We start from the raw sequence: 57,671 nt of genomic DNA, 5'->3' as shown, positions 1-57,671 counted from the left end.
CGAACGAAGATTATAAAGAAGCGCTTCTGGGCCTTCTCTATCAACTGGCCGACGATGATTTCATCCTTGCTTACCGTGGGTCTGAATGGTTGGGGCTCGCTCCTCATATTGAAGAAGACGTCGCGTTTTCATCGATTAATCAAGACACGATGGGGCATGCCACAATGTTCTATCAGCTCCTGGAAGAGTTAGGGGAAGGGGATCAGGACCATCTTGCACATGGAAGGAAGGCGTCAGAACGAAGGAATGCCATTCTGCTGGAAGAAGTGAATGGACCCGGTCACTACTTGCAAGAACCCCGTTACGACTGGGCCTTTGCTGTTGTAAGACATTATTTTTACAGCGTCGCCAAAAAGGTACGGATTGACTCATTAAAGAACTCCTCCTATGAACCACTTGCCGAAATGGCGATCAAAATCAACACAGAATTATATTATCACCTGCTGCACTGGAAAACCTGGTTCATTCAATTAATGAATGCCGGCGGTGAAGCAAGGGAGCGAATGAATAAGGCGATTGAACGAGTATTGGATGAATTTCAGGGAGTGCTCACCCTTGGGCCAAATGGAAAAGAGATGTCTCTTATGGCGCTGATCGAAGGAGAAGAGAATTTATCGAAGCGATGGGAGCTTGCCCTTCAACCGGTCTTCCAAACGACTCAACTATCCTTTCCTCCGAAGGTAAGCATGAAAAAGGGGAATGGACGCTTAGGTGAACACACTCCTGAACTGGATACGGCACTTTCTACATTAAGCGAAGTTTATAACACAAATCCCGCAGCAAGCTGGTAAAGGATGAAGGAATATGACTGCAACCGTTTTAGAAGTTCTTCAAACAGTGAAAGATCCTGAAATTGATTCCATCAGCATTGTAGATCTTGGAATGGTCAATCGCATACACAACCAGGAAGATGCCCTGATGATTGAACTCCTGCCAACCTTTGTAGGCTGCCCTGCATTGGAAATTATTAAAGGGAATGTGGAGAAGGCGTGTCGGGATCAGCTTGGAATTCAATCCGTACAGGTTCAGTTCGTATATTCTCCTCCCTGGACATCAGACAGGTTAACCGAAAATGGCCGGGAGAGACTGAAGGAATTCGGCATCGCACCCCCGCCTGAACAATTCAACGGGGAAGAAGAATGGGAGATTCACTGTCCATATTGCGATTCCCCCTATACGTCAATGGAGAATCTGTTTGGTCCCACCGCCTGCAGAAGCATTCTATACTGCAAGCAATGCCGCAACCCGTTCGAAGCCATGAAACCAATATCGACAATGATGTGAAGTATCTATAAAACTATTGAAAATCAAAGGAGAGATTCCACTATGGTAAAACTAATCGCATTGTATAAGCATCCTGAAAACAAAGAGAAATTTGATGAGCATTACTTCAATACCCACGCTCCAATCACGGCAAAAATTCCAGGTCTTAAAAAGATGGATGTAACGAAAATCGTCGGTTCACCCATGGGTGGAGAAGGCAAATACTACTTAATGTGCGAAATGTATTATGACAATCATGAAGCGATGAAAGCAGCCATGAAATCCGATGAAGGCAAAGCATCCGGGAAGGACCTTATGGGCTTCGCCGCAGAGTTAGTCACTCTTATGATCGGTGAAGAAGTGAATGAGTAAAGAGTACGAATATATCGTAGTGAGCGAGAGGGACGGACTTGGTTTTATTGAATTGAATAGACCTAAAGTTCTGAACGCCATCAATCGTCCTATGGTATCGGAGTTAGTCAATGCTTTCGAGGCATTCGACCGGAACGACAGTGTGAAAGCAATAGTTTTATCCGGTAGGGGCAGAGCCTTTGCTGCAGGAGCAGACATTGATGAAATGGCGGAAGACGGTGCCATAGATTTAGAGCTCTTGAATCAATTCACCGAGTGGGACCGCCTTGCCTGGATCAAGAAACCGATCATTGGAGCGGTCCAGGGGTTTGCCTTAGGAGGCGGGTTTGAGTTAGCTCTTTGCTGCGACATTCTATTCGCTTCTGAGGATGCAAGCTTCGGATTCCCTGAAGTGAATCTTGGGGTCATGCCTGGAGCGGGTGGAACCCAGAGGCTCACCAAGCTGATAGGGAAATCAAGAGCGATGGAATGGTTACTGTCGGGAGACATGTTTACAGCCACGCAGGCTCTTGAATGGGGAGTCATTAACCGAACAATCGCGAAGGAGTTATTAATTGAAGAAACCGAGAAGTTTGCGAAGAAATTAGCTGCCAAACCACCGCTTTCCCTGCGTTTGATCAAAGAATCTGTTCATAAAGCCGTTGATTCCTCGATTTATGAAGGGATGCAATATGAGCGGAAGAACTTCTATCTTCTCTTTGCCTCAGAAGATCAGAAAGAAGGCATGAAAGCTTTTGTGGAAAAACGCAGACCGGAATTCAAAGGGAAGTAAGGGGGCTGCATCATGTTCGAAACCATTAAATATGAAGTGAAAAATAACGTAGCATGGATTACCTTAAATCGCCCGGATAAACTGAATGCTTTCATCCGTCAACTCAATTTGGAAATCCAAAAGGCAGTGAAGGACTCCTCTCGAAATGAAGAAGTGAGGGCCATCGTGATCACGGGTGAAGGCCGGGCTTTTTGCTCGGGGCAGGATTTGAGTGAAGTAGATGAATCAATGGATCATGGAGAGGTGCTTAGAAATAACTACGGACCGATGGTGAAAGAAATCGAACAGTGTGAAAAGCCGGTTATTGCAGCTGTGAATGGAGTGGCGGCAGGAGCGGGATTCAGTTTGGCCCTTGCCTGTGACTTCAGGCTGGTGTCCGAGAAAGCGAGCTTTGTGCAAGCATTTGTGCATGTCGGTTTAGTTCCGGACTCAGGGAATCTTTATTACTTATCAAAGATTGTTGGCTACGCAAAAGCGTTGGAACTGGCGGTGTTTGGAGAGAAGATAAAGGCGATCGATGCAGAAAAGCTGGGTCTTGTCACAAAAATCATATCACTTGAAGAGTGGCAGGAAGAGACGGCTGCATTTGCCGAAAGAATCGCCGCCTTGCCGACGAAAGCAATCGGCTTGATGAAGCGCTTATTAAAGGGAAGCGCGGACTTATCCTTCCACGAATACTTAGAAAAAGAAGCCTATGCCCAGCGGATCGCAGGAAAGACAGAAGATCATCGAGAAGGTGTAATGGCTTTTATGGAAAAAAGAAGACCAGCCTTTCACGGAAAATAATTCAATCAAAAAGGAGATGGAGTTATGTCTACAGTAAAAGAGCAAAGCTTTGAGGTCCTTGAAATGAAAAGAGAACATTATTCATTGGTGATCAACGGTCAACGTATGGAAAGTGGTTCAGGTGAAACCTTTACGACGTACAATCCAGCGACAGGTGAGGCAATTGCCACTGTTTCACTGGCATCTGTGGAAGATGCTGAAAAAGCGGTTGAAGCAGCGAGGAACGCGTTTGATTACGGTAAGTGGAAGAAGTTCCCGATCAATAAGCGTTCCCGTGTACTCAATAAAATTGCAGGCATTATGAGATCACGCTTTAATGAACTTGTCTCTCTTGAAATCATGGATAGCGGGAAATCACTATCCGCTGCACAAGGTCAAGTGATGCAAGCGATCGAAGACTTTGAATTCTATGCAGGAGCGATCGTGGGCCATCGTGGCACGGTCAATAATGTTCCGGGTCAATTCATGAATGTTGCCGAGAAAGAGCCGGTCGGGGTATGTGCCCAAATCATTCCGTGGAATTATCCATTGATGATGGCAGCGTGGAAAATTGCGCCGGCGATCGCGGTAGGCTGCTCGGTTGTCGTAAAACCTGCAACTCTTACACCGCTGACAGCCATCGTACTTGGTGAAATCTGTATTGAAGCAGAAGTCCCTGAAGGTGTTGTTAACGTCATACCTGGTGCAGGTTCTTCTGTCGGCAATTACTTAGTTGAGCATGAAAAGGTTGATAAAGTAGCCTTCACAGGTTCCACTCCTATCGGTAAAAACATCATGGAAAAGGCGTCTCAAACCCTAAAGAGAGTCACTCTGGAATTAGGCGGGAAGTCACCAAACATCGTATTTGAAGATGCAGATGTAGATGCAGCAGTGGATGGTTCCCTGTTCGGAATTTTCTATAATACAGGTCAGTCCTGTGAAGCACGCTCCAGATTATATGTTCACGAAGACATTTATGATGAGTTCATGGAAAAATTCGTTGAGAAGACAAAGAAGCTGAAACTGGCTGACCCCCACGATAAAGGAACTCATATCGGGGCGATCATCAATCAGGATCAGTTGGACACGATTGACGGATATGTTCAATCTGCCAAAGAAGAAGGAGCAACGATCTTAGTAGGGGGAAGCCCTGCGAAAGTAGAAGGATTCGAAAAAGGGTATTGGTATGAGCCGACCATCATTACAGATGTGAATCACGACATGAAGGTTGTAAAAGAAGAAATCTTCGGACCAGTTGTGGTGGTAATGAAATTCAAAGATGAAAAAGAAGCGATCAAAATGGCCAACGATAGCGAATATGGTCTCGGTTCAGCGGTATGGACTCAGAACCATGGCCGTGCGACAAGAGTATCGAAAGCGATCCAAGCCGGGATCGTGATGGTGAACTGTCCGTTCTCCGCATTCCCGGGTACTCCATTCGGTGGCTACAAACAGTCCGGATTCGGCCGTGAGCTTTGCATTGAAACGCTCGATCTTTACACAGAAACAAAGAGTATCATTTCTTACTTCGGAAACCGTCCGTTAAATCCATTTGGTGTGTAAGAAGATATAAACAAGCAGGGGGTTGTCCTATCAGGGTCAACCCCTTATTGCAAGAAAGGGGAAATCATACATGACACAGCATATCGTAGTAGTTGGTTCCGGAGTAATGGGTAGAGGGATTGCTTATGTAAGTGCAGTTGGAGGCTTCAGGACCACACTGGTTGATATTAAACAAGAGCAGTTGGATCATGCCAGGAATGAGATCCAGCTCATTTTTCAAAAAGGAATGGAAAGGAATAAGCTCACTCAGCAGCAGTACGTAGAAGCAAAAGAGCTTATGAGTTATTCAACGAATCTTTCGATTGCCGTACGGGATGCCGACGTGGTCATCGAAGCCGTTCCGGAAAAAACAGATATCAAGCGTGGGGTATTCGAAGTTCTGGATGCGCATGCCCCTGAGTATTGTTATTTGGCGACAAATACTTCCACTATGAGTCCGACGGAAATTGCCTCATTTACGAAACGACCTGACAAAGTCATTGCCATGCACTTTTTCAATCCCGTACATAAAATGCCCCTCGTTGAAATCGTGAAGGGCTTGGAAACAAGTGATGAAACGACTGAGGTCATCCAGCAAGTAGCCCGCTTGATGGGGAAAGAAACGGTGGTCATCAATGAGTTTCCTGGTTTTGTCACAAGCAGAATCTCTGCCCTCGTTGGGAATGAAGCCTTTTACATGCTCCAGGAAGGACTCGGTTCTCCTGAAGAAATCGATAAAGCAATCAAGCTCGGATTAAATTATCCGATGGGTCCATTTGAACTTGGAGATTTAGTCGGACTGGATACACGATTGAATAATCTTAAGTACCTTCATGAAAAGCTTGGAGAAAAGTATCGTCCGGCCCCTCTTTTAGAGAAATATGTGAAGGCAGGACGTCTTGGCCGAAAAACGGGTAAAGGTGTATATGATTACTCGGAAACAAAGGAAAAGGAGCACCAGTCATGAGAGAGGTTGTCATTGTCGATGCCGTCCGTACTCCGATTGGAAAATACAAAGGCTCTTTAAAAGAGGTGCGTCCCGATGATTTGGGCGCACATGTTATTAAAGCACTCGTCGAACGAAATCCCCTCGTCCCTGTGGATACGATTGAAGAGGTGGTGCTTGGAAATGCAAACGGTGCCGGGGAAGACAACCGGAATGTAGCCCGGATGTCGACACTCCTGGCAGGTCTCCCTGTTGAAGTCGGTGCCACCACCATCAACCGTTTATGCGGTTCTGGGCTGGACGCTGTGAACTATGCGGCTAGAGCCATTTTGGCTAATGAAGGGGATGTTTTCATTGCAGGCGGGACTGAAAGTATGACACGTGCTCCGTACGTCATGGCAAAGCCTTCAAAGGAGTTCCCAAGAGGCAATATGGAAATGTTCGATACGACGATCGGATGGCGCTTCGTTAATGCCCGTCTGAAAGAAAAATTCGGGACCGATTCCATGCCGGAAACAGCCGAAAACGTGGCGAAACAGTTCGGTATTTCCAGGGAAGAACAAGATCACTTTGCTTACTGGAGCCAAGTGAAGGCGAAACGTGCAATGGATGAAGAACGGTTTAAAGAGGAAATCGTACCCGTTGAGTTACGTGACAGAAAAGGGAACCTTTCAATTTTCCAGTTCGATGAACACCCAAGACCCGATACCAATAGTGACAAACTACAGAAGCTTAAGCCTTTATTCCAAGGCGGAACGGTGACGGCAGGGAATGCATCAGGAGTCAATGATGGTGCCTCTGCTCTATTATTAATGAGCAGGGAGAAGGCAGAGGAATTAGGAGTGACTCCGCTTGCCCGCTACATGACATCGGCCACTTCAGGGCTTGAACCCTCCGTAATGGGTCTGGGGCCGATCTATGCCACACAGAAGGTACTGAAACGGTCCGGGCTTGGCCTTGACCAAATCGGCTTAGTGGAACTTAACGAAGCTTTCGCTGCACAATCCATTGCCTGCATACGTGAGCTGGGGTTAAATGAAGAGATCGTCAATGTAAATGGAGGAGCCATCGCCTTCGGTCATCCACTTGGAGCAAGTGGAGCACGTATCCTTACCACCCTTCTGTATGAAATGAAAAAGAGAAAGGTACGGTACGGCTTGTCTACCATGTGTATTGGTGTCGGCCAGGGGATTGCGACTTTAGTAGAAAATATTGAAGCTTAGTAGCTTGAGTCCTGTATGTGCAGGGCTCTTTTTGTGATTAGAATGTATTCATTTTTGGAAAGGATAGAAGTGAGGTGAGTGAGATGGAATTTGAAATCATGACAAAAGATAGCGAGATTCCTTGTCTCGTAGTCGCGGATGAAGATAACGGAAGGTATCTGATAAGGAAAGCCGATACGAGCGGGGAAGTGTTTAACAGCCAGGAAGAGCTTGTAGCATGGATCGAGTCGAATTGGTCGAAGGAGCAGGTTATCAATTCATATGAATTTGTGAAGATGCTGGAGATGTTGAGGGTGTATCATTGAGGGGGCAGGCTCTGTAGTGGAGCCTGATTTTTTTTGCCTGAGATTCATACAAACTTAAAAAACATGAATATTCATTTATTTTCATGGAAAGTTTATGATAATATATAAATCAAACGTAAATTAAACGTCATAAACTACTGAATATATATTTAAAGGAGAGGCACCGATGAATACAAGATCAATGATCTTTACACTATATGGGGATTACATACGACACTATGGCAATAAGATATGGATCGGCAGTTTGATACGTCTTCTGAATGAATTCGGTCATAACGATCAAGCAGTCCGGGCTGCCATTTCAAGAATGAATAAGCAAGGCTGGGTACAGGCAGAGAAACAAGGGAACAAAAGCTACTACTCCCTCACAGAACGCGGTGTGATCCGAATGGAAGAAGCGGCAAACAGGATCTTCAAGCTGAAGCCTGAACAATGGGACGGTAAATGGCGAATCCTTATGTACTCAATCCCTGAAGAAATAAGGAGCATCCGGGACGAACTGAGGAAAGAACTGGTCTGGAGCGGCTTTGGAACCCTTTCAACGAGCACTTGGATCTCTCCTAACAATTTGGAAAAACAAGTGCAATCCCTGATTGGAAAATATGATATTAAAGAGTACGTCGATTTCTTCATCGCCGAATACGAAGGTCCCAATGAAAATCAGCGTTTGATCGAAAAAAGCTGGGACCTGAATGAAATCAATGATCGCTATCAGGAATTCATTTCCCATTACAGTCAACAATATATGATTGATAAGAGTAAAATCGGGAAAGGACAAATGACCGATGCTGAATGCTTCGTGGAAAGAACAAAGCTCGTCCACGAATACCGTAAATTCCTCTTTGTGGATCCTGGTCTCCCTGAAGAACTTCTGCCTGAAAAATGGCTCGGAGCACACGCAGCCTCCCTCTTCGGAGAATACTACAAAGAACTTGCAGAACCAGCTTCCCGATTCTTCGAAAGTGTATTCGAAGACGGCAATGAACTCAAAAACAAAGACCTGAGCTACAACGTTATGACCCATCCATTACTATTAGACTGATAAGAACCACTTGCCTGTTGGGTAAGTGGTTTACTTTAGGGGTGCAAAAATTGTAAAACACATAGGAAAGCGCACTTGAATTCACAATATTATTCACAGTGCGTTTTTTATTGTTTCAGCAGCATTTTGACGAATGTGAATTGCTTATTGTTTCCTAATTCACATAGTAAATCACAGGGTACGAAATAATTATTGGAGGATATGTGAATTGGGTGATTTAGTAAGAAAATTGAGCAACCAGTGATAGGTAAAATAAGCGGAGATTTTCCCGTTATTCTGTGGAATAGAGCTCTATTCGGGGAAAATAAGGGGAGTTTTCTCCCTTATGCAAAGCAAAATTAACGATTCTCACGTTTTTTGAGTCAAGAGGGGAAATCTTTCCGTCTATTTAGGCTATTGTCAGTGCAAATTCCTCATTAAGAGTATATTCTCCGCCTATTTATCAGACTCGCCTCGCTTTAGCGATATTTAGTGAAAAAAGAAAATTCAAAAAAGGCTTAGAGAAATTTGTATCTCTAAGCCTTTTTGACTGTGAATTATGCTGTGAAGTTTATGTGATTTGCTAATAGATCTGGTCTGTGAGTTACCGTTTTGCACCTCACAAGTAAACCCGTTGCCTGTTGGGTAAGTGGTTTTTTTAGGGACCGACCTCTATTTTTTCAGAAGATAAGAGATGCCAAATAATAATGCTCCGGTAATGAAAGAAGCATACCAAGGAAAAAGGAACGATGGACCAAGGTCAGGCAGGAAGTAAGTGGCGCAAATGATGAAGCCCATCGATACCATACCCACTGTGCCTGCCTTGATGGAATCTTTCACAGGAGTTTGTTTCTCTTTGAATAAAGAATGTTTAATGACCGAGAAAATGATTTTCACCCCAATCAAACTGGAAATGAAGATGATAAGTACCAATATTCCGGAAGTGACTGGATATACTTCACTGCTTATCTCTTTAAACATCGGCCCAATCAATAATAAGAGTCCTCGAAACAACATGAAATATGCCAATAAATTAAGAGCTAAAGATGAAATGAATATAACGACATTCCTCTTCTTCTCTGTAGGAAGCTGTTCAATGATATCATCAGCGTAAGCCTTAGGATCATCCCCTAAAATCATTCTGGCTGTTTTCCCTTCACGCTGCCCGTCAATAATATGATCCAGGATTTCCATTAATATTTCCTCGGTCTGCTGCTCAGATAATGAAAGTTGTAGGCGCATGTATATCAGAAAATCCGAATAATACTTTTCGTTCTCTTCCGACAACCCTGTTCGTTTCTGATTGTTCAATTCAATCAACTGCTTTGCTTCAATCATCATGATTCCCCCTTTTTAATAGTGAAGTGACGGGTGATACGATTTGTTCCCATTCCCTTGATATATCTGAGAGTGCTGAATGTCCTTCTTCTGTTAGAAAATAGTATTTTCGGTTAGGTCCGGAATCAGATGGCTGCATTTCCCCACGGATCAGATTATTTTTCTGAAGGCGTAACAACACTGGATAAATGGTCCCTTCGCTCACATCCTGTAAACCGGAAGACTGCAATTTTTTAGAAAGTTCATATCCGTAGACCGGTTCTTTTTCAATCACAGATAGGACGCAACCATCTAATATACCCTTTAATAGCTGACTGCGGATAGACATATAGTGCCTCCTTTTTTGATACATTGCTATACAAGGTACTGATGTAAAACATAACTACCTTGCTTTACAAAGTAGTTGATTTTAGAATATGTGTTTTGGAATGAAATGTCAATAAATAATTCAAATGGATGGAAATTCTTTTCGGTACTTGTCGTACAATTCCAAAAAGTATAACATTAATTTAACGAAGGGGGATTATAATGAATAACCTAACGAACGTATTACATATAAAATATCCAATCATTCAAGGGGGCATGGGGAACATCAGCAACGCTCCCTTGACGGCGGCAATCTCGGAGGCCGGAGCGCTCGGTACAATCGGAGTCGGCACCATGGGCGTGGAGGAAGTAGAAGGGATCATCGTGGAAACGAAAAAGAGAACCAGTAAGCCTTTCGCTCTAAACATCCCAATCTCCATCACTCCTCACTTGAAAGAGATGATCCGCTTAGTGGTGACACATGGAATACCGGTCGTTTCCTTATCAGCAGGAAATCCTGCACCGTTCATTCCCTATTTTCATGAACATAACGTGAAGGTGATCTGTGTCGTCGCTTCCAAAAAGCAAGGAAAGAAAGCGGAAGACGCCGGTGCAGATGTGATCGTGGCGGAAGGATATGAGGCTGCCGGGATCAACTCCAATCTTGAAACGACGACGCTTGCCCTTATTCCACAACTCGTCGATACCGTGGACATTCCTGTGGTCGCGGCAGGAGGAATCGGTGATGGGAGGGGACTCGCTTCCATGCTTGCCCTTGGTGCCAGTGGTGTGCAAATGGGTACACGGTTCATCGCTACACAGGAAGCTCCTTTTCATGAAAACTATAAAACGACTCTAGTGGAAGCAAAAGATGATAGCACCGTCATCGTCGGTCGTTCTGTTGGTAAAGTTAGAAGGGTCATGAAAACGCCTTATGCTGCACAATTGATTCAAAAAGAACAAGAAGGGGTCGCTTTTGAAGAGTTCAGTCAAATGACCTCAGAAGATTATCATCGTGTTGGAGCACTTGAAGGGAAGCTGGATCAAGGATTTATCAACGGTGGCCAGGTGTCCGGTCTAGTTTCGGATGTCCCGACGGTGAAGGAATTGGTTGAGAGAATGATGAACGATGCCCAGGGAATTTTCAGTAAGCTATCAGGTAGTGGTGTGGAATCTTAATAGATTGTTGTAACGAGGCGCTTTTCCTTGATTGGGGAAGTGTCTTTTTTTATGGTGGTGGTCACAATTTGGCACCAGTTTTAGTGAAAGTGGCGCAAGTTTCCTAGATTCCGGCACAACAAAGTAAAAAAGAGAGAGTCAATGGGGAAACTATAGTACGATACCATTAATTATGCTGAATTTTCATAGATACCGTTGTTAAAGTGCCCATTTAACGATTTGTTACAGCATTCCCTACCAATCGCCAAGTCCCAATCTGCATCAAATATTTTAATAACGGTACTCCTCATCACGTTCACCAACCCGATAACAAAAATATTTTCCCGCAATCCCTCTAGAAATCATCACCAATACCGTCTATACTAGTATTAATTTTTAAATTTTCGGAATATTATTGACTATTTTGTGACAGGAGTGATAATATAACGTTGTATTTACGTTGGTATTCATTTTTATCATACTTGGATTTGCTAGTCTACCAGACTACTGATCATATATTAGGAAGAGAAAAAGGGGGATTTCTGTGAAGAAGAAGAGTTTATTACTTGTTGTCATCTCTATGATGCTGGGAATGCTGTTTTTAGCGGGCTGTGGTAGTGATACAAGCTCAGGTGGAGAAGATGGTGAAAAGCAATATGTGATCGGGGTAACCCAAATTGTGGAACATCCATCTTTGGACGCAGCATTTGAAGGTTTTAAGAAGGCTCTGGCTGAAAACGGTTTCAAAGAAGGCGAAAATGTAAAATATGATGTTCAAATCGCCCAAGGAGATCAAAGTAATTCACAAAGTGCTGCCAAGAACTTTGTTGGAGACGGTGTCGACCTTATCTTTGCTAACTCAACCCCAAGTGCACAACACGCATTGAATGCAACGAAAGAGATTCCGATCGTATTTACTTCTGTTACTGACCCTGTTGGTGCTGAATTGGTTAAGTCTTTTGAAGAGCCTGGTGAAAATATCACTGGAACGACTGATACTCATCCGGAAGCGATTTCAAAGACCATTCAATTTATTACAGATGAAATGAAAGCGAAGAAGATTGGGATTGTTTATAATTCCGGTGAACAAAATGCTGTCGTGCAGGCAGCTGAAGTAAATAAGCTTTCTGAAGAAAAAGGCGTGGAGGTTGTAGAGGCTACCGTTTCAACGTCGGCTGATGTTAAACAGGCGACTGAATCCCTGGTGGGAAGAGTCGATGCCATTTACATTCCAAAAGATAATACAGTCGTTTCAGCGTTGGAATCAGTCATCACTGTAGCGAATGAAAAGGATATTCCTCTTTTTGTGGGAGAACTGGATTCATTGGAAAAAGGTGCAATTGCAGCGAGTGGATTTAACTATGAGGATCTTGGTTATGAAACAGGATTGATGGCTGTGAAGATTTTAAAAGGAGAGAAGAAACCTTCTGAAATTCCTGTACAGGCTCCACAAAATTTCGATTTGATGTTCAATAAGGCAGCAGCTGAAGAACAAGGAGTGGAAGTACAGGAAGCCTGGTCTGAGCTTGGGAAATTTTTAGAAGAAAAATAGGAAGGGTTGATGATTCGTGCCAACAGCAATATTCGCATCCTTTGAATCTGGAATCATTTACGCTATCATGGCCCTCGGAGTCTACTTGTCCTTTCGGATATTGGATTTTCCTGATTTAACAGTCGACGGCAGCTTCGTTACGGGAGCCGCTGTCGCTGCCACCATGATCGTCAGTGGCGTAAATCCAGTCATCGCAACCATTACAGCGATTGTCATTGGATTCGTTGCAGGATGTATAACGGGACTACTTCATACGTTTGGAAAAATCAATGCCCTATTATCAGGGATTCTCATGATGATCGCCCTGTATTCGATCAATCTCCGGATAATGGGACGGTCGAATGTACCCTTACTAAGTCAGGATACTGCTTTTACAGGGGTGGAAGGATTTTGGTCTCCTCTCGGGATCGATGCCGCACTCAATAAATTGTGGATGGCAGTGGGGCTTGGGGAGCCTGTTCCGGGAACGTGGAGCATTTTATTTATTATGATCATCATCACGCTTGTCATCAAGTTTTTAACAGACGGATTTTTGAAAACGGAAGTCGGATTGGCATTACGGGCGACTGGAGATAACCAGCGAATGATCCGCAGTTTCTCTGCAAATACGAACTTGATGATTATTCTTGGTCTGGGAATATCGAATGGGATGGTAGCATTGTCAGGGGCATTGATTGCCCAGTATAGCCGATTTGCTGATGTCGGAATGGGGATCGGGATGATTATCATCGGACTTGCTTCGGTTATCATCGGGGAAGCATTGTTTGGAACCAAGACGATCGCCCGTACGACGCTCGCAGTCATTGGTGGGGCGATTATCTATCGATTAGTCGTATCCATGGCTCTTCGCGTCGATTTCCTGGAAACAGGAGATATGAAGCTTATCACAGCGACAATCGTGATTCTTGCCCTTGTTATGCCAAAAGTGATGGACCGTTACAAGGATAAGAAACGAAAGGCGCAGAGGATGGCAGAACGATTAGACAGATCTTCAATCACAGATGGAAAGGGTGAGAGCGGTGTTACAATTAAATAGAATCCACAAAGTATTTAATGAAGGGACACCCGATGAAAAAATCGCCCTTGATGACATTCAGCTCTCTCTAAAACCCGGTGATTTCGTCACTGTGATCGGAAGCAATGGAGCCGGGAAATCGACATTGATGAATATCGTTTCAGGTGTCCTGCTGCCTGATGTGGGAAATGTTCTGATTGACGACCATGATGTTTCTAAGGTTTCCGAGTATAAAAGATCCAAGCTTATCGGCCGCGTATTCCAGGATCCAATGGCAGGTACTGCACCTACTATGACCATCGAAGAAAACCTGGCCATGGCGTATTCCAGAAATCGTACCCGCACCTTTAAAATGGGGGTGACCAAAAAACGGAAAGTGTTTTTTAAAGAAGTACTGGAAACGCTTCACCTCGGGCTTGAGAATCGATTGAATGCGAAGGTGGGGTTACTGTCAGGTGGGGAAAGACAGGCGCTTTCCTTATTGATGGCCACATTTACCGAACCGTCGATTTTATTGCTGGATGAACATACGGCAGCATTGGATCCTGCCAGGGCGGATCTGATTACGAACCTGACGAAAGAGATTGTAGAAAAGTATAGCCTTACCACATTGATGGTCACCCATAATATGCAGCAGGCGCTGGACCTTGGGAACCGCTTGATCATGATGGATAAAGGCCAGATTATATTAGAGGTGAATGAAGAAGAGAAAAAACATCTTACAGTCGAAGGACTTCTCCACGAATTTCAGCGAATCCGTGGAAGCAAACTCGCCAGCGACCGGGCACTTCTTTCATAAGCTAATAAAAACAATAAACAACCTTCTACAAAAAGCAACGAACCTTGGTTCGTTGCTTTTTTGCGTTTAAGGAGTGAGGGACGGACCTCGGCGAAGCCGAAGGTCCGTCCCTCTGTATAACTTATATTAATATAATATTTTAAATTTTAACAATTTATTGACTATTTATAAAACAAAATGTTATTATATCGTTGAATTAACGTTATATAAAAATATATGATTTGTTGGTTTAAAGGGGGAAAGCAATGAAGTCTGGATTAGCAGAAGGACATACGGCCGTCGTCATAACAGAAGTAACCCCCAGCATGTATGCCCAGTTTGAAGGGGACGTGGTACACCCTGTGTATTCAACCGTCTCAATGGTTTACCACATGGAATGGGCATCAAGAAAGATCATTCTACCCTATTTGGAAGATCATGAAGAGGGAATGGGAGCCAAGGTGAACGTCGAGCATATGGCACCGGCAAAAAACGGTTCCTCTCTTGAAATTAAAGCGAGCGTAATAAAATATGAACGAAACATCATCGTGACCGAAGTGTCTGTCAGAGATAAAGAGAATGACAGACTCATTGGGAAAGGTGAGGTCAAACAAGTCGTACTTCCTAAAGAGAAAATTAATGAAAGAATAAAAGAGAACTAAGTTTAGATCCAATTCATCAAAAGCAGTGTAAAAGGAGGAGCTTTAGTGTCTAACGTATTCACCAAAATGGAAGCGGTTACAAACAGAGAGCTTGCAGGGGGCGGAGAAATGGATATGTTCGAAAAAATACAAAATCATGAACAGGTTGTGTTCTGCAATGATGAAGAAACAGGACTGAAAGCCATCATCGCCATACATAATACGACTCTTGGACCTGCACTGGGCGGCTGTCGGATGAGACCCTACACCTCAGTTGATGAAGCACTTGAGGATGTTTTACGTCTATCAAAAGGGATGACCTACAAATGTGCAGCGGCCGACGTGGACTTCGGTGGAGGTAAAGCCGTCATCATCGGAGATCCTGAAAAAGACAAACACCCTGAGTTGTTCCGTGCTTTCGGCCAATTTGTTGAATCCCTGAACGGAAGGTTCTATACGGGGACAGACATGGGAACGACTCCTGATGACTTTGTTTATGCCCTAAAAGAAACAAATTGCATTGTAGGTGTCAATGAAGAATACGGTGGAAGTGGAGACTCATCCATACCGACTGCCATGGGCGTCATCTATGGCTTACAGGCAACCAACCAAAACGTATGGGGCTCAAAAGACCTTCATGGAAAAAGCTATGCGATTCAAGGGTTAGGAAAAGTAGGCTTTAAAGTAGCCGAGCGTCTACTTGAAGAGGGAGCAGACCTCTATGTAACTGATATCAGTCAGAAATCCATCGATCAGTTAGTAGCTAAAGCAACTAGAATGGGAGCAGCGATTAAAGTCGTATCCGGAGATGAGATTTACTCAGTTGATGCAGATGTCTTCATTCCATGTGCCATCGGGGGGATCATTAATGATCACACGGTAGATCAGCTGAAGGTAAAGGCGGTCGTCGGTTCTGCCAACAACCAGTTATTAGATCTTTCACATGGAATGAAGCTGCACGAAAAAGGGATCTTATACGCACCTGATTACATCGTCAATGCAGGCGGATTGATCCAGGTAGCTGACGAATTATACGAACCGAATAAAGAACGTGTCCTGCAAAAGACAAGCGCCATCTATAACAGCCTTCAGAATATTTACCTGCAATCAGAGAACCAGCACTTGACTACAGTGGAAGCAGCCAACCGGTTCTGTGAGGACAGGATCCACGCACGCACAAGAAGAAACAGCTTCTTCTCCCATGCGAAACGTCCGAAATGGTCGGTTAGGACATAAAAAGCGAATCAAGAGTTTATTGGAATAACAAAATAGCACCAATAAGAGGTGATGAAATGATCGAGGAATTTCAATTGGTCCAGGTTATGGATCAACAAGGAGAACTGGTTCAAGGTGAGTATGAAAAGGACATCTCAGAAGATTTAGCCCGTACTTTTTATCGGCATTTAATCAGGATCCGTACATTTGATAAGAAAGCGGTGAGCCTCCAGCGTCAGGGGAGGATCGGAACGTATGCACCTTTTGAAGGCCAGGAGGCATCTCAGGTGGGGAGCGCACTTGCCCTCCAGGACCAAGACTGGTTATTCCCGTCCTATCGGGATCATGGGGCTACCATGACATTCGGCCACTCCCTGCTTCATATCCTCCTTTTCTGGAAGGGGAGAAATGAAGGGTGCGTGCCTCCTGAAGGAAAGAATATTTTCACTCCAGGAATTCCGATCGCGACACAGCTTCCTCATGCGGTAGGGGCGGCTTTCGCCGAAAAAAGAAAAGGGACCCGTAATGCAGCCATTGTTTATTTTGGTGATGGCGCCACTTCTGAAGGCGACTTTCATGAAGGATTGAACCTGGCAAGCGTCTGGGAGGCACCGGTCGTCTTTTTCAATCAAAACAATCATTACGCCATCTCCGTTCCCATGCACAAGCAAATGAAAACAAAGACCATTGCCCAGAAAGCTCTTGCCTATGACATTCCAAGCGTACGCATCGACGGCAATGATATTTTTGCTGTTTATTTTGAAACGTTGAAGGCGTTGGAGAGAGCACGAAACGGGGACGGACCTACCCTGATCGAGTCCGTTACCTGGAGATACGGTGCCCATACAACCGCGGATGATCCGACGAAGTATCGTGATCAACAGGAAAGTGAGTCCCGACGTAAGGATAATGACCCTGTTGACCGCTTAACGAAATTCATGAAGCATCGAGGCTGGGGTGACGAAGAGTGGATGACCTCAGTTCAAAAGGAATGTGCGAAGGAAGTTGACCTTGCAGTCGAGGAACTGGAAGCATATCCGGCAGCTGATCCCAGTGTGATTTTTGATTATGTGTTTGCGACACCAACCTGGACGATCCAGGAACAAAAAGAAAAGCTCCTTGAGCGATTGAGAGGTGAGTAGAATGAGCACCTTAACGAAAATGAAGACGCTGACGATGGTTCAAGCCATAACGGATGCTATGAGAGTGATGCTTCAGGAAAGCGAAGATGTTTTGTTGATGGGTGAGGATATCGGGACGAACGGCGGGGTGTTTCGGGCGACGGATGGTCTTCAACAGGAATTTGGTGAAGACCGGGTCCTCGATACCCCGTTAAGTGAAGCGGGCTTTATCGGAGCGGCCATCGGAATGGGGCTGAACGGATTTCGTCCGGTAGCGGAAGTCCAATTTTTAGGATTCATCTACCCGGCTTACGAGCAGATCATGACGCATGCATCCAGAATACGCTCCCGTACCCTTGGCCATTTCTCTTGTCCTATAGTCATCAGGGCTCCCTATGGCGCCGGAGTCCGTGCCCCTGAGATTCATTCCGATAGTACCGAAGCCCTTTTCACTCATATGCCAGGTATCAAGGTTGTCTGCCCCGCAACCCCATATGATGCGAAGGGACTCCTGATTGCGGCCATCGAGGATCCTGATCCCGTTCTATTCCTTGAGCCTATGCGATGTTACCGTTCTTCAAGAGAAGAAGTACCTGAAGAAAAGTACACCGTGGAAATCGGGAAAGGCAAAGTAGTCACAGAGGGTGAGGATGTCACGATCATTGCATGGGGAGCGATGGTTAAGGTAGCTGAGGATGCAGCCAAGGAAGCCGCAGATAAAGGTATTTCCTGTGAGGTCCTCGACCTTAGAACACTTTATCCCCTGGATAAGGATCTCATTTCAAGCTCCGTTCAGAAAACGGGGAGAACCGTGGTTGTCCATGAAGCACATGCCACTGGTGGAGTTGGAAATGATGTACTGGCGATCATCAATGACAAATCGTTTTTATATCAGAAAGCGCCGACTGAAAGGGTGACAGGATTCGATACACCTGTCCCGTATTTCGGATTTGAAGATTTCTATTTGCCTGACAGTAAACGTGTGCTGGCTGCAGTGGAGAAGGTAGCCCGCTATTAGACAAGGAGGGAGTTCATGGAAGTTAAGCTTCATGATATTGGGGAAGGCATGACCGAAGCCAATATCAATCACTTTCTTGTAAAAGTGGGGGATGTCGTGCGAGCGGATCAACCATTGGTAGAGGTACAAACAGATAAAATGACGGCGGAGATCCCGGCACCATTTTCAGGTGTGATCAAGGAGTTTACGGTTAGTGAAGGGGAGACGATTCCAGTCGGATCCACGGTTTTGTTGATGGAAAAAGAACAAGGAAATCACTCCGTGAGCCGGCGAGTTGTGCCGGAAACGACCAATGTAATGAAGAAGAGAAGGATCCTTGCGTCACCATATACAAGGAAAATAGCAAGAGAGAATGGGATCAACATAGAAGAAGTGATTGGTTCCGGAGTTGGCGGTAGAATCCTTGATGAAGATATTTTCCTTTATGTGAATGGAGAAAGTAAGTCAGAGAAAGTACCGGTGGAAACCCCTGAACGTTCAGCCACTGTGGCACCGACAGAACCTGACGCGAAAACCATTCCTTTCCGGGGCAGACGAAAACAGATCGCTTCTAAAATGTCACAGTCACTGAGAACCATCCCGCACTGTACCCATTTTGAAGAAATCGACGTTACGAATCTACTATACTGGAAAGATACTATGAAAGCGGGCGGCGGGTCCATTTCCATGGGTGCGTATTTTATCAAAGCCATTTCTGTTTGTTTAAAAGAGTTTCCGATTTTCAATGCCCGTCTCAATGAAGAAGAAGAGTGTGTCGAGCTTCAGTCTCAACACAATATCGGAATTGCAGTCGACACAGAGGAAGGTCTGATCGTTCCTGTCATCAAGCACGTGGAAGAAAAAACGATGAAAGACATTCACGTGGAGATGAAGGATCTGACCGTCAAAGCACTGGACGGAAGGCTTGCGATGAAAGAAATCAAAGGAGGAACCTTCACAGTCAGTAACGTAGGCCCTCTGAACGGATCGATCGGAGCCACTCCGATTATTAACGAACCGGAAGTGGCCCTCCTCGCCTTTCATAAAACGAAGAAGCGTCCGATGGTGAACGAAAAGGATGAGATTGTCGTTCGTTCCATGATGAATGTTTCAATGTCCTTTGATCATAGAGTGGCAGATGGCGGGACAGCCGTGAAATTTACGAACCGACTACGGGATCTGATCGAAGAACCTCAATCCATGCTATTGGAGTTGATGTAAATGGTCGTGGGAGAGATTACGGAAGATAAAGACATTGTCGTCATCGGAGGTGGTCCTGGGGGCTACCACGCGGCTATCAGAGCCGCGAGCCTCGGTAGGCAGGTGACGTTGATCGAACGGGAGGATGTAGGCGGGACCTGTTTAAATAAAGGCTGCATCCCGTCGAAGGTATTCACCCACTTTTCCCAGGAATTTAAAAAGACGAAGCACCTGAAGGAAATGGGGATGGAGTTTGGGGAAGTGAAAGCAAACCTTGCTACTCTTCAACACTATAAAAAGAAAAAAATCACCCAGCTCCGATCAGGGATAGAGTCACTGTGCAAAGCAAATAAGGTTGAGATCGTCAGAGGATCGGCTTCATTTCTATCAGAATCCCGTGTTGGGGTTGAAAGCGGACATGAATTTTCTCTCTTCAATTTCAAAGATGCGATAGTGGCAACAGGTGGAGATCTACACTATCCGGATGGTATCGATTTTAATGCTGGTCGTATCCTGAAGGAAAGACAGATTTTTGAGCTGGAGGAAATCCCTGAAGAACTGATTGTGTATGGTGCCGATTATATTTCACTTGAGATCGCGTCCGTTTTCTCCACATTGGGAAGCCTCGTCACTCTCATCTTGAATGAAGAACTTCCATTTGACTCTTCGCTTTCAAAAGAGTTGTTCAGGCAGTTTAAAAAGCAGAAAATCAATGTTATCAAGAGCTCTACCATAAAAACGGTGAGTGAGACAGAAGACAAGGTTATAGTAGGACTCAACAAAGCAAACGGTGAAATGGTCTCCATCGAAGGCTCCCACTTTGTCATGAGTGGAAAAGTGAAGCCGAACCTATCAGACATCGGCCTTGACCGTCTCCGTATTGAATTAACCGAGGATGATTATATCCAAACAGATCGGGAGGGACGGACCTCCATTCCGAATATATGGGCGATCGGGGATGTGACGGAAGGTCCGTCCCTCGCAGTTAAAGCGATCAAACAGGGGAAGGCGGCGGCCGAGGCGATGGCTGGGCTGCAGGTGGAAGTGGATCTGCAGTTTGTGCCGACGGTGGTGCAGATGAGCCCGCCGATTGCGTGTGTGGGCCTTACCGAAGAGGAAGCACGAGAGGAAGGTTATTCGGTTACAGTGAGTGAGAACCCTGTAAGAGGAAACGGGTACGCTCAGCTGACGGATGAAAAGGATGGATTCGTGAAAGTCGTGTCAGACAGTGAAACGGATTTGATTCTTGGTATTCATATGATGGGAATGGGAGCAGCCGAGCTGATCACATCAGGTGTGCTGGGACTTGAAATGGCAGCGAGAGATGAGGACTTTCGCTTTCCACTTTATCCTCACCCGAGTATGAATGAAAGTTTACTCGAAGCAGTCGAAGGGTTAAAGGGAGACGCCGTGCACATGCCTCCCCGAAAAAAAGAGATGGCCAGATAAAGTGAGGGAAACGCTTTTACACAGAGAAGCGTTTAAGCTTTACTAGCCGCTCTTGAGAAGTTCTACAAAACTATTTAATATAATATTCAGAATATACTTACGCTTAATGGAGGGATTAGGATGCAAGAAAATGTAGCCAAAAAGCAGGTTAAAGTAGAAGATGTCTTCCCGGTAAGAGATGTTGATTTTTTAGAGTACTATACGGGTAATGCGAAGCAGGCTGCTCACTTCTTCTGTACAGCATTCGGCTTTAAGACCGTAGCCTATTCAGGGTTGGAGACAGGAAATCGTGACACAGTATCATATGTACTGCAACAAAACAAAGTTCGATTGGTTATTACGGGTAGCCTGCACGAAGGCAGCCGAGTATCACAATTCGTGAAGCAACACGGAGATGGAATTAAAGATATCGCCCTTGTGGTGGATGATGTTGAAAAGGCTTACACTGGAGCGGTGTCCCGCGGTGCGATTGAAATCATGCCACCAGCGACGCTCGAAGATGATAATGGAAAATTGAAAAAAGCCATCATTGGTACATACGGGGATACGATCCATACCCTTGTGGAGCGTAAAGATTATAAAGGGATCTTCATGCCGGGCTTTGAAAAATATGATTCCGCTCTTAAACATGAAGATGCCGGTATCATCGCTGTGGACCATGTAGTAGGAAATGTGGAGCGCATGGAAGAGTGGGTGGAGTACTATGAAAAAGTCATGGGCTTCAAGGAAATGCGTCACTTTACAAATGAAGACATTACAACCGAATACTCGGCCCTTATGTCCAAGGTGATGCATAACGGCGGCCGAATTAAATTCCCGATCAATGAGCCTGCTGAAGGAAAACGTAAATCACAAATCCAGGAATATCTTGAGTTCTACGGTGGTCCAGGGGTGCAGCACATTGCCATCCTGACCGAGGATATCGTGAAGACAGTCGGAATCTTAAAGGAGAATGGTGTGGAATTCCTAAATACTCCGGATTCCTATTACGACATGCTTTCAGAGCGTGTAGGGGAAATCGATGAAGAGATCTCCAAGATCAAAGAGTTGAATATTCTAGTGGACCGAGATGACGAAGGCTACCTGCTTCAAATATTCACAAAGCCAATCGTAGATCGTCCTACCTTATTCATTGAAGTGATTCAACGTAAGGGTGCAAGAGGGTTCGGAGAAGGGAATTTCAAAGCATTATTCGAATCCATCGAGCGCGAGCAGGAACGCAGAGGGAACCTATAAAATAAAAAATAGATAGATAGAACATATATAACGGGGGTCAAAGGACCGGTCAGGGGGGTTAACTCATGAAGAGATTAGCTGCTTCTACTTATAATATCGTACAGTTTACTGGTACCATATTTGAGCTAGAAGATAAGCTAACACGTGAGTAGACCCCCTTCATCCATGAGGAAGGCGAGGATTCATGTATGACATTGAAGTTCAAAACAAGAGAAGCGGTCACACATATTGCTCCATATGTGCTGGGGAAGACACTTGGCGACTTACAGAAGGAGCATGGTCTCTCCTCAATCAGAAAGCTGTCAGAAAATGAAAATATATATGGCTGCTCCCCGAAAGTGAAGCAGTGGTTTAAAGAAAATGGGAGCGACCTGTTTTTGTATCCGGACGGAGCTGCCGTCGATCTTAGTCATAAGGTCTCAGCGTTTCTGGGGGTACCGAAAGAACAGATTGTATTCGGGAATGGCTCGGATGAAGTGATCCGGCTGTTGACGAGGGCCTATTTGAGTAGTGGCGACGAAGCCATTATGGCCGATGTTACGTTTCCAAGGTATAGAACCAATGTGTTCCTGGAGGGAGGAACTCCGGTCATTGTCCCACTCTTAAACGGAACCCATGACTTGCAGGGGATGCATGACCGCATCACTCCAAAAACGAAGCTGATCTTTGTTTGTAATCCCAATAACCCGACTGGAACCATTGTTGGAAAAAAAGAACTCCTGCAATTTATCGAGAGCGTCCCTTCGCATATCCTGGTAGTGGTGGATGAAGCCTATATGGAATACGTTACAACTGATGACTATTTAGAAACCCTGCCTCTCCTGTCAGCATTCGAAAACCTGATCGTGCTTAGAACATTTTCTAAGATATATGGTTTGGCAGGATTAAGAGTCGGGTTCGGTGTCATGAATGAGGAGATTGCAGAACAGCTCCGTAAAGTGAAAGATGTCTTCAATGTGAATACCGTTGCCCAGAAGTCAGCGATCATTGCCCTGGAAGATCAAGCGTTTATTAGGGAATGTACCCATAAGAACGAGCAGGGGCGTCTTTATTTGGAAAGTGAATTTGATCGTCTGGGGATAGCTTATTTTCCTTCTCAATCGAACTTTATCATGGTTGACACAGGTATGAATGGTGACACGGTCTCATATGAGCTTGTGAAAAGGGGACTCGTCGTCCGTTCAGGAACTCTTCTCGGATACCCTACAACGGTTCGTGTCACGATCGGAACACAGGACGATAACAAGAGATTCGTTAGAGCACTGGAAGACATTTTGCAAAACGGAGGGGTGAACTAAATGGATATCAAACCCCAGACGCTTGAGTGGCAGTCTGCTTATAAACTGATGATCGGTTCGATTTTGCCCCGGCCGATTGCCTTTGTTTCATCCCTTGATGAAGATGGGATAGCAAACCTGGCACCTTACAGCTTCTTTACGGCGATTTGTGCGGAGCCTATGCTCGTCTGCTTCTCTCCCATGAGAAGAGGGAAGGATGGAGGTAAGAAGGATACCCTTGAAAATATCGAGAAAACCAAGGAATTCGTCATCAATATCGTAAGTGAAGAATTTGTGGAGGAAATGAATAACTGTGCCATTCAATTTGAACCTGGCGTTGATGAATTTGAGCAGGTCGGGCTGACGAAGAAGGAGTCCATTACGGTAAATCCTCCAGGTGTATTTGAAAGCAAGGTGCAATTGGAATGCGTTCTTCATGAAGTTCTTCACTTCGGTGATCATCCTGGTGCAGGGAGCCTGGTCATCGGGAAAGTTGAGTGTGTAAGGATTAATGATGAACTCTATTACGACGGGAAAATAGATTCAGAGAAACTTAAACCGGTGGGAAGGCTTGCCGGTCAAATGTACACCAAACCATTATCCGATTCATTTGAATTGATTCGAAAAAGGTGATGACACGTGAAGCTGGTTAGTTTTTTAAAAGAAGGAGAAATAAAGGCGGGGATCGTTCAAGGTGAACTTGTTGTGGACATTCATGCTGTGAGCGGAGGTTTGCTCCCTAAAGATATGTTATCCATCATCGATCTTGGAAACGAAGGCCTAAAACGGATGAAGGAGCTCGGTACCTTTTCGGAGAGAGACACGGGAGTGCATTCATTAGGTGATGTCACCCTGAAGTCGCCGATTCCAAGGCCTGTCAGCATCCGGGATTTCTATGCGTTTGAAGAGCACGTGAAAACGGCCCGTAAGCGGAGGGGACTCGATGTGGTGCCGGAATGGTATGACATACCCGTCTTTTATTTCACCAATCACTTAGCTGTAAAAGGTCCTCTCGATCACATCGCGAAGCCTGCTGGATGTGAGTGGCTCGATTATGAATTGGAAATCGCCTGCGTGATTGGGAAAGAAGGAACAAACATTTCAGAAGAAAACGCAGAAGACCATATTTACGGCTATTTCATCATGAACGATTGGAGTGCCAGGGACATCCAGAAGCATGAGATGAAAGTAGGACTTGGTCCAGCAAAAGGAAAGGATTTTGCCACTTCTTTCGGTCCTTATTTAGTGACGAAGGATGAACTGGAAACCTATCGCAAGGGAAACCGTTTTGATCTTCCTATGACGGCAAAAGTGAATGGAAAACTCTTATCAAAGGGGAATTATCAGGATATCCATTATACATTTGCAGACATGATCGAGCGGGCATCGAAAGACGTCACCCTGTATCCCGGCGAGGTGATTGGATCCGGTACTGTAGGAACAGGATGCATTTTAGAGCTGGGTACTGAAACGCATCCGTGGTTAAAGCATGGGGACGTAGTGGAGTTAGAGATCGCGGGCTTAGGTGTTTTACGTAATAGGATTGCAGGGAAAAGAGAGGAGGAAAACCATGTACTATCGTCAACTGGGGAAAATACCTCACAAACGTCACACGATGTTTAAAAAGGATGATGGCACGCTTTACAGGGAGCAGGTCATGGGGACAAAGGGGTTCTCAGGGACACAGTCGATTCTGTATCATCATCATTTGCCGACGGCTGTGGCGAAAACAGAGTATTTAGGGAGTTATATGCCGGAGTTTGAGGAAGAGGGCGCTCTTCGTCATCGACATTTCTTTACAGACAGAGTCGAGAAAAAAGGCTGTGCCTTAAAGAGCCGTGAATATTTACTTGGTAATTCCGATTTATTGATTGGAACCGCCTATGTAACAGAAGAGATGAAAAGTTTTTACCGGAATGGTGACGGAGACGAAATGCTGTATATCCATTTTGGCAAAGGAAAAGTGGAGACGATGTTCGGAACGCTCACCTATGGAAAAGGAGATTATGTAGTGATTCCGATCGGGACCATCTACCGTGTCGTTCCTGAAGAAGAGACGAAGATGCTGATCGTCGAGTCCTTCAGTCAGATTACCACACCTCGACGTTATCGAAATGAGTACGGACAGTTGCTGGAGCACAGTCCGTTTTGTGAGCGTGATCTGCGGGGACCTGAGAAGCTTGCAACCATGGATGAAGAGGGCGAATTCGAAGTGATCACCAAATCAAGGGGAGCTCTTCATTCCCATGTGTTAAACCATCATCCACTGGACGTCGTCGGCTGGGATGGCTATCTTTATCCTTGGGTGTTCAATATCGAGGATTTTGAGCCGATTACAGGACGCGTACATCAGCCGCCTCCAGTTCATCAAACGTTTGAAGGGCATAACTTTGTTGTCTGCTCATTTGTTCCAAGATTATACGACTACCATCCGGAATCGATTCCGGCTCCTTATAATCACAGCAATGTGAACAGTGATGAGCTGCTGTACTATGTGGAAGGAAACTTCATGAGCAGAAAGGGAATCAAAGAAGGATCGATTACCCTCCACCCGAGCGGGATTCCACACGGTCCTCATCCAGGAACGACAGAAGCCAGTATCGGGAAAAAAGAAACCCTCGAGCTCGCCGTGATGATCGATACTTTCAAACCGTTGAAGATCGTCAAAAAAGCAAAGGATGTCGAAGACCCGAATTATATGTTTACATGGGTGTAAAAAAAGAATCAATCCAAAGACCGTCCGGTTCCTTGGGTTGATTCTTTTTTATTTATATACAGTTTAAAAAAGTGGCGACTGCTTTTTCGAAGAATATATTTCTATACAAAAGTTTATTCTTTCTTGTATAAATACTGAAATTAAATTCTAGTTTGAAAGGCATTACGGATTATGGGAATGAAAGGTTTTGTATTGAATTCATTCCATTTTGATGATCGTCTTACAAGATTAATAATCATTCATTCCTACAAATTAATAGAAAAATGAATTCTCAATTATAAAAAAACAGTGAGAATAAATCAGTCAGATACACACAGGTCTAAACTCCCCTAAACCCCCATTCCCATAGGTTTTTGTCGAAAAATATTTAATAGGGCTCCTAATGGAATCTAAAGCGTCAGTCACCCTATCAATTAAAAAAATCTAAAATATTTTTTTCTCCCGACAAACTGTATAAGGACAAAGATGTAAGCGTTTACTTATAATCAGATTAATCTAAATAGTCAAATAATTTACAAAAAGCCTGTTGACCTTACCGGGAAACGGGAGTAATATTGTCCTCAATAAAAAAATCTGAGCCAGCAGTAAACAGCAGGAATACCGAATCAAGCGGCTGTTCGAATGTGCTCCAAGTCAACGGACTATCGTTGCAAAAATAAATTTCTGAATAATCAAATAAATTTCAACCGGGAAAGGAATGATTAACATGAACGAACAGTGGATCTACTTAGACGGACAATTTGTAAAAAAGGAAGACGCAGTTGTATCTGTGTACGACCATGGATTTCTATATGGAGATGGAGTGTTCGAAGGGATTCGAATGTATGATGGGAACGTGTTCCGTCTGGAAGAGCATGTTGATCGCCTTTATGATTCTGCAAAATCCATCATGTTGCATATCGAAGTCACTAAAGAAGAGATGAGCGACATTATCGTTGATACATTGAAAAAGAATCAACTCGAGAATGCCTACATACGTGTGGTCATTTCTAGAGGTGTTGGAAACCTGGGATTGGATCCATTTACTTGTAGGAAGCCACAAATCATCGTCATTGCAGAACAATTAGCCCTATTCCCTAAAAGCTTATACGAAACGGGCATCGATATCGTAACAGTGGCCAGCCGCCGAAATCGTGCAGACGTTCTTTCACCAAAGGTTAAGTCCTTAAACTACTTAAATAACATTCTCGTGAAAATCGAAGCGAACCTTGCCGGTGTAAGTGAAGCATTAATGTTGAACGATCAAGGATATGTAGCAGAGGGATCCGCAGACAATATCTTCATTGTCAAAAAAGGAAAGATCCTGACGCCTCCCGGATATGTAGGGGCCCTTGAAGGGATCACCCGTAATGCCATCATCGAGATCGCCGGTAAATTAGGATTCGAGATGAAGGAAGAAGTCTTCACCCGTCATGATGTGTATACAGCGGATGAAGTGTTCTTAACAGGGACAGCCGCAGAAGTCATTGCCGTTGTCAAGGTTGATGGCCGTGTAATCGGTGAAGGGAAACCTGGAAAGTATACAAACCAATTATTGCAGGAGTTCAGAAACACTGTCACGCAGGATGGAAGAAAAGTTTACAAACAGAATGCTCAAGTTGGCTAAGTTGGAGGTGATGACGTGCGAAGTGACATGATCAAGAAAGGAATCGACCGGGCTCCCCACCGCAGCTTACTATATGCGACGGGAGTCAAGCTCGAAGACATGGAAAAACCATTTATCGGGGTGTGCAATTCTTACATCGACATCATTCCCGGTCATATGCATTTAAACGGATTTGCCCAGGTGGTGAAAGAAGCGATACGAGAAGCCGGCGGGATTCCATTCGAATTCAACACAATCGGTGTGGATGATGGAATAGCAATGGGACATATCGGGATGAGGTACTCATTGCCAAGCCGGGAACTGATTGCCGACTCGGCAGAAACCGTCATCAACGCTCACTGGTTCGACGGAGTGTTCTACATTCCGAACTGTGACAAGATCACACCGGGAATGCTCATGTCAGCTGTCCGGACAAACGTCCCTTCCGTCTTTGTATCAGGAGGACCGATGGAAGCTGGGGTTTCCAGCGACGGGAAGCCATTATCACTCGTATCCGTTTTCGAAGGAGTCGGTGCCCATCAGTCAGGAAGGATGACAGCCGAACAGCTTCTCGACATTGAAGCCAATGCATGTCCCACTTGCGGATCATGCTCAGGAATGTTCACAGCGAACTCCATGAATTCCCTGATGGAAATGTTAGGAATGGCTCCACCAGGAAATGGAACCATTGTTGCCACATCGGAAGAACGGCATCAGTTAATCAAGGATGCAGCCAACTATCTGGTTGAAATGGTCAAGAAGGATATTAAACCAAGAGACATCATAACAAAAGACACCATCGATGATGCATTTGCTTTAGACATGGCCATGGGAGGTTCAACCAATACCGTCCTCCACACACTGGCGATTGCCAATGAAGCGGAAATCGATTACGACATCAACCGGATCAATAAAGTCGCTGAGCGAGTTCCCTATTTATCTAAAATAAGCCCGGCATCAGATTACTCCATGCAGGATGTTCACAATGCAGGCGGGGTCAGCGCCATCATTAAAGAACTATGTGAAATGGAAGCTGTACACAAAGATCGCATCACGGTTACAGGAAAGTCACTATATGAAAATGTGAAGGATGCTCATATTCAAAATGACGATGTCATTCGTCGCAGGGAAAATGCTCACAGTCCAGTCGGAGGATTATCCGTCCTCTTTGGAAATATCGCTCCAAACGGGGGAGTCATCAAAGTCGGAGCAGTCGACCCATCTATTAAAACCTTCATGGGTGAAGCGATTGTATTCGAATCTCAGGATGACGCACTTGCCGGAATCGAAAGTGGAGAAGTGAAAGAAGGGCATGTTGTAGTCATCCGATATGAAGGACCAAAAGGCGGACCGGGAATGCCGGAGATGCTGGCACCGACGGCAGCCATTGCAGGACGTGGTCTTGAAAAGAAAGTCGCACTCATGACAGACGGTCGATTTTCAGGGGCATCCCGGGGCATTTCAATCGGTCATGTCTCACCGGAAGCGGCTGAAGGAGGACCGATCGGTGTTGTTGAAAATGGAGATCCCATCTTCATTGATCTAACGAATCGAACGATCTCCCTCATGGTTTCAGAAACAGAACTTCAGTTCAGGCAAAAGGAGTGGGTACAGCCACCTCCAAAGATCAGAAAAGGTTATTTAGCACGATATGCCAAACTTGTCACGTCAGCCAGTACAGGTGGAATTTTGAAAACGGAATAGAGTAAAGCGTTGAAGAGGTAAAAGGATTGGAAATCGTATTTTCAGAGAGCTGGTGGTGCTGCAAACCAGTAATACATCCAATGCCGACATCCCCTCTGAGTATCGTTCTGAACCTCTAAAAGTAGGAACGATCGAGTAGATGATACTCGTTACAAAAACAAAGGCTGGTGAAACCGATCAGCCTGCAAAGGGAGATGATATCCGTTGTCTCTGAATTAGGGTGGTACCGTGGAAAGGATGAAGACCTTTTCGCCCCTGCGAAAGATGAACTCTGTCGTAGTGGGTGGAAAGGTCTTTTTTGTTTGGGAAAGTGGATGAATAAAGCTAAGGTTCAGGTGGTTCACCGCCTGCGCTTTTAATATATCCAGCTCCGGCGGCTAGAGGCTCGAGGTCATAAAGCAAACATACCAAAAAGGCAAAGAACGCCTTTCTGGCATATTCGCTTTATGCTTGTCGCCTCTTACCAAGCCGCCTGCGCTTTTAATATATCCAGCTCCGGCGGCTAGTCCCTCGAGGTCATAAGTCAATCTCGCCAAAAAGGCAAAGAGCGCCTTTTCAGCGATCTTGCCTTATGCTTGTCGGGCCTGACCAAGCCGCCTGCGCTTTTAATAAAAGGAGGAGATAGGCAATGAGAGCGAAGGTAGAGGCAGAACCGGCTTCACAGACACTAACAGAAAACGTCAACGGTGCTGATATGCTCATGAAAGCTTTGAAGGAGGAAAAGGTTGAGATTCTGTTTGGGTACCCTGGAGGAGCGGTCTTGCCGATTTACGATGCTCTATACAAAGCCCCGATCAAGCACGTTCTCGCTCGTCATGAGCAAGGCGCCATCCATGCGGCAGAAGGGTATGCCCGTGTATCAGGGAGACCGGGTGTGGTCATTGCCACGTCAGGACCGGGAGCGACGAATTTAGTGACAGGGATTGCCGATGCCATGATGGATTCACTGCCTCTTGTTATTTTCACCGGGCAGGTGGCTTCAGGGGTCATCGGAACCGATGCATTCCAGGAAGCGGACGTAGTAGGGATTACGATGCCGATCACCAAGCATAATTATCAGGTGCGTGATATTAAAGATTTACCGAGGATCGTGAAGGAAGCCTTTCATATTGCATCAACCGGCAGGCCCGGACCGGTACTTGTGGACATTCCGAAAGACTTGACCTTGCAGCAAGCTTATCCGGTAAACGATGTGGAAATGGACTTACCGGGGTACCAGCCTAACTTCTATCCCAATCCGCTTCAAATCAAGAAACTGGTGGAAGCCATCAAGGTATCCATGCAGCCGGTCATCTTAGCCGGGGCAGGAGTTCTTCACGGAAAAGCAACGGAGGAACTGAAGGCTTTCGCAGAACAATATGACATCCCGGTGATTCACACTCTCTTAGGCTTAGGTGGGTTTCCGGCAGATCACCCATTGTTTCTCGGTATGGCGGGGATGCATGGATGTTATGCAAGCAACATGGCACTCCACGAATGTGACTTGCTCATCAATATCGGTGCCCGATTTGACGACAGGTTGACCGGGAATCTTGCTACCTTTGCACCACGGGCAAAGGTGGTCCATATTGACATCGATCCGGCGGAGATCGGAAAGAACGTCAAAACGCAGATCCCGATCGTAGCCGATGCCAAACAGGCACTGGAAAAACTTCTTCAACATGAAGAAGAGAAACCTGATTTCGATGCCTGGCATCATCATCTTAAGTCATACAAAAGGGAATATCCTTTCTGGTATAACCAGGCCCACGATGTTCTGTCACCTCAACGCCTCATCGAACAGGTGTATGAAATGACAAACGGGGAAGCGGTTGTTACAACAGACGTGGGACAGCATCAGATGTGGGCGGCACAGTATTACTCTTTTAAAAAGCCGAATAATTGGGTCACTTCAGGAGGCCTTGGCACGATGGGATTCGGATTTCCGGCAGCGATAGGGGCTCAGTTAGCGAATTCAGACAGTACAGTGGTTGCCTTTGTAGGAGATGGCGGATTCCAGATGACTCTTCAAGAACTGGTGCTGCTGAAAGAGTTGAACCTTCCTGTTAAAGTGGTGCTTCTAAATAACGGTACCCTCGGAATGGTGAGGCAGTGGCAGGAAACATTCTTTGAAGAAAGGTACTCCCAATCGGTGTTCTCCACCCAGCCTGATTTTGTGAAGCTGGCTGAATCATACGGAATCAAAGGATATCGGGTGAAAACCCAGGAAGAAGTGGATTCTGTTTTAAAAGAAGCCTTAACAAGTGATGAACCGGTACTCATCGATTGCTGGGTGAATCCAAAGGAAAATGTCTACCCGATGGTGGCTCCAGGGAAGGGATTACATGAAATGTTAGGAGTGAAACCATGAGGAAACGGATTGTAACGGCTCTCGTTCATAACCGGAGCGGTGTCTTGAATCGGGTGACCGGATTGTTTACTAAACGTCAGTTCAACATTGAAAGCATTTCTGTAGGATACACAGAAACCGAGGGGATTTCGAGGATGACCTTCGTTGTCAATGTAGAAGACGATCGCAAAATTGAACAGCTCTTAAAACAACTTCATAAACAAATTGATGTCCTCAAGGTCTCCGACATCACGGATCAAGGAGTCGTCGCCAGGGAACTGGCACTCATCAAGGTGTTGAGTACAGGGCAGACCCGATCTGAAATCAATGGGATCGTAGAACCTTTCAGAGCGGCAATCATTGATGTGGCAAGGGACAGCGTAACCGTCCAGGTAACCGGGGAAACCTCCAAAATTGAAGCCATCATCGATTTGTTAAGACCGTACGGAATTAAAGAAATTGCCCGAACAGGCATCACGGCATTCGCAAGAGGAAATGGTAAGTCGGTGACGGATTTAAAACAATATTCAATCGTGAATTAGAAGCTGCTGGATTCACACTTTTAAAAAACTTATTATTCAAAAAATGGAGAGGATGAGGGAAATGGTAAAGGTATATTATAACGGAGATGTGAATGAAGAGGTTTTAAAAGGAAAAAAGGTAGCGGTTGTCGGTTATGGTTCACAGGGTCACGCACATGCTCAAAACCTGAAGGAAAGCGGATTTGATGTTGTAGTGGGATTACGGAAAGGGAAGTCGTGGGACCAGGCTGAAAAAGACGGATTCGATGTCTACTCCGTCCGCGAAGCAAGTGAACAGGCGGACGTCATCATGGTTCTCCTGCCTGATGAGCATCAGCCGAAAGTGTATGAGGCAGAAATCAAGCCGGCCCTGTCTGCAGGGAAAGCACTGGCGTTTGCACACGGATTCAATATCCATTTCCATCAAGTCGTTCCTCCGGAAGATGTAGATGTTTTCCTGGTAGCACCGAAAGGACCGGGACATTTGGTAAGAAGAACCTTTGAAGAAGGAGCCGGAGTGCCTGCACTCTATGGGGTTTACCAAAATGCTACAGGTCAAGCCGGTGAATTGGCGCTCGCATATGCAAAAGGTGTAGGGGCAGGACGCGCAGGAATCCTGGAAACATCCTTCCAGGAAGAAACGGAAACCGATCTGTTCGGGGAACAAGCGGTCCTGTGTGGAGGAGTGACATCCCTTGTGAAAGCAGGATTCGAAACGCTGGTTGAGGCAGGTTATCAGAAAGAGGTTGCCTATTTCGAATGTTTACACGAATTGAAGCTGATTGTTGACCTGATGTATGAACAAGGATTGGAAGGAATGCGCTTCTCAATCTCGGACACAGCACAATGGGGAGACTTCGTTTCAGGGCCTCGGGTGGTGAACGAAGAAACGAAAGCCCGCATGAAGGAAGTATTAACCGATATCCAAACAGGGAAATTTGCGAAGGGATGGATCCTGGAGAACCAGGCGAACCGTCCGGAATTCAACGCCATCAATCAGCGTGAAAGTCAGCATCCGATTGAAGTCGTTGGAAGAGAGCTTCGTAAAATGATGCCATTTGTACAGAAGCCTTCTACTAAAGAAAAGGAAGTGGTTGCGAGTGCGAACCATTGAGATCTTTGACACAACTCTACGGGACGGTGAACAGTCAGCGGGCGTAAATCTTAATACGATTGAAAAGATTGAAGTGGCGAGACAGCTGGAAAGGCTGGGGGTGGACGTCATTGAAGCAGGGTTCCCTGCAGCTTCAAAAGGAGACTTCGATGCCGTGCAGCGGATCGGCTCCACGATCAAGAACAGCTCGGTAACAGGTCTGGCGCGAGCCCAGCAGCGGGACATCGATGCGGCATGGGAGTCGCTTAAAGGAACGGCCGAACCAAGGCTGCATGTGTTCCTGGCCACCTCTCCCATTCACATGACTCATAAGCTGAAGATGACACCTGATCAGGTCATCGATACAGCGGTCCAGGCCGTTCAGTATGCGAAGAAATTTTTCCCGGTGGTTCAGTGGTCGGCAGAAGATGCGTGCCGATCTGATCTCAATTTTTTAGTGAAAATCATGGAGAGGGTGATTGCGGCAGGTGCTTCTGTCATTAACCTGCCCGATACGGTAGGGTATATCACTCCTCATAAATACGGTGAACTATTTCGATATGTGAGAGAGAACGTTCCGAATATCGACGGAGTAAAGCTATCGGCTCATTGTCATGATGATTTGGGGATGGCCACAGCCAATTCACTGGCTGCCATTGAGAACGGAGCCGATCAAATTGAAGGAACGATCAATGGAATCGGCGAACGTGCCGGGAATGCAGCTCTGGAAGAAATCGCAGTGGCTCTTAGAATCCGGGAAGATTTTTACGGAGCCACTACCCGTCTGAAGCTGGATGAAATCAAGAAAACAAGCTCTCTTGTCAGTAAGCTGACGGGGATGAGAGTACCGGCTAACAAAGCGGTTGTAGGTGATAATGCTTTCGCTCATGAATCAGGCATTCATCAGGACGGAATGCTGAAGGAAAAAACGACGTACGAAATCATCACTCCTGAATTGATTGGAGTGAATGCAACCCGCCTGGTACTGGGAAAACACTCAGGACGTCACGCCTTTAAAAATAAAGTGGTTGAATTAGGATTTGAACTTTCAGACGAGAAGCTTAATGAAGCATTTCATGCATTCAAGGATCTGGCGGATAAGAAGAAGGAAATCGTCGATGAGGATCTCTTCAGCATCCTGACGAATAAGCAAACGGAAATGGCCGAAGCTGTCGGCTTTACATTAGAAAGAATGCAGGTCCAATATGGCATGGACAATATCCCGACGGCCACGATCGAATTGAAGTTCGAGGACGGAAGTGTAACCCGGCTCGCTTCAACGGGTTCAGGAAGTGTAGAAGCTATCTACAATACAATCGAAAAAATCCTGCCAAGTCCTTCTAGATTATTAGATTACAAAATCAACTCAGTAGGAGGGGGCCGTGATGCCCTTGCAGAAGTTTATGTCCGACTCGAATATGACGGAGAAAAGACAAGCGGACGCGGAACCGCCCAGGATGTATTAGAAGCATCAGCTCGCGCTTACCTGAATGCAGTGAATCGATCAGCACAACGGAAGTCACATTCCATGGAGAAGGAAGCAGTGGAAGCCAGCTTGTAAGACAGAGAGCCTTGTAAATCAAGGCTCTCCCATCAAACCAACCAAAACAGGAGGTAATTCTAATGAAGAAAAAAATCGCTGTACTACCAGGAGACGGTATCGGTCAAGAGATCATGGACGGGGCATTAGAAGTACTGAAGGCAGTGGGTGATTGGTTCGGTCATGAATTTGAAGTGGAGACAGGTCACATCGGCGGGGCTGCCGTCGATCGCTTCGGTACACCATTACCTCCTGAAACGATCAAGCTATGTAAAGATAGTGACGCTGTATTATTAGGAGCCGTAGGAGGTCCAAAGTGGGAGCATCTTCCGAAAGAGCTTCGTCCTGAAAAAGGTCTCCTGGCGATCCGTAAAGAGTTCGGGCTATTCGCGAATCTGAGACCAGTGAAAGCATTTGAAAGTTTACTGGGTGCATCCCCGCTAAAACGGGAGATTGTAGAAGAAGTAGATTTGGTGATTGTCAGGGAACTGACAGGGGGATTGTACTTCGGTCAGCCGTCCGGTCGTCAAGGGAAGAGAGACGAAGTAGCAGTTGATACCCTTGTATATGAAAAAAGTGAAATCGAACGAATTGTTCATAAAGCCTTCAAGCTGGCTCAAAAACGCAATAAAAAATTAACGTCCGTTGACAAGGCAAATGTCTTGGAAACAAGTCGAATGTGGCGAGAAGTCGTGAATGAAGTGGCGGCTGATTACCCGGATGTGGAAGTGGAACATATGCTGGTCGATGTCGCTGCCATGAAGCTGATGTATCAGCCGAAGCAATTTGATGTACTGGTGACTGAGAATATGTTCGGGGATATCCTGAGTGACGAAGCCTCCATGATCACAGGCTCGCTGGGAATGCTTCCTTCAGCCAGTTTAAGAGGGGACTCCTTCGGGCTTTACGAACCTGTACACGGCTCTGCACCCGATATCGCCGGAAAGGGAAAAGCCAATCCACTGGCTATGATTCTATCGGTTGCCATGATGCTCAGACATTCCTTCGGCTTAAAAGAAGAGGCTGAAATGATTGAAATGGCCGTTCAGGAAGTCCTGAACGCAGGCTACCGTACAGGAGACCTTTGGACAATGGGGCGAGGAACCGTCGTTGGGACCGGTGCCATGAGCCAGCTGGTTGTAGAGCGCTTAGAAGCGGATCATGCCCTGTCTTCGATCCTGGCGGCTTATTTATAAGATCGATTTGATTGGAAAGTACCAGTGGAAATCAACCACTACTCAATCAGCAACAATTCTACCAATACAGTGTTAACGGAATAAAAATGTTACCAAACCAGGAGGGAGTTCATGGCAGGGAAAAATATCATCGAAAAGATATGGGAAAAACATATCGTGCACAGAGAAAAAGGAAAGCCGGATTTACTGTATATAGATTTGCACCTTGTACATGAAGTTACGTCTCCCCAGGCATTTGAAGGGCTGCGCTTAAAGAATCGAGAGGTGCGGAGACCGGATTTAACCTATGCCACGATGGATCATAATGTACCGACAAGAGAGCGTCACATCATCAGAGATGAAATCGCTCGACTTCAAATGGATACGTTGAAGAAAAATTGTGAGGAATTCGGTGTCACTCTCGCCGATATTCATCATCCTGATCAAGGGATTGTCCACGTCATCGGTCCAGAGCTCGGTTTGACACAGCCAGGGAAAACCATTGTTTGTGGGGACAGTCACACCTCTACCCACGGAGCTTTCGGAGCGCTGGCTTTCGGGATAGGTACGAGTGAAGTGGAGCATGTTTTAGCAACCCAGACCCTCTGGCAATCGAAGCCGAAAACCCTTCAAGTGGAAGTAACTGGAGAGTTGGGATTCGGTGTTACGGCAAAAGATGTGATCCTGAACATCATTTCTACTTACGGGGTAGGATTTGGAACGGGATATGTCATCGAATTCACCGGTGATGTGATCCGAAATCTATCAATGGAAGAAAGAATGACGGTTTGCAATATGAGCATCGAAGCGGGAGCCAAAGCGGGATTGATCAGTCCTGACGAAACGACCTTCGCTTATTTAGAAGGTCGGGAGTATCTGCCGAAGCATAAATCATATGAACAATGTAAAGAAGAGTGGAGATCATTGACGAGTGATGAGGACGCCGCTTACGATCACAAAATCGAGGTGAAAGGTGAAGAAATTGAGCCTCATGTAACATGGGGAACCAATCCGGGGATGGGCGCATCGATTTCAAGGTCCGTCCCTCACCCGGAACAGTACGCAGATCCTTCTGAAAGAGAAGGGGTTGAAAGGGCGATCCATTATATGGGGCTCGAGGCGGGTATGAGAATAGAGGACATAGAGGTTGATTATGTGTTTATTGGCTCGTGTACGAATTCGCGCTTGAGTGACTTGAGGGCGGCGGCTGAGGTGGTGAAAGGTCATACTGTAAAGCAGGGCGTAACCGCCTTGGTTGTTCCGGGATCGTTTAAAGTGAAGAAAGAGGCTGAAGAACAAGGCCTGGATACCATTTTTAAAGAAGCCGGATTCCAGTGGAGGGAAGCTGGTTGCAGCATGTGCCTGGCGATGAATGATGATATCGTTCCACCGGGCAAGCGCTGTGCATCGACTTCCAACCGGAACTTTGAAGGCCGGCAAGGAAACGGATCAAGAACCCATCTGCTCAGCCCATCCATGGCCGCTGCGGCTGCCGTGACCGGAAAACTGACAGATGTACGAAAACTTGAAAAAATGCCAATTTCATAGGAGGTGAAAAGGTGGCAATCAATCATGTGGAAGGAAAAGTGTTTCCTCTAAGAAGAGACAATGTGGACACGGATCAAATCATCCCAAAACAGTTTTTAAAACGAATTGAGCGTAAAGGCTTTGGTCAGTACTTGTTTTATCATTGGCGGTTTGAAGACGATGGGAAGTCCCTAAGAGACGATTTCTTATTAGACACACCACAATATCAAGATGCCGAGGTTCTCCTCGGTGGAAAGAATTTTGGGTGCGGATCTTCTAGGGAACACGCTCCGTGGGCCCTTCAGGACTATGGGTTTAAAGTGATCATCGCCAAAAGCTTTGCAGATATTTTTTATAACAACTGTTTGAAGAATGGGATCCTGCCCATTCAGCTTGAAGAGAAAACAGTGGATGCTCTTTTAAGAAATGAGAGTCATGTAGATTTATATAAAATGGAAGTGTCCCTTGAGCATCAGACGATTTGTGACTCGGAAGGTCAACGCGTCTCCTTTGAAATTGATCCCTACTGGAAAACGATGCTTTTGAAAGGGCTGGATGAGATCGATTTAACTTTGCATTACGGAAAAGATATTGAAGAATACGAAAAAAATTATGAGGTGAGTGGCTTGGGAATTTAATGGATAACACTGAAGTTGTAGAGGCAATGGAAAGAATCAGTCATCGGGTGCATCGAACACCGTTAAAGCAATCATCGACGCTGAATACGTTCACTGGTGGAGAGATCTATTTGAAAATGGAGAACCTGCAGCGAACAGGTTCCTTCAAAGTAAGAGGCGCAATGAATAAAATCATGTCATTGTCTGAAGAAGAAGCGGGTAGAGGCATCATTGCCGCATCTGCAGGAAATCATGCCCAAGGTGTGGCACTGGCTTCATCCCTGCGCGGAGTTCCGTCGAAAATCTTCATGCCGAAACGAACACCTTCCACAAAAATTGCGGCAACGAAACATTACGGAGCTGAAATTGTCCTGACTGGAGACACCTATCAGGAAGCCTACGGGGCAGCACTTGAAGAGAAAATCAGAAATGGCTCGACGTATGTTCATGCATTTGATGATCATAAAGTGATGGCTGGGCAAGGGACAGTCGCACTGGAAATGCTTCAGCAACTCAGTGATTTAGACATGATCCTGGTACCTGTTGGCGGAGGCGGTCTGTTGGCCGGGATGGCAATGGCCGTAAAAGCCTTTAACCCCCGAGTGAAAATCGTCGGCGTACAGGCACTGGGAGCACCGGCTACGTATAACTTCTTTACAGGAAGAAACAAAGGATCTCTGGAGCATGTGCACACCATTGCAGACGGGATTCTCGTCAAGAAGCCTGGGGAGCTCACGTTTCCGATCATCCGGGAGTATGTAGACGATATGGTCACGGTTACGGATGAAGAAATCTCCTATAGCATCATGTTCATGCTTCAACGGGAAAAAACGCTGGTTGAAGGAGCAGGAGCAGCATCCTTAGCGGCAGCCATGTGCCAAAAGGTCAAGGTGCATGGAAAGAAAGTCGGCTGTGTCATCAGTGGCGGAAATGCCGATCCGAGCAAGATCCCTGTGTATCGGGATCTATCCAAAATGGCCAGACAGCTGCATCATATCGTGTAAAAGAAGGGCGGCTCTTAACTACATGGTTAGTTAGGAGCGGTCCTCTGTTTATAAGTGGTGGAGTTTTATAATAATTCTTCCAATCTATGAGTAATGAAAGCTTTTACATTCTAAAAATACGAAAATACCTATTGTAATAGGTAATTTTTTCTACTATAATGTCCACTATACAAGAACAAATGTACACGAGAAATATACAAATGGAGGTTTTCGGCTTATGGAATCAATTTCAATCGGACTTTTAGGACTCGGAACGGTGGGAGCCGGCGTGGTGAAGATTGTAGAGAATCATCAGGATAAACTGTCCCATCAAATCGGCTGCCCTGTGAAGGTGAAAAAAGCCCTTGTTCAGGATTTAGAGAAAGATAGAGGACTGGAAATGGAAGACAGCATACTGACCTTAAATCCTGAGGAAGTCCTGTTTGATCCTGAAATTGATATTGTGGTCGAGGTAATGGGAGGAATCGAAGCGACGAAGGAACATCTCCTACATGCACTGCACCAGAAGAAGCATGTCGTAACGGCAAACAAGGATCTCATGGCCCTTCACGGACCGGAGTTACTAAGGGCAGCATCAGAAAACGGCTGTGACCTATTCTACGAAGCAAGCGTCGCAGGAGGAATCCCGATTTTAAGAAGTTTAGTAGATGGCCTCGCCTCCGATCGCATCACGAAAATGATGGGAATCGTCAACGGAACAACGAACTTTATCTTGACGAAGATGACGAAAGAGGGACGGACCTTCGATGATGTTCTCCAGGAAGCCCAGGACTTAGGCTATGCAGAAGCGGATCCGACGGCAGATGTAGGCGGCTTGGATGCAGCGAGAAAGATGGCGATTCTTTCAACGTTAGGGTTTTCCATGAACGTCGATTTAGCCGATGTGAAAGTGAAAGGTATTACGGAAGTGACGGGTGAAGACATCCAATATGCCGAACAATTCGGCTACACAATGAAGCTCATCGGCTATGCTCACCGTGAAGGGGAGAGTGTTGAAGTGAGCGTGGAGCCCACTCTGCTTCAAAATGAACATCCACTCGCATCCGTCCATGATGAATATAACGCAGTGTACGTATACGGGGAAGCGGTTGGTGAAACGATGTTTTACGGTCCGGGGGCAGGAAGTCTTCCAACTGCCACAGCCGTCGTATCAGATATGGTAGGGATTATGAAGAATATGAGATTGGGAGTCACGGGTAAGAGTGCGGTGAATCCGCAATTCCCCAAAAAGTTAAAAGAACGGAATGAAATTCATTCAAAATATTTCTTGCGTCTGCACGTTCAGGATGAAGTAGGTGTCTTAGCAAAACTCACTTCCATCTTCTCGCATCACGGTGTCAGTTTCGAGAAGATCCTGCAGAATCCGTTAGACAGTGATGAGTTTGCTGAAATTGTCCTTGTGACTCATAAAGCATCCCTTGATCATTACGAAGACATTTTGATGGAGCTGAAGGATTATGAAGGAGTTCATTCGATTGAAAGTTCATACCGTGTAGAAGGAGGAGACAAAGAATGAGATGGAAAGGGTTACTGGAGCAATACGGGAAGCATCTTCCATTAAATGATGACACTCCTCGTCTAACGTTAAATGAAGGGAATACACCCTTGGTTGAATTAAAAACGCTGTCCCGGGAATGGGGCATCGAGTTGAATGTGAAGGTTGAGGGAGCAAACCCTACCGGATCCTTTAAAGATCGCGGAATGGTTCTCGCCGTTGCCAAAGCAGTAGAATCGGGAAGTTCGACGGTCATTTGCGCCTCTACGGGAAATACCTCTGCTTCAGCTGCAGCCTATGCAGCGAGGGCAGGAATCAAATGTATCGTGGTCATCCCAGAGGGGAAAATTGCTCAAGGGAAATTAGCTCAAGCTGTCATGTATGGTGCCGAAATCATTTCCATCGAGGGAAATTTTGATGAAGCCCTCGAAATCGTCCGTGAGTTGAGTAAAACCGAATCTGTCACTCTTGTGAATTCAGTGAATCCATATCGATTGGAAGGACAGAAAACAGCAGCTTTTGAAGTCATCGAAGGGTTGGGTGAGGCTCCTGATGTGCTTGCCATCCCTGTCGGTAATGCAGGGAATATTTCGGCTTACTGGAAAGGATTCAAAGAATACCACAATCTCAAAGCCTCGACTTTACCACGAATGTTTGGCTTTGAAGCGTCGGGAGCAGCAGCCCTGGTCCATGACAGGGTGTTTCCTCAGCCTGAAACGATTGCCACTGCGATCCGCATCGGGAACCCTGCAAGCTGGACGTTAGCAATCGACGCGTTGAAGGAATCAAACGGACATATTGATGAAGTAACCGATGAAGAAATTCTTGAGGCCTATCAGCTGCTTGCCAGTAAAGAAGGGATATTTGCCGAGCCCGCTTCATGTGCCTCGATTGCTGGAATAAAGAAATCATTAGATAAAGGCTTGATCGAAAAAGGTTCAAAGGTAGTGGCGGTGCTGACAGGTAATGGCTTAAAGGATCCGGTTACGGCCATGGAATGCAGTCCGGTCACACCGGTGAAGTTGCCCAACGATCGTGAAATGGTGCAGGACTATATTAAAGGGACAATTGGCGTATGAAAAGACGTGACCCCCGCTCCTGGAAAATCATTGTCCCTGGAAGCACAGCCAATTTAGGAGCTGGATTCGATTCTTTGGGCTTGGCGTTAAATGTATTTTTAACCGTTGAGGTACACGAAGCAGAAGATTGGCAAGTGATCCCCCTTTCTTCTGCTCTGGAGGTCTTTCCGGCTGATGAGACACATTTTATCGTTGAGGTCGTGAAAGAGGTGGCGGATGACTATGGTAAGAAGCCTTCTCCTTGTCACCTCTACGTATCCAGTGACATTCCGTTGACGAGAGGGTTAGGCTCCAGCGCAGCAGCGGTTGTGGCGGGCATTGAGCTTGCCAATGCCCTGTGTGAGTTGAATCTGTCACAAGAAAAGAAACTGGCACTGGCAAATCGATTTGAAGGTCATCCCGATAACGTTGGAGCTTCACTATATGGCGGGTTTGTAATCAGCTGTCAGCATGATAGGGGTGTAAGTCTTTTATCGGTCCCTGATCTTCCTATTGATGTGGTATGCGTGATTCCCAAAGCTGAACTGAAAACATCGGATTCCCGAAATGTACTCCCTGATAGTCTTTCCTTTGAAGAATCCGTGGAAGCCGGAGCGATTTCAAACGTACTGGTAGCGGCATTTCTAACGGAAGATTGGGAAACAGTAGGGAAAATGATGAAGCGAGACAGGTATCATCAGCCCCACCGAAGAAAGCTGCTTCCACACTACGATGCAGTAGAAGAGGTAGCGGGCCGTTTCGGGGCATTCGGTGTCGCCTTAAGTGGTGCCGGGCCGACGATTGCCTGCTTTGTGGAACGGGAAGCAAGTGAATGGCTCGCACGGCAGCTGGAACAGTCCTTCCCGAGCATGAACGTCCGCAAACTATCCATCTCCCCGTCGGGAAGCAGCATCACCATTGAACAACCAAAGGTCCGTCCCTCGTCGCTTTGAAACATGCGAGGGACGGACCTTTTTGGGTGGGGGATCCAGGTTCTTATGGTTATTTTTCTCTTGAAATCATAAAACAATTTTCTGTTTCATTTACGATCAGGTAGTAGGGTGATTGATGGGTCATGCCCATTTCTTCCCGGAGTTCTTTTGGGATATGGACGGTTCCTTTTTCTGAGACGTAGCGCTTGTTATGAGTAGAGTCTTTGACCGCGCGCTTAATATATATACAGCTGTTTTGGTAGATGAGTTCTGCAAGTCTTCCTGGAATGAGTCCAAACTGTTCTCTCCATTTGTGGGGAAGGGTAATCGTACCGCTTTTACTGAATGTTTTGCTACCATACATCGTGCTTAACATGTAGCATCACCTTCTTTCACTATCATTGCTTCTCTTTTTTCCTCTTACATGAAAAATAAACACAATTTTGAAAAAATAGGAAGATGGTTGTGGTGTGTTTAAAGGAAGGATGTTCAGTGGAATAAAAAGGTATGAACCTTAGTATGGAGGTGTGAATCATCGATCCAATCCAAATTCTGTTTTTGCTTGTAATCGGCTACAGTGTGTTTACCATTGATAAAAAGAAAAAGAATGTACCTGTTCCAGTAGTTTTACTTCTATTTGGAATAGGGCTGTCGTACGTACCTGCTTTTTCTGACGTAAACTTGACGAAAGATATTATCTTTGAATGGTTTCTTCCCTCCTTATTATTTATTTCTGCCTATCAATTTTCAACAAAAGCCTTAAAAAAGCATGTTGGAATCATTTCTATCCTTAGTACAGTGGGAATTATCATTACTACGCTTTTAATGAGCCTGCTTTTTTATTACGGTTTGCATCCTTGGCTTTCCATTTCGTTTATAGAGGCTCTATTAATCGCAACGATCCTGACGCCTACGGATCCTGTTTCTGTTGTGTCTATATTAAAGGAATCTTCCGATCATCAGGACATAGCAGATGTTGTAGAAGGTGAGTCAATGATCAATGATGGCACAAGCATCGTGCTCTTTACGGTTGTGGCAGGAGTCTACTTTGGCGAAGAGTCCATCTCAGTGCCTTCATTTCTTTTGGAATTTTTATTGGTTTCCTTAGGAGGGATTGCCATTGGTGTGTCGCTCGGTTGGTTGGCGAGTAAAGCCATCCACTTCACAACTGATTCCAGATACCAGATCATGCTTAGCATCATTCTTGCTTATGGAACCTTTTACATAGGGGAAGAGCTTGGTGTCTCAGGCGTACTGGCTACTGTATTCTCAGGGGTCATGCTTTCGTATGAATATGGAAGAGCAATTAAGGAACATCATTTTAGAAAGGACCTGGATGGTTTCTGGACTGTCATGGAACCGACCATTCTAACCTTTTTATTCCTATTAATAGGGATCCAGGCGACACAGTATTTGTCTTTCTCATTAATCGGGTGGATCTTCTTCCTATTTATTCTCTCATTGGTGGTTCGCTATGTTATTATTATTGGTGTTGTCAAAGTGAGAAAAACTTGGAGAAAAAAGTACGGATGGAAGGAAGTATTCATATTAACGTGGTCCGGTATTAAAGGAACCATGTCTGTTGCCTTATTACTAAGTATAGATGGACAAGGTCCTCAGCTGCTCCACTCCTTGACATTTGGAGTCATACTGTTTTCTCTCATCATACAAAGCATTGGAATTTACCCTTTGACGACTTTCTTTTTGAAAGGAAAATAAGTCTTCAAAGAATTTATGATAAATTGGTAAGAACTGAGAAACCATAGGAGAAAGACTATTTTGAATTTAGGTGAACCCTCAACGATGAAACAAGCAAAAGACATTGCCTTGAAAATCTCCGTCACCTACGTATTATTAGGCATCCTGTGGATAATATTATCCGACTATTTTTCCATGATCATCGCTCATGAAAAGCTCAGCATGTATATTTATTTTCAGCGCTATAAAGGCTGGTTATTTACACTTGTAACAGGTATGATCATTTTTTTATTGGTGTATCGGAGAACCAGTGAAATAATAATTTCGAATGAAAAGTTGCAGAAGAAAGAGAAACAGCTTCAAATCAGGAATCAGCATTATCATTCTCTTTTTGAACAAAATCCGGATGCAGTGTTAGAGCTTAGCCTGAATGGCAATGTGGTATCTGTTAACTCTGAGGCTGAAGGATTGCTGGAATCAACTCATGAAGAGTTGAAAGAAGTGAAATTCAGTAAATTTTTGGATGAAGTCGAGATGAAAAGAGTAACGGAGTACTTTTTCCAAACCTTTAAAGGGTGGGCGTCAACCTTTGAAACGACCATTCATTTAGCCAATAACAAACGTAAAATACTGCGTTGTTCACTTGTACCGATTATTGTGAATCGAAAAGTGACAGGGATGTTTGCCATTGCAAGGGATATAACCCTTCTCCGGGAAAATGAAGAAATGGTGATCGCATCCGAAAAGCTTTCTGTCATTGGACAGCTGGCTGCGGCTGTGGCACATGAAATCCGCAATCCCCTTACTTCCCTTAAAGGGTTCATCCAGCTTATGCAAATCAGCGATCGAATCAACCATGATCATTTGGATATCATGCTCTCTGAAGTCGATCGGATAGACTTGATCTCAGGGGAGATGCTGATACTGGGTAAACAGCAGGAGTTCGACCTGCGTCGCGAAAAACTGGATGATATACTGAAACAAGTACTGGTACTGATGGAAGCACAGGCTCATCTTGATAATGTATCCATTCAATATAAAAATCTGGCGGAAAAGCCTTTGTACGTATTTGGTGAAGGAAATCAGCTCAAACAGGTGTTCATTAACATTATTAAAAATGCAGTTGAATCCATACCTGAAAACAAGGATGGGAATGTTTCAATTACATTGGTCACCCGAGGTGATGACGCCCATGTTATCGTTGCGGATAACGGAGTAGGCATGGAACCGGAGAGAATCGACCACCTTGGGGAACCATTTTATTCAACGAAAGAAAAAGGAACGGGTCTGGGACTGGCCGTCTGTCAAAAGATCATTGAACGACATAAAGGACATATACGCTTTCAAAGTGAAAAAGAAAAAGGAACCGCAGTGGAAATCAGCTTGCCAATCGTTGCCGAAGAGATTCCTGCTGCCTCTGCCGATTAAGAAAGGACAAATAGTATGAACTCAATTTCAACCATTATCAATGCCCCATCAATTCAAAAAAACTGGGAAGAATCAGGATTCACTTCTTTAACTCCTGTCCAGGAGCGTGTGGTACCTCTCATTATGGAAGGGAAAGATGTTGTTTGTGAATCGCCGACTGGAACAGGAAAGACATTGGCGTATCTACTTCCAATCATCCAAGCCATTGATCCAGCAAGAAAACAGGCTCAAGCTGTAATTCTTGCTCCATCAAGAGAGCTTGTCATGCAAATCCACCAGGAAATCCAAAAATGGGCGAAGGGATCAGACGTTACGAGTGCTGCCTTCATTGGAGGAGCAAACATTAAAAAGCAAGTCGAGAAGCTGAAGAAAAAGCCACATATTGTAGTGGGAACAACGGGTCGCCTGATCGAATTGATGAAAATGAAAAAACTGAAGATGCATGAAGTAAAAACCATCGTCGTCGATGAGTTCGATTTAATGATCTCATCTGAACATATCCGTGAAGTGAAGGATATCATCAAATCCACCTTAAAAGAGCGTCAGGTTCTATTCTTCTCGGCCACTTTATCAGACGAAACCGAGAACGTAGCGGAATCATTATTACAAAACCATGAAATCGTCAAAATGGAAGCCAATCTCGATAACCCGAAAGTAGATCATGTGTATGTATACAGTGAGCTGAGAGACAAAATGGAAGCTCTAAGAAGCATTTCATATTTCAAAGGAATCAAAGCACTTGTATTTTTCAATCAGCTGGAGAAGCTCTCTGAAATAGAAGAAAAACTGAAATATAAGGGAGTCGAGCTGGAAGTATTGGCAGGGGAATCAAACAAGATGGAGCGTAAGCAATCACTGGACCGCTTCCGTTCAGGAAAAGTGTCCATGCTTCTGACAACAGACGTTGCAGCACGTGGCCTTGATATCACAGACGTCACACACGTTGTCCATTACGACTTCCCAAGCGATACGAAACAATACATTCATCGCTCAGGTAGAACCGGGCGCATGGGAGCGGAAGGAACCGTCATCTGCCTCGTATCCAAACGCGAACTGAGCTTCCTCGAGAAGCTGAGCAAAGAACTCAACCTCCCATTCCAAGAAAAAACCATTCGAGGCGGGGGACTTCAAGCCCCGGAACAAAAATAAGAAAAATAGGTAGAGGTCCGTCCCCGGGTTTTGAGGGACGGACCTCTGTTTTTTGACTGGATGGGATGATATCTACCCCTCCATTATTTTCACCTTATCTTCCATACACGACATTTCCATCCATCATGGTCATCCAAACACCAGTCTCCAGCATTTCCTCTTCTTCCACTTCAAACAAATTACGATCCAAGACGACTAAATCCGCTTTCTTCCCAACTTCGATCGTTCCTAAATCATGCTCTCTGAAGTTTCCGTAGGCAGGGGATTTCGTATAATGAATCAATGCATTTGCTAATGAAATTTTTTCATGAGGATTCCAGCCGCCTTGAGGAGTTCCGTCCTCATGCTTTCTGGTAATCGCCCGGTAAAGACCGAGCATGGGATTCAGATCCACAATCGGAAAGTCCGTTCCGAAAGCGATACTGGCCCTATGATTCTGCAAGGATCCAATCGGCCAGGTGAATCGAGCCCTTTCCGGACCAAGTCTGTCTAAATAGGCATGAGTATCCATCGATCCTGATGTCAGGTGTTCAGGCTGAATGGATGCAATGACGCCTAATTTCTCAAACCGATCGAAGTCACTTGGATCGCAAACTTCAATATGCTCGATTGTATGGCGGGAATCCCGTAGTCCGTTTACACTCCGGGCACGCTCATACAAATCGAGGCCCAACCGGACCGCAGCGTCTCCACATGCGTGTAGGCGGATCCTGAATCCTTCCCGGTCTGCTTCTTCAACCCATTTTTGGTAAACGTGAGAATCATAAATCGTGCCGCCGGTTTCAGAAGGACGGTCAGAGTACGGCTGAATCAAAAAGCCTGTATAGGTGAGGGGGACACCATCCAGGAACTGCTTCAAGCCGGAAAATTGAAGCTTATCGGATTGATACTTTTCCCTGAGTTGAATACCACGCTCAAGATTTCCGTCCAAAACATCCAAAAAATGAATTCTCGTCGTCAGTGTTCCTTTTGTCTCAAAGGTCCTATAAAAAGCTGGATCCCCCAAAGTATATCCGGGAAGAGGGAGCATATCAGACACAGAGGTTATGCCGTAGGATGAAGTCTTTGCCAACATCCCGTTCATCAACCTGGTTTTCACTTTTTCATCAAACCTAAAAGCTTCAATTACATACTGAACAGCCGTCTCATACAAAAAGCCGGTCGGCTCCCCATGCTCGTCTTTTTCAATCTTTCCAAAAGGAGGCTCGGGTGTATCACGGTGAATGCCTAATTTCTGAAGGGCAGCTGTATTCAGCCAAGCGCTATGAGCTTCTTCGTTCAGAAGCACAACGGGACGATGGGGAAGGTACTGATCCAGAGATTGACGGGAGGGAAGAGCCTGACCAGGCCAGCGAACGTGATGCCAACCGAATCCAAGGACCCATTCTTCATCTGGATGGTCCTTTGCATATTCCGCAACCATTTTTGCCGTCGCTTCTTCTGAATGGCCGAATGTCAGCTGACAGAATCCCTCGAACATTGCCCCTAAAAACAAATGAAGATGGAAGTCATGAAACCCTGCCGTCACGAGGCGGTTTCCGACATCCCATGTTTCTGTAGACGGTCCTATGAAGCTCACCATCTCTGAGCGGGGACCAACCCCAATAATACTGTCATCCCGAACGGCCACGAACCCATCAAAAGGGGATAAATCTATTCCCGTAAATATGGCTTTACTTACAATGATTTTATGAGCTTTATGATCCAACATCGCTTCTCCAATCCTTTTCAGCTTATTAAATCGATTGTAACCAGAATAAGGAAAGAATACAAACCAATGCTTTTGATTACAAGAATAAGTTTTTATGAGAAATTCAATTTTCAAGAAGGCATTAAAAAATACAATGTTGAATAGTAAAAGAGAACAAGAAGAAAAGGAGAATGATTATGCTGACAAGAACCTTTCCGGTGCTTGAAACAGAAAGATTCCGCTTAAGAAAGATGGAAGAAGGAGATGCTCCCCAAGTATTTGACTATTTTTCAAAAGATGAGGTCACTCGATATTATGATCTTGATTCGTTTCAAGAAGAAAAACAAGCCGTTGAAATCATCAATAGATGGAACGGGAGATTTCAGGAAAATGAAGGGATCAGATGGGGGATTGCTTTAAAAGAAACAGACGAAATCATTGGCAGCTGCGGTTTTCATCAGTGGGAAAAAGAGCACTTTAAAGCCGAGGTGGGATTTGAGGTTCATCCAAACTATTGGAGACAAGGGGTCATGTCCGAGGTGCTAAGACCTACCTTGAAGTACGGGTTTGAAGAAATGTCCCTCAATCGAATAGAAGCTTTTTATGATCCGGAGAACACAGCTTCAAAGAAATGTCTTGAAAAAGCAGGGTTTATGTTCGAAGGAGTATTGAGAAAAGCGGCATTTGAAAAGGGTATCTTTTGTGATGCTGCTGTTTGTTCCCTGTTAAAAGAAGAGTTTTAAGCAAAACTTAAGACGCTGCTTATGCCTATACCACATAAACAGCGCCTTAACTTAAGTAAACCTTATTCAATTAACTTTACTATCCTTTCTTACTAATACACATACTTAACATTCTTTTGAATTAATGGTATTGCATGTATTATTTAGTTTATTTTCTCTTGCCGCTGATTTTCCCACACGCCCACATGTTACGAAGATAGTTTTCACGGGCTATCTTCTTGCGTACCATGATGTTAGCATGCTTCGCTTACACTCTTCATTGGAATCATCTCCTGAAATAAGATTGCGCATTCCCGCATATCCACACATCTTGAAATCAGTTTTCACGGGCCGATCTCAAAAGCGAGATGTGATGCTGACATGCTTTGCTAGCTTACTTCATTGGAATCACGCCTTCCTTTAAAGTTTGTGTTTGTAAATCTTTTATTAATTATATATTAACAAATTCTAAAATTAATGCAAATGTTCAGAATAATCAATATAATACGATTTGGGCTGTTTTTAACGATGAAATAGTCGGTTATCTTACTTTATCTCAATTTTTCTTGTTTTTTAAAAAATTCTTTTCAAAAAAGTAAGTAGCTTCTGAAAAAGTGGATTCAATTATACATGGACCGTTCCTTTTCGCTCCAGGCACTTTCTTTCCGCGGGGAGGAAGTCGAGCCTCCTCGGGCTTTGCCCTGTGGGGTCTCGACTGTCTAGCTCCGGCGGCTAGCCCCTCGAGGTCATAAGCTAAATGGGCCAAGAAGGCAAAAAACGCCTTCCCGGCCCATTCATCTTATGCTTGTCGGGGCTGGGCGAGCCGCCTCCGCTTTTCGTACTTTTCCTCTATTTCCCGCAGGAGTAAAGTGCCTTCCGCTCCAATCCACTCTGTGCAACTACATTTTTTTTTGCCTATAAATATGGACAATTAAAAACCTTAAAGCTTATTTTGAAAATATGAAATGAGCAACAAACAGAGCCATTAATCTAATCTTCTATTAAGATAATATTTTTCCAAATCCAATTCCCGGTTCATAAGCAGTTCCATTTCTTCGAGATGATGTGTTTCCACGACAGGATCAAGGTGGGACCAGTGAACTTTATTGACGAAGTAATAGTTTCTGATTTTCCTGAGGATGACAAGGGAGTGGGGGAAGTGATCGAATTCTGCCTTTATGCTGTTGAAGCGGGTAAAGCCCCATTTTGTTAGATTCATTTTTATCACCTAATGTTCTATTACCTTTTCTTGCAATATGTTAATCCCCGGGGAGCATATCCGATTTAAACAAACGTTTGATTAGTTCTTCAAAACATTTATTCTACTAGGGTTCAAGGGATTAAACAATCGTTTAACAGTATTTACATATCCAGTAGTCTATCCCTATCATCCTGAGATTGTCATTGCTATTTTTGAAGGGCTCTTGTTATGATGAGAAGGTTATGAATCGTAAAGAAAAGCTAGGAGAATGAGCTTTGAATAAAGTATTAAACAACTATTCTATTTATCCATATGAAGCGGAAAAGAAGGAAATCCCGGTAGCGCCACTCCATAAGGGAGACACGACGAAACAGCTGATATCCTCCCATGAAGAGGATGCTTTTTTCTTTCGGACGATGGAGGAAGCAGGCATTCACTTGAATGCTTCCCAGATAGAGGCTGTGCGACATGTGAAGGGACCGTGTTTAACCCTGGCTGGTGCAGGGACGGGAAAGACGACGGTCCTCGTTTGCCGGGCAGGCTACTTGATGACCGTGAAAAATATTGAGCCGAGGAATATTTTACTGGTGACCTTTACAAAGAAAGCGGCGGAAGAAATGAAGCAGCGGATTTCAAGTCTGCCGGGGACGGAAGCGGGTGGACAGGTTCATGCCAGTACGTTTCATGCCCTGTTTCTTTATTTATTGAGATCCCGTCATTACACACAAGAAGTGATCGGGAACGAGCGCTATAAACAAATTATCTTGAAGCAGATTCAGAGAGAAATGAAGATATATGATCCTTATGATGCAGAGACGCTCCTCGCAAAACTCTCTCATTATAAGTTGAACCAAAAAGATATCAGGGATCTTCCACAGAAATCAAAATCAGATAAAGAAGTGCGTGACATTCTCTTAAAATATGAAGAGTGGAAGCGGATGAATCATAAAATGGATTTCGATGATATTTTGACAGAGGCATATCAATTATTACTTTCGAATCCTAACCTCTTGACCTCTCTTCAGCACCGTTTCCAGTACGTGATGGTCGATGAATTCCAGGATACGAATTCTGTACAATATGAGCTTATGAAGTTGATTGCGGCTCATCGAAACATGTTCGTAGTAGGGGATGATGATCAAACGATCTACACCTTTAACGGGGCCAGAAACGAATTTATTTTGGATTTTGATGAAGAGTTTCCGGATGCAAAGGTTGTAACGTTGAGGGAGAACTATCGATCCGATGCCTATATCATAGGGCTCGGGAATGAAGTGATTGGACGAAATGATCACCGCCGGAAAAAAGAGCTGATTGCCACGAAAATAGAAGGGCAGAAGCCTCTTTATTCAAGACCTGCAACGGCAGACGAGGAAGCCGTCTGGATCACTGAAGAAATTCAAAGGTTGATAGGAGAAGGCTATACATATGGGGATATGACGATTCTTCACCGCACCATGAGCAGCGGGCGGGCAGTCTTTGAGCAACTGCTATTAAAAGAGATTCCGTTCACGCCCTATAATCAAAAGGATTCCCTCTTCTATGAAAACTGGACGGTGAAACCGGTGGTGGATTACTTGCGGTTATCAATTGTTCCAAGGAACTTTTCAGCCATGGAATCCCTGCTGCCGACTTTATTTATAAGAAGGGACCGGGGGATGGCTCATATTCTCGAGGAAGATCGTAAAGAGAGGAAGAAATATCCTCTTATCCATTTAACGACATTATCAGGATTGAAGCCGTTTCAGGTAAAGAATATAAAAGAACGGATGAAATTTCTAAAATCGATCGGAGACCAGTCACCTGAAGCTGCGATCAAACGGATCAGGAAAGAGTTCTATCATCAATACATCGATGCCCAGGAATCACATGTGGTAACAGAACAGAAGGAACTCATTAAAGAAATGCTGGACGAGCTTGAGGGATCGGCGAAACGCTTTGATTCGATTTCGAGTTTTATTACCTTCATTGATGAGATGAAAGCAAAGTATGAAGAAATCTATTCAAATCAAAGTCAAAAAAAGAATACAAACAGCGTATCGTTAATGACGATTCACCGTTCCAAAGGCCTGGAGTTCCCCGTCGTGTTTTTGATCGGTGCCATTGAAGGGAACCTTCCCCACAGCTCAGCGTTGAATGCCAATAAGCTTGAAGATAAGGTATACAAAGATCCGAATCAAAAAGAAAAGGCAATAAGTGCAGTAGAGGAAGAAAGACGGCTCGCGTATGTAGCCATCACAAGGGCAAAAGAAAAATTGTTTATTTCATCTCCTGCCTATTATCAAGGCGAACAGCGGAAATGTTCCCGGTTTATTGCGGATTTATTTACGAATACTCCCCACACGGATCAGCCAAAGACAAGTAAAAAGGCGAGGAGTGGGAAGGTGAGTAAGATCTTGGCCTGGATTTGCACAAATACCAAATGCATTGCCTGGCAGAGGCCGGAAACCCATGAGGATACGGAATCCAAGGTTTGTCCCCTTTGCTCAAGTCCAATGAAGCTTGGCGAAAAGGAAATCACTGAATAAAAAGAACCCGGGCGTCCTGGAAGACAGGACGTGCGGGCTTTTTGCTTTGCTGACCGTAAAGATATCAAACGTTATACGGATTTATCGACCTTTATAGAAAGGTATCAATCTTAATTGGGCTTTATCAACCGTTCTTTCAAGATATCGACCGTTCTGCAAAAATAAATTTTGCTAGAGGTCATTGAAGGACCAAGTCATCATTGCGAAAAATGATCATGGTCATGAGAGTCGATTTTTTTCGAATCATTTGAATCCAAAGCTTGTCTTAAGAAATAAATTAGAATACCTAAAATCATTCCAAGCATTACGATTAAACCCAAAGTGATTGTGATTCCCACTGTGCCGCCTCCTTTTTAAAATTAGCTATGGTCCAATTTTCATCATTTTAAACATCTATATCGTTAGTCTATGAATAGGAGGAGGCAATATATGCGATGTAATATAATTTATAGGCAGAATCAATTCAGTAAAAAGGAACTATTTTCTAAATATGCTCATAATTATAGAACATACGTTCGTTTTTTGTGTTAAAATATATGTACGGTGTACATAGCTGGGTGGGCAAGAGGCAGCTCCCTTAAGATGGGAGGTGATGTGCAGGAATGATCGAAACGGCAGACGTACTACAATTGATGATTGCCTTTGGTACATTAACAGTAGCAATAATCACAGTCACGCAACAAAAAAAGAAGTAACCCACCCACTATGACAACTGCAAGGGAAAGGTTACTTCTATCTTATTAAGGATAAATTGCTCACGGCAATGTATACTGTCAGAGTTCTGGTGGCAGCCAGGACTCTGTATTTAACCAATGAACTTTTCTATTCTATTATACAAAATGAAGGGAAAACCTGTAAAGGAATCTTATTAAGTTCGATCCATTAAAATGGCTCGGACGGGAGATCCATCTCCTTCTTTAAGAGGGAGGGGAAGGGCAACCAATTCATACCGCCCAGGCTCTACGTGGTCAAGGACAATCCCTTCCAATATTCCGATGTCATGTTGTCGCAACGAATGGTGAGCAGTAAGCTCCTTACTATCCAATGGATCCACTGAAGGAAGATCCACTCCAATCAAATCAATCCCTTTTTCCTTCAAAAAAGGTGCGAGCCCTTTCGCAATGTGAGGAATGCGTTCAGGAAACTGCTCGTGATTCTTCCATGCATTCGTCTTGAAAAGCACCTTCTTAACTCCAGAGAGGTCGACCTTATCCATTAGTTCACTACTTATTTCTGGAGCATCCTCCACAGATACAACGATGGCCGGCCCCATGAACCTCTCTAATGGCAGATCCAATATTCTCTTTCCATCTTGGTCGAAATGGAAGGGGGCATCGACGTGTGTTCCAGTATGAGAACTCATGGTAAGCTGACCGACGTTCACGGATCCCGATTCCGCCTTCGTCCAATTCAAAGAAAAAGAAAAGGGAGTGTCCCCTGGCCAAACAGGAGTATCATTGTGCAACGGGCGGGAGATATCAATGATCTTCAAACAATCTCATCCTTTCTAAAAGAAGTTACGCTACAACATTCCGCGTATTTTCAAACTTCTTATATTCTTCCTTGTCCATGATGGTTTTCAATATTTGGATGGTCTCCCACACATCTTCATACGAAGAATAGAGAGCTACCGGAGCCAGTCGGATCACATTTGGTGAACGGAAGTCAGGTGTTACTTTATTCACTTTCAAGGCTTTACAAATTCTTGCCGCCTCTTCATGCTTTAAACTAATGTGCCCGCCTCTCTGATCATCTTCAAGTGGGTTACAGATTGTAAACCCATACTGTGAAAGTTCTTGTTGAAATAAATCCATCATAAATCGTGTAAGAGAAAGGGATTTTCTCCTCAGATTCTCAATGCCGGCTTCTTCAAATAACTCCAGGGATCCGAGTAAAGGAGCACTGCTTAATATATGAGGGGTCCCGATTTGAAAGGCACCTGCAGAATCTGCATGGGTCAGCGTATGATCCATATCAAACTGTCTATCCTTACGGGAGCTGAACCATCCGGAAAGACCAGGTTTCTTTCCTTTATGCCTGTTATGAACAAACAATCCGCCTACACCACCAGGGCCGCTATTTAAATATTTGTAATTGCACCACACGGCAAAGTCCACTCCGTCATCATGTAATTGATGAGGAAGAGCCCCAATGGAATGTGCCAAATCGAATCCAATCACAATTCCACGTTTATGGGCTTCGTCTGTCAATCGTTTTATATCCAGTAGCTGGCCGCTTCGATAAAGAACGGACGGTAATAGAATAAGGGATATATTATCACTCATGTTTGCAATGATGTCTTCTTCCCGCAGTGTATATCCGTCCTGGCTTTTTACTTGGATCAAATGCTCCTCAGGTGAGTAGCCTTTTAACTCCAGCTGACTTTGGATCGCGTAAATATCCGAAGGGAAAGTCAATTCATCTGCCAAGATTTTAGTGCGTTTTTCATCAGGTTGATAGAATGTGGCGAGTAACTGATGAAGGTTCGTCGTAATGGAACCCGTCACAATCACTTCTTCCTTTTCTGCCCCAACTAATGGGGCCGTCATTTTACCAAGCTTCTCAGAATAATAGAACCATGGCTCCTGCCCATCCATCCAGCCATCGATTCCATGTTCCTTCCAATCTTCCAATGACGTAAGTAACGACTTCTCTGCCCGTTTTGATAATAAGCCTAAAGAATTCCCATCCATATAATAGTGATTTTTCTTTATGTAAAATTCATTCCGGAATTGGGCCAACGAATCCTGCCTGTCCAGTTCTTTAGCGTGTTCCAACGTGAACTTCTCTCCATCTGTCATCCTTATCCCACCTTAAACAGTCTTACCAAAATGATAATCGAAATGGTTTGAATAGTAAAATAATTTCTTAACCTAGTAGAGTAAAAGGTATTTATTTTTGAATAATTTATTCGAAAATGTATAAAAAGTCAAAAAACTTTGGTATAAATGAATTAATATAAAAATTATCAGGATAATTATTCATTATTGAATAGTTTTAAGACGTGCAAAGGGGTGCTGTCTGTGACTGTAAAGAAAAAAAGTTGGAATGAAAATGAGGCGATCCTTCATTCGCTGCAAGATGATATTTTAGTAACCAATACAGATGGGATTATTTTGAAAGTGAGTGACGCAACCGGAGATATTTATAACGTGAACTCGGCAGATATGGTGGGGAAATCTGTATATGATTTGGAGAAAGAAGGGGTTTTTTCTCCGATATTAACTCCGATCGTTTTAAAAGAAAAGAAAAAAATAACGTTGGTCCAGACGAGTAAAGAAGGCAAAAAACTGCTCGTTACAGGGATTCCGGTATTCGATGAAAACGGGGAACTAGTGAGAATCGTCAGCTATTCCCATGATGTAACGGAATTATTGAATATGAAAAAGTATTTAACTGAAATGGAAGATGAGATGGAGAGGGTCAAAAGCGAGCTTGAAATCCTTAGAAGCCGTCATTACTATTCGGAAGGAATCATTGCCTCGAGTAATGAGATGAAAAAGGTGTTACAGGTTGCCCTGCAAGTAGCAGAAGTCGATGTGAACGTCCTCCTGCTGGGGGAATCCGGTGTCGGTAAGTCCCATATCGCGAAATTCATACATAACAAAAGTCAACGAAAAGGCGGCCCGTTCATCGAGGTCAATTGTGGGGCGATACCAGACTCGTTATTTGAAGCAGAATTCTTTGGGTATGAATCCGGGTCTTTCACGGGGGCGGACCGCAAAGGGAAAGTAGGATTAGCAGAACTCGCTGAAGGCGGCACCCTGTTTTTAGATGAAATAGGGGAACTATCTCTATCAAACCAGGTCAAAATTCTAAAGTTCATCCAGGAGAAACAATTTTATCGCGTAGGCGGTACGAAGCAAAGGAAGGTTGACTTCCGGGTTCTGGCAGCTACGAACAAGGATTTAGAGGTGGCTGTAGAGGAGAAAGAATTCAGGAGGGATTTATTCTTCCGTTTGAATGTGGTTCCTATTACGATTCCTCCATTGAGAGAGAGAACATCAGACATTATTACGTTGATCGATTACTTCGTCAATCATTTTTGTGAAAAATATCAGCGCCAAAGAGAGCTGGATGAAGGAGTTGTTCATCAGTTGTTGATTCAAGATTGGAAAGGGAATGTCAGAGAGCTGATGAATATAATTGAAAGGCTGATTGTGACATCTTCCAAGCCATTAATTGAAATGGAAAACCTCCCTGGTCCATACATAAAGCATAGTGCTGATATTTCAGGATTTGAGTACAATGGCCAATCATTAAAAGACATTCTTGAGTCGGTCGAAGAACAAGTAATAAAGAATGCGAGGGAGAAGCATAAGACTACTACGCAAATGGCCCAAAACCTGGGAATCAGTCAACCTTCAGTAGTCAGAAAACTTAAAAAATACAAAATAAAATAAAATATTGGCATGGAACTTGCAAGTAATAAGGTGAAAAGAACTGAAAGGTAGAAGGGAGATATGA

At 44.7% G+C, this 57,671-nt stretch carries 53 protein-coding genes and 1 other annotated feature (1 of these 54 running past the window's edge); of the genes, 45 read left to right on the top strand and 8 right to left on the bottom strand.

Annotated elements, in window-relative coordinates:
- The 10 genes from paaC to paaX form a co-directional block, all read left to right on the top strand.
- Positions 1–791, top strand: partial view of a 1,2-phenylacetyl-CoA epoxidase subunit PaaC gene (paaC, locus tag ACXAF2_RS22470; protein WP_475141951.1) — the 3' portion only. Its footprint begins 28 nt before the window's first position; the window shows 791 of its 819 coding nt (coding positions 29–819); the start codon falls outside the window, past its left edge; its stop codon occupies positions 789–791.
- A gap of 13 nt (positions 792–804) precedes the next feature.
- On the top strand, positions 805–1,284 hold the full coding sequence (gene paaD, locus ACXAF2_RS22465) for a 1,2-phenylacetyl-CoA epoxidase subunit PaaD (protein ID WP_475141949.1): 480 nt from the start codon (positions 805–807) through the stop codon (positions 1,282–1,284).
- A gap of 42 nt (positions 1,285–1,326) precedes the next feature.
- Positions 1,327–1,635, top strand: coding sequence for an EthD family reductase (locus tag ACXAF2_RS22460; RefSeq protein WP_113968569.1), 309 nt, complete (start codon positions 1,327–1,329; stop codon positions 1,633–1,635).
- Positions 1,628–2,407, top strand: coding sequence for an enoyl-CoA hydratase/isomerase family protein (locus ACXAF2_RS22455; protein ID WP_475141948.1), 780 nt, complete (start codon positions 1,628–1,630; stop codon positions 2,405–2,407). The genes ACXAF2_RS22460 and ACXAF2_RS22455 overlap by 8 nt, the downstream gene beginning before the upstream one ends.
- Before the next feature lie 12 nt (positions 2,408–2,419).
- On the top strand, positions 2,420–3,193 hold the full coding sequence (locus ACXAF2_RS22450; protein WP_475141947.1) for an enoyl-CoA hydratase-related protein: 774 nt from the start codon (positions 2,420–2,422) through the stop codon (positions 3,191–3,193).
- A gap of 24 nt (positions 3,194–3,217) precedes the next feature.
- The gene (locus ACXAF2_RS22445; RefSeq protein WP_475141945.1) at positions 3,218–4,735 is read left to right on the top strand and encodes an aldehyde dehydrogenase family protein; all 1,518 of its coding nucleotides are present in this window, start codon (positions 3,218–3,220) and stop codon (positions 4,733–4,735) included.
- Between the two features lie 70 nt (positions 4,736–4,805).
- Positions 4,806–5,681, top strand: a complete 876-nt coding sequence (locus tag ACXAF2_RS22440; protein ID WP_475141943.1) for a 3-hydroxyacyl-CoA dehydrogenase — start codon at positions 4,806–4,808, stop codon at positions 5,679–5,681.
- A complete protein-coding gene (locus ACXAF2_RS22435) occupies positions 5,678–6,883 on the top strand; it encodes a thiolase family protein (protein WP_475141942.1) in 1,206 nt (401 codons plus the stop codon). Before ACXAF2_RS22440 ends, ACXAF2_RS22435 begins: the two co-directional genes overlap by 4 nt.
- Before the next feature lie 83 nt (positions 6,884–6,966).
- Positions 6,967–7,188, top strand: a complete 222-nt coding sequence (locus tag ACXAF2_RS22430; RefSeq protein WP_475141941.1) for a hypothetical protein — start codon at positions 6,967–6,969, stop codon at positions 7,186–7,188.
- 166 nt (positions 7,189–7,354) lie between these two features.
- On the top strand, positions 7,355–8,230 hold the full coding sequence (gene paaX, locus ACXAF2_RS22425) for a phenylacetic acid degradation operon negative regulatory protein PaaX (RefSeq protein ID WP_475141939.1): 876 nt from the start codon (positions 7,355–7,357) through the stop codon (positions 8,228–8,230).
- Positions 8,231–8,881: 651 nt separating this feature from the next.
- Here the strand turns inward: paaX and ACXAF2_RS22420 are convergent.
- A complete protein-coding gene (locus ACXAF2_RS22420; RefSeq protein WP_475141938.1) occupies positions 8,882–9,547 on the bottom strand; it encodes a DUF1129 family protein in 666 nt (221 codons plus the stop codon).
- The gene (locus ACXAF2_RS22415; RefSeq protein ID WP_475141936.1) at positions 9,540–9,875 is read right to left on the bottom strand and encodes a PadR family transcriptional regulator; all 336 of its coding nucleotides are present in this window, start codon (positions 9,873–9,875) and stop codon (positions 9,540–9,542) included. The genes ACXAF2_RS22420 and ACXAF2_RS22415 overlap by 8 nt, the downstream gene beginning before the upstream one ends.
- Before the next feature lie 200 nt (positions 9,876–10,075).
- Between ACXAF2_RS22415 and ACXAF2_RS22410 the strand changes: the two genes are divergently transcribed.
- The 28 genes from ACXAF2_RS22410 (at position 10,076) to thrB (ending at position 42,809) form a co-directional block, all read left to right on the top strand.
- On the top strand, positions 10,076–11,032 hold the full coding sequence (locus tag ACXAF2_RS22410) for an NAD(P)H-dependent flavin oxidoreductase (RefSeq protein ID WP_475141934.1): 957 nt from the start codon (positions 10,076–10,078) through the stop codon (positions 11,030–11,032).
- Between the two features lie 559 nt (positions 11,033–11,591).
- Entirely contained in the window at positions 11,592–12,563 is a 972-nt protein-coding gene (locus ACXAF2_RS22405; RefSeq protein WP_475141961.1) for an ABC transporter substrate-binding protein, read from the top strand.
- 16 nt (positions 12,564–12,579) lie between these two features.
- Positions 12,580–13,599, top strand: coding sequence for an ABC transporter permease (locus ACXAF2_RS22400; RefSeq protein WP_475141933.1), 1,020 nt, complete (start codon positions 12,580–12,582; stop codon positions 13,597–13,599).
- The gene (locus ACXAF2_RS22395) at positions 13,583–14,377 is read left to right on the top strand and encodes an ABC transporter ATP-binding protein (protein ID WP_475141932.1); all 795 of its coding nucleotides are present in this window, start codon (positions 13,583–13,585) and stop codon (positions 14,375–14,377) included. The genes ACXAF2_RS22400 and ACXAF2_RS22395 overlap by 17 nt, the downstream gene beginning before the upstream one ends.
- A 245-nt stretch (positions 14,378–14,622) precedes the next feature.
- Positions 14,623–15,018, top strand: coding sequence for a thioesterase family protein (locus ACXAF2_RS22390; RefSeq protein WP_475141930.1), 396 nt, complete (start codon positions 14,623–14,625; stop codon positions 15,016–15,018).
- 108 nt (positions 15,019–15,126) lie between these two features.
- Positions 15,127–16,233, top strand: coding sequence for a Leu/Phe/Val dehydrogenase (locus ACXAF2_RS22385; RefSeq protein WP_475141959.1), 1,107 nt, complete (start codon positions 15,127–15,129; stop codon positions 16,231–16,233).
- A 56-nt stretch (positions 16,234–16,289) separates the two neighbouring features.
- Positions 16,290–17,354, top strand: coding sequence for a pyruvate dehydrogenase (acetyl-transferring) E1 component subunit alpha (pdhA, locus tag ACXAF2_RS22380; protein ID WP_475141929.1), 1,065 nt, complete (start codon positions 16,290–16,292; stop codon positions 17,352–17,354).
- Position 17,355: 1 nt separating this feature from the next.
- Positions 17,356–18,351, top strand: a complete 996-nt coding sequence (locus tag ACXAF2_RS22375) for an alpha-ketoacid dehydrogenase subunit beta (RefSeq protein ID WP_475141928.1) — start codon at positions 17,356–17,358, stop codon at positions 18,349–18,351.
- Positions 18,352–18,366: 15 nt separating this feature from the next.
- Positions 18,367–19,551, top strand: a complete 1,185-nt coding sequence (locus ACXAF2_RS22370; protein ID WP_475141926.1) for a dihydrolipoamide acetyltransferase family protein — start codon at positions 18,367–18,369, stop codon at positions 19,549–19,551.
- Positions 19,552–20,979: a dihydrolipoyl dehydrogenase gene (lpdA, locus tag ACXAF2_RS22365; RefSeq protein ID WP_475141925.1), complete on the top strand. Its 1,428-nt coding sequence runs from the start codon at positions 19,552–19,554 to the stop codon at positions 20,977–20,979. It begins immediately after the preceding gene.
- A 120-nt stretch (positions 20,980–21,099) separates the two neighbouring features.
- Positions 21,100–22,215, top strand: coding sequence for a 4-hydroxyphenylpyruvate dioxygenase (gene hppD, locus ACXAF2_RS22360; protein ID WP_475141924.1), 1,116 nt, complete (start codon positions 21,100–21,102; stop codon positions 22,213–22,215).
- Positions 22,216–22,403: 188 nt separating this feature from the next.
- Positions 22,404–23,513, top strand: a complete 1,110-nt coding sequence (hisC, locus tag ACXAF2_RS22355) for a histidinol-phosphate transaminase (RefSeq protein WP_475141923.1) — start codon at positions 22,404–22,406, stop codon at positions 23,511–23,513.
- Positions 23,514–24,125: a flavin reductase family protein gene (locus ACXAF2_RS22350; protein ID WP_475141921.1), complete on the top strand. Its 612-nt coding sequence runs from the start codon at positions 23,514–23,516 to the stop codon at positions 24,123–24,125.
- 6 nt (positions 24,126–24,131) lie between these two features.
- Positions 24,132–25,115 carry a fumarylacetoacetate hydrolase family protein gene (locus tag ACXAF2_RS22345; RefSeq protein ID WP_475141920.1) on the top strand — a complete coding sequence of 328 codons (984 nt, stop codon included), beginning with the start codon at positions 24,132–24,134 and terminating at the stop codon, positions 25,113–25,115.
- Entirely contained in the window at positions 25,063–26,208 is a 1,146-nt protein-coding gene (locus ACXAF2_RS22340) for a homogentisate 1,2-dioxygenase (protein ID WP_148995039.1), read from the top strand. The genes ACXAF2_RS22345 and ACXAF2_RS22340 overlap by 53 nt, the downstream gene beginning before the upstream one ends.
- Before the next feature lie 706 nt (positions 26,209–26,914).
- Positions 26,915–27,814 carry a branched-chain-amino-acid transaminase gene (gene ilvE, locus ACXAF2_RS22335; RefSeq protein ID WP_475141919.1) on the top strand — a complete coding sequence of 300 codons (900 nt, stop codon included), beginning with the start codon at positions 26,915–26,917 and terminating at the stop codon, positions 27,812–27,814.
- Positions 27,815–27,829: 15 nt separating this feature from the next.
- A complete protein-coding gene (gene ilvD / locus ACXAF2_RS22330) occupies positions 27,830–29,497 on the top strand; it encodes a dihydroxy-acid dehydratase (protein ID WP_475141917.1) in 1,668 nt (555 codons plus the stop codon).
- Positions 29,498–29,757: a binding site (T-box leader), on the top strand. It begins immediately after the preceding gene.
- A 368-nt stretch (positions 29,758–30,125) separates the two neighbouring features.
- Positions 30,126–31,847, top strand: a complete 1,722-nt coding sequence (ilvB, locus tag ACXAF2_RS22325) for an acetolactate synthase large subunit (protein ID WP_475141916.1) — start codon at positions 30,126–30,128, stop codon at positions 31,845–31,847.
- Entirely contained in the window at positions 31,844–32,368 is a 525-nt protein-coding gene (gene ilvN, locus ACXAF2_RS22320) for an acetolactate synthase small subunit (RefSeq protein ID WP_034761039.1), read from the top strand. The genes ilvB and ilvN overlap by 4 nt, the downstream gene beginning before the upstream one ends.
- A gap of 61 nt (positions 32,369–32,429) precedes the next feature.
- Positions 32,430–33,461 (top strand): ketol-acid reductoisomerase, encoded by a 1,032-nt coding sequence (gene ilvC / locus ACXAF2_RS22315; RefSeq protein WP_475141914.1) that lies wholly within the window; start codon positions 32,430–32,432, stop codon positions 33,459–33,461.
- Positions 33,448–35,001, top strand: coding sequence for a 2-isopropylmalate synthase (locus ACXAF2_RS22310; RefSeq protein ID WP_475141912.1), 1,554 nt, complete (start codon positions 33,448–33,450; stop codon positions 34,999–35,001). Before ilvC ends, ACXAF2_RS22310 begins: the two co-directional genes overlap by 14 nt.
- Positions 35,002–35,063: 62 nt before the next feature.
- Positions 35,064–36,176: a 3-isopropylmalate dehydrogenase gene (gene leuB / locus ACXAF2_RS22305; RefSeq protein WP_475141911.1), complete on the top strand. Its 1,113-nt coding sequence runs from the start codon at positions 35,064–35,066 to the stop codon at positions 36,174–36,176.
- A gap of 111 nt (positions 36,177–36,287) precedes the next feature.
- A complete protein-coding gene (gene leuC / locus ACXAF2_RS22300; RefSeq protein WP_475141909.1) occupies positions 36,288–37,703 on the top strand; it encodes a 3-isopropylmalate dehydratase large subunit in 1,416 nt (471 codons plus the stop codon).
- An 11-nt stretch (positions 37,704–37,714) separates the two neighbouring features.
- Positions 37,715–38,320, top strand: a complete 606-nt coding sequence (gene leuD / locus ACXAF2_RS22295) for a 3-isopropylmalate dehydratase small subunit (RefSeq protein ID WP_475141907.1) — start codon at positions 37,715–37,717, stop codon at positions 38,318–38,320.
- Positions 38,320–39,303: a threonine ammonia-lyase gene (ilvA, locus tag ACXAF2_RS22290; protein WP_475141906.1), complete on the top strand. Its 984-nt coding sequence runs from the start codon at positions 38,320–38,322 to the stop codon at positions 39,301–39,303. The genes leuD and ilvA overlap by 1 nt, the downstream gene beginning before the upstream one ends.
- Positions 39,304–39,520: 217 nt before the next feature.
- On the top strand, positions 39,521–40,819 hold the full coding sequence (locus tag ACXAF2_RS22285; RefSeq protein ID WP_475141905.1) for a homoserine dehydrogenase: 1,299 nt from the start codon (positions 39,521–39,523) through the stop codon (positions 40,817–40,819).
- Positions 40,816–41,877, top strand: a complete 1,062-nt coding sequence (thrC, locus tag ACXAF2_RS22280) for a threonine synthase (RefSeq protein WP_475141903.1) — start codon at positions 40,816–40,818, stop codon at positions 41,875–41,877. Before ACXAF2_RS22285 ends, thrC begins: the two co-directional genes overlap by 4 nt.
- A complete protein-coding gene (thrB, locus tag ACXAF2_RS22275; protein WP_475141902.1) occupies positions 41,874–42,809 on the top strand; it encodes a homoserine kinase in 936 nt (311 codons plus the stop codon). Before thrC ends, thrB begins: the two co-directional genes overlap by 4 nt.
- A gap of 49 nt (positions 42,810–42,858) precedes the next feature.
- Here the strand turns inward: thrB and ACXAF2_RS22270 are convergent, their stop codons facing one another.
- Positions 42,859–43,164, bottom strand: coding sequence for an AbrB/MazE/SpoVT family DNA-binding domain-containing protein (locus ACXAF2_RS22270; RefSeq protein WP_475141901.1), 306 nt, complete (start codon positions 43,162–43,164; stop codon positions 42,859–42,861).
- Between the two features lie 182 nt (positions 43,165–43,346).
- On the opposite strand from ACXAF2_RS22270, the gene ACXAF2_RS22265 reads away from it, so the two are divergent.
- From ACXAF2_RS22265 to ACXAF2_RS22255, 3 genes are all read left to right on the top strand, one after another.
- Positions 43,347–44,507, top strand: coding sequence for a cation:proton antiporter (locus ACXAF2_RS22265; protein WP_475141900.1), 1,161 nt, complete (start codon positions 43,347–43,349; stop codon positions 44,505–44,507).
- An 84-nt stretch (positions 44,508–44,591) separates the two neighbouring features.
- Entirely contained in the window at positions 44,592–45,914 is a 1,323-nt protein-coding gene (locus ACXAF2_RS22260; RefSeq protein WP_475141898.1) for an ATP-binding protein, read from the top strand.
- A 15-nt stretch (positions 45,915–45,929) separates the two neighbouring features.
- Entirely contained in the window at positions 45,930–47,063 is a 1,134-nt protein-coding gene (locus ACXAF2_RS22255) for a DEAD/DEAH box helicase (RefSeq protein WP_475141897.1), read from the top strand.
- A gap of 94 nt (positions 47,064–47,157) precedes the next feature.
- On the opposite strand, the gene ACXAF2_RS22250 is transcribed toward ACXAF2_RS22255, so the two are convergent.
- On the bottom strand, positions 47,158–48,771 hold the full coding sequence (locus ACXAF2_RS22250; protein WP_475141895.1) for an amidohydrolase: 1,614 nt from the start codon (positions 48,769–48,771) through the stop codon (positions 47,158–47,160).
- 179 nt (positions 48,772–48,950) lie between these two features.
- Between ACXAF2_RS22250 and ACXAF2_RS22245 the strand changes: the two genes are divergently transcribed.
- Entirely contained in the window at positions 48,951–49,496 is a 546-nt protein-coding gene (locus ACXAF2_RS22245) for a GNAT family N-acetyltransferase (RefSeq protein WP_475141894.1), read from the top strand.
- Positions 49,497–50,460: 964 nt separating this feature from the next.
- On the opposite strand, the gene ACXAF2_RS22240 is transcribed toward ACXAF2_RS22245, so the two are convergent.
- On the bottom strand, positions 50,461–50,694 hold the full coding sequence (locus ACXAF2_RS22240; RefSeq protein WP_475141892.1) for a hypothetical protein: 234 nt from the start codon (positions 50,692–50,694) through the stop codon (positions 50,461–50,463).
- A gap of 257 nt (positions 50,695–50,951) precedes the next feature.
- Here ACXAF2_RS22240 and ACXAF2_RS22235 point away from each other — a divergent pair, with 257 nt between their 5' ends.
- Positions 50,952–53,204 carry a UvrD-helicase domain-containing protein gene (locus tag ACXAF2_RS22235; protein WP_475141891.1) on the top strand — a complete coding sequence of 751 codons (2,253 nt, stop codon included), beginning with the start codon at positions 50,952–50,954 and terminating at the stop codon, positions 53,202–53,204.
- Between the two features lie 197 nt (positions 53,205–53,401).
- On the opposite strand, the gene ACXAF2_RS22230 is transcribed toward ACXAF2_RS22235, so the two are convergent.
- Positions 53,402–53,542: a hypothetical protein gene (locus ACXAF2_RS22230; RefSeq protein ID WP_187443189.1), complete on the bottom strand. Its 141-nt coding sequence runs from the start codon at positions 53,540–53,542 to the stop codon at positions 53,402–53,404.
- Between the two features lie 264 nt (positions 53,543–53,806).
- Here ACXAF2_RS22230 and ACXAF2_RS22225 point away from each other — a divergent pair, with 264 nt between their 5' ends.
- Positions 53,807–53,899: a putative holin-like toxin gene (locus tag ACXAF2_RS22225; RefSeq protein ID WP_475141889.1), complete on the top strand. Its 93-nt coding sequence runs from the start codon at positions 53,807–53,809 to the stop codon at positions 53,897–53,899.
- Positions 53,900–54,072: 173 nt separating this feature from the next.
- Here the strand turns inward: ACXAF2_RS22225 and kynB are convergent, their stop codons facing one another.
- Positions 54,073–54,696, bottom strand: a complete 624-nt coding sequence (kynB, locus tag ACXAF2_RS22220; protein ID WP_475141888.1) for an arylformamidase — start codon at positions 54,694–54,696, stop codon at positions 54,073–54,075.
- 25 nt (positions 54,697–54,721) lie between these two features.
- Positions 54,722–56,005: a kynureninase gene (gene kynU, locus ACXAF2_RS22215; RefSeq protein WP_475141886.1), complete on the bottom strand. Its 1,284-nt coding sequence runs from the start codon at positions 56,003–56,005 to the stop codon at positions 54,722–54,724.
- A gap of 222 nt (positions 56,006–56,227) precedes the next feature.
- On the opposite strand from kynU, the gene ACXAF2_RS22210 reads away from it, so the two are divergent.
- Entirely contained in the window at positions 56,228–57,607 is a 1,380-nt protein-coding gene (locus ACXAF2_RS22210; protein WP_475141885.1) for a sigma-54 interaction domain-containing protein, read from the top strand.
- The last annotated feature ends 64 nt before the right edge of the window (positions 57,608–57,671 follow it).

This window comes from Rossellomorea sp. ABR4_004 (genome assembly GCF_056159585.1).
The sequence above is the reverse complement of the archived record's forward strand: the minus strand, read 5'-3'. Positions and strand labels throughout refer to the sequence as shown.

Excerpts from the sequence above, each read along its gene's own strand:
- paaD (WP_475141949.1), top strand. The coding sequence starts at position 805 with ATGACTGCAACCGTTTTAGAAGTTCTTCAAACAGTGAAAGATCCTGAA.
- ACXAF2_RS22460 (WP_113968569.1), top strand. The coding sequence starts at position 1,327 with ATGGTAAAACTAATCGCATTGTATAAGCATCCTGAAAACAAAGAGAAA.
- ACXAF2_RS22455 (WP_475141948.1), top strand. The coding sequence starts at position 1,628 with ATGAGTAAAGAGTACGAATATATCGTAGTGAGCGAGAGGGACGGACTT.
- ACXAF2_RS22450 (WP_475141947.1), top strand. The coding sequence starts at position 2,420 with ATGTTCGAAACCATTAAATATGAAGTGAAAAATAACGTAGCATGGATT.
- ACXAF2_RS22445 (WP_475141945.1), top strand. The coding sequence starts at position 3,218 with ATGTCTACAGTAAAAGAGCAAAGCTTTGAGGTCCTTGAAATGAAAAGA.
- ACXAF2_RS22440 (WP_475141943.1), top strand. The coding sequence starts at position 4,806 with ATGACACAGCATATCGTAGTAGTTGGTTCCGGAGTAATGGGTAGAGGG.
- ACXAF2_RS22435 (WP_475141942.1), top strand. The coding sequence starts at position 5,678 with ATGAGAGAGGTTGTCATTGTCGATGCCGTCCGTACTCCGATTGGAAAA.
- ACXAF2_RS22430 (WP_475141941.1), top strand. The coding sequence starts at position 6,967 with ATGGAATTTGAAATCATGACAAAAGATAGCGAGATTCCTTGTCTCGTA.
- paaX (WP_475141939.1), top strand. The coding sequence starts at position 7,355 with ATGAATACAAGATCAATGATCTTTACACTATATGGGGATTACATACGA.
- ACXAF2_RS22420 (WP_475141938.1), bottom strand. The coding sequence starts at position 9,547 with ATGATTGAAGCAAAGCAGTTGATTGAATTGAACAATCAGAAACGAACA.
- ACXAF2_RS22415 (WP_475141936.1), bottom strand. The coding sequence starts at position 9,875 with ATGTCTATCCGCAGTCAGCTATTAAAGGGTATATTAGATGGTTGCGTC.
- ACXAF2_RS22410 (WP_475141934.1), top strand. The coding sequence starts at position 10,076 with ATGAATAACCTAACGAACGTATTACATATAAAATATCCAATCATTCAA.
- ACXAF2_RS22405 (WP_475141961.1), top strand. The coding sequence starts at position 11,592 with ATGATGCTGGGAATGCTGTTTTTAGCGGGCTGTGGTAGTGATACAAGC.
- ACXAF2_RS22390 (WP_475141930.1), top strand. The coding sequence starts at position 14,623 with ATGAAGTCTGGATTAGCAGAAGGACATACGGCCGTCGTCATAACAGAA.
- ACXAF2_RS22385 (WP_475141959.1), top strand. The coding sequence starts at position 15,127 with ATGGATATGTTCGAAAAAATACAAAATCATGAACAGGTTGTGTTCTGC.
- pdhA (WP_475141929.1), top strand. The coding sequence starts at position 16,290 with ATGATCGAGGAATTTCAATTGGTCCAGGTTATGGATCAACAAGGAGAA.
- ACXAF2_RS22375 (WP_475141928.1), top strand. The coding sequence starts at position 17,356 with ATGAGCACCTTAACGAAAATGAAGACGCTGACGATGGTTCAAGCCATA.
- ACXAF2_RS22370 (WP_475141926.1), top strand. The coding sequence starts at position 18,367 with ATGGAAGTTAAGCTTCATGATATTGGGGAAGGCATGACCGAAGCCAAT.
- lpdA (WP_475141925.1), top strand. The coding sequence starts at position 19,552 with ATGGTCGTGGGAGAGATTACGGAAGATAAAGACATTGTCGTCATCGGA.
- hppD (WP_475141924.1), top strand. The coding sequence starts at position 21,100 with ATGCAAGAAAATGTAGCCAAAAAGCAGGTTAAAGTAGAAGATGTCTTC.
- hisC (WP_475141923.1), top strand. The coding sequence starts at position 22,404 with ATGACATTGAAGTTCAAAACAAGAGAAGCGGTCACACATATTGCTCCA.
- ACXAF2_RS22350 (WP_475141921.1), top strand. The coding sequence starts at position 23,514 with ATGGATATCAAACCCCAGACGCTTGAGTGGCAGTCTGCTTATAAACTG.
- ACXAF2_RS22340 (WP_148995039.1), top strand. The coding sequence starts at position 25,063 with ATGTACTATCGTCAACTGGGGAAAATACCTCACAAACGTCACACGATG.
- ilvE (WP_475141919.1), top strand. The coding sequence starts at position 26,915 with ATGAACGAACAGTGGATCTACTTAGACGGACAATTTGTAAAAAAGGAA.
- ilvB (WP_475141916.1), top strand. The coding sequence starts at position 30,126 with ATGAGAGCGAAGGTAGAGGCAGAACCGGCTTCACAGACACTAACAGAA.
- ilvN (WP_034761039.1), top strand. The coding sequence starts at position 31,844 with ATGAGGAAACGGATTGTAACGGCTCTCGTTCATAACCGGAGCGGTGTC.
- ilvC (WP_475141914.1), top strand. The coding sequence starts at position 32,430 with ATGGTAAAGGTATATTATAACGGAGATGTGAATGAAGAGGTTTTAAAA.
- leuB (WP_475141911.1), top strand. The coding sequence starts at position 35,064 with ATGAAGAAAAAAATCGCTGTACTACCAGGAGACGGTATCGGTCAAGAG.
- leuC (WP_475141909.1), top strand. The coding sequence starts at position 36,288 with ATGGCAGGGAAAAATATCATCGAAAAGATATGGGAAAAACATATCGTG.
- ilvA (WP_475141906.1), top strand. The coding sequence starts at position 38,320 with ATGGATAACACTGAAGTTGTAGAGGCAATGGAAAGAATCAGTCATCGG.
- ACXAF2_RS22285 (WP_475141905.1), top strand. The coding sequence starts at position 39,521 with ATGGAATCAATTTCAATCGGACTTTTAGGACTCGGAACGGTGGGAGCC.
- thrC (WP_475141903.1), top strand. The coding sequence starts at position 40,816 with ATGAGATGGAAAGGGTTACTGGAGCAATACGGGAAGCATCTTCCATTA.
- thrB (WP_475141902.1), top strand. The coding sequence starts at position 41,874 with ATGAAAAGACGTGACCCCCGCTCCTGGAAAATCATTGTCCCTGGAAGC.
- ACXAF2_RS22270 (WP_475141901.1), bottom strand. The coding sequence starts at position 43,164 with ATGTTAAGCACGATGTATGGTAGCAAAACATTCAGTAAAAGCGGTACG.
- ACXAF2_RS22260 (WP_475141898.1), top strand. The coding sequence starts at position 44,592 with ATGAAACAAGCAAAAGACATTGCCTTGAAAATCTCCGTCACCTACGTA.
- ACXAF2_RS22255 (WP_475141897.1), top strand. The coding sequence starts at position 45,930 with ATGAACTCAATTTCAACCATTATCAATGCCCCATCAATTCAAAAAAAC.
- ACXAF2_RS22245 (WP_475141894.1), top strand. The coding sequence starts at position 48,951 with ATGCTGACAAGAACCTTTCCGGTGCTTGAAACAGAAAGATTCCGCTTA.
- ACXAF2_RS22240 (WP_475141892.1), bottom strand. The coding sequence starts at position 50,694 with ATGAATCTAACAAAATGGGGCTTTACCCGCTTCAACAGCATAAAGGCA.
- ACXAF2_RS22225 (WP_475141889.1), top strand. The coding sequence starts at position 53,807 with ATGATCGAAACGGCAGACGTACTACAATTGATGATTGCCTTTGGTACA.
- kynU (WP_475141886.1), bottom strand. The coding sequence starts at position 56,005 with ATGACAGATGGAGAGAAGTTCACGTTGGAACACGCTAAAGAACTGGAC.